This is a genomic window from Flavobacterium ardleyense (genome assembly GCF_033547075.1).
Taxonomy (GTDB): Bacteria; Bacteroidota; Bacteroidia; order Flavobacteriales; family Flavobacteriaceae; genus Flavobacterium; species Flavobacterium ardleyense_A.
The window spans coordinates 2,422,202-2,479,872 of record NZ_CP137891.1; the positions used below are offsets into that span (position 1 = coordinate 2,422,202).

The following is a 57,671-nucleotide window of genomic DNA, read 5'->3' on the forward strand; positions in this document are numbered from 1 at the left end:
CGAGATTTAAATTTATCATTGTATTCTTTAATGTTTCGAACCATCGCATCTTTAAGAAGATTGTAACGGTTGTCCATTTCTATACAAAGCGAATTTAAAGTATTAATAACCTTGGTGTTGTCGGTAATAATCGCATCCTCTCCATCAGGAAGTTTTGCTAGATAATGTCTTTCAATTTTATTGAATAAGGTTAACTCAACTTTTTTCGGGTCAACCAAAACAAATTTCACTTCGGCTGGGTGCTTTTTGTACAGTAGGGAAGTAAGTACTGCGTTAAGGCCCACAGATTTCCCCTGCCCAGTTGCTCCAGCCATCAAAAGGTGTGGCATTTTGGCAAGATCCACAACAAAAGTTTCATTGGATATTGTTTTGCCTAAAGCAATTGGAAGTTCCATTTCCGCTTCTTGAAATTTGGCTGAGCCAATAACAGAGCGCATAGATACCATAGTTGGATTTTTATTTGGTACCTCAATACCAATTGTTCCCTTTCCAGGTATCGGTGCAATAATTCTAATTCCCAACGCCGAAAGTGACAATGCAATATCGTCTTCCAAGCTTTTAATTTTCGAAATTCTAATTCCCGCTTCTGGAACAATTTCGTACAAGGTTACCGAAGGTCCTACGGTAGCTTTAATTTGTGCAATTTCTATTTTATAATTCCGAAGAGTTTCAACAATTCGATTTTTATTTTCTTCTAATTCTTGTTGGTTAATCGTAATTCCGACACCCGAATATTCCTTTAATAAATCAAGGGTCGGAAATTTATAATTAGATAAATCTAGAGTTGGGTCAAATAGTCCAAAATCAGCAACAAGTCTGTTGGCCAAATTTTCCTCCACAACTTCTTCTTCGGCCGCAGTTTCTATAACAAATTCTTCAACTTTATTATTTTCACTCACTGGAACTTTTGGTTCTAATGATAAGATGGTTTCAGGTTTCATCGTTTCCACAATCGGAGGTTCCACTTTTGGGCTTTCCACTTTTGGTAAAACAACTTCTTTTTTAATTTCCGAATGGTGACTAATCGTTGGTTTTAAACTTTCTTTATTTATTTCAAATTTGGACGCTGGCTTTTCTTTTGCAATTGGTTCAAAAGAATCCTCGGCATTGTCATCAACCGCATATTCTTCTAAATTATAAGCATCAGTAGCATTTTCGGCTACTGGCATTCTCGCTTTGAAGTCTTCTTTTTTCTTTTCGAAATAAGTGGCAACTTTATCCGTAGACAATTCAAATTTAGCTACTAGAAATATTAGCAATGAAAATATTAAAACTATCACAGTCCCCGAATATCCCAGAAAATCCTGTAAATAAAGACTGATCTCGTAGCCAACCGTTCCACCTAATTCTGGTAAGGTTGATGCAAAAAATCCACAGAACACAGAGATGAGTACCATTGCAAATAAGTCCCAAAACCAAATTAATTTTAATTTTTGTAATGAAACATCCAAAACTACAGAAAGACCAGTCAGGAAAAATAATTTTACAAATAGAAAAGAAGCGACTCCAAAACCTCTAAAAATGAAAAGATCAGCAAGGTAGGCACCAACTTTTCCGAGCCAATTGCGTGTATGCTCAGATCGATCATCAAATACTGCCAATGTGCTTTGGTCCTGAGTACCATAAATATAAAATGAAACAAAAGCTAATAATAGCGCCAATGAAAGAACAATAAGCAATATTCCAAACACCAACTTATATTGCTTCAATCTTTTCTTCTTGACTTCTGGACTAACAGTTGTAGCTTTCTTAGAAGTAGAATCTTTTTTAACCGTTTTTGCCATTGCACGAGGTACGTTATAATATTTAATATAAATGTGAAGCTAACTTTTTAAAAAATGTAAGGCCAATAAATTAATGCACCAACAATTAATGCTGCCGTAGCTGCAAAAAACACTGCTCCAGCGGCAATATCTTTAATGAAACCTATAGTTTTATGGAATCCTGGATGAATAAAGTCGGCAATTTTTTCGACTGCGGTATTTAGACCTTCAACGGCAAGGACCATTCCTGTCGCCATTGTTTGCATAATCCATTCTTCACGACTAATATCAAAATAGAATCCTGCGCCTACTACAAGCATACCTATAGCCAATTGAGCCATGATGCTATGCTCTGTTGTAATAAGTTTATATGCTCCCTTATATGCGAAGGAAAAACTTTTAATCCGTCCGGAAATAAAAGAAGTGTCTTTTTTAAATTCCATGTAGACTATAGTGCCGCAATCGCTGCGTCGTAATTTGGCTCATCTGCAATTTCACTAACTTGCTCAGTATAGATAACTTTCCCATTGCTATTGATAATTACAATTGCACGGGAATGCAATCCTTGCATAGGACCATCAGCGATGGTAACATTGTAGTCCTTGCCAAATTGACCTTCTCTGAAATCAGATAAGTTTGTTACATTTTCTATTCCTTCAGCGCCACAAAATCTCTTTTGAGCAAAAGGTAAATCTTTTGAGATGCAAAGCACTTCTGTATTTTCCAAAGCTGCAGCTTTCTGATTAAAAGCGCGAACCGATGCTGCGCAGACACCGGTGTCAACGCTGGGAAAGATATTTAAAATTAAATTTTTTCCAGCAAAATCTTTCAATGATTTAGTGACAAGATCTGTATTAACTAAAGTAAAATCAGGAGCTTGAGTATTTAATTCAGGTAACATTCCCAATGTATTTACTTTCGATCCGTGTAGTGTTATTGAAGCCATTTTTATATAATTTTTAGATTTTCAAAAGTAAGAAAAATAAATGTGATGCCGTAGTTATAGATGACGAAACCCCAAAAAATATATCAGTAAAAAATACCTATAAAAAAAGGCGCTTTTATAAAAAGCGCCTTTAAATGAAACAAGTTCCTTAATCTTATTGATCTATAGAACCCAATACTCTCTTCATAAATGTATTGAGAGCTTCTTTTTGTGGAGTACCATCCTTGATCATCTTATCTACTTCGATTGCTCCGTACATATTTGAAATTAATTCGGCAATTACATCTATTTCTTCATCTTTAAGAGAAGATACTTCAGTTAATGCTTCCAAAACTTCAATAGCTTCTACTAAGTAATCTTGATCATTTTCTTCTATAAACTGCGTAAGATGCTTTATTACAGGTAGTTTCATAGTACTATTTGTTTTTTATTTCAGTAACTAGATCTCCCAAAATCTCTGCTTTATTTGTCTGAGTCTCATTTACAAGAACTCCATTATGAAATGTTGCAAAAGTTGGAAGATTACTCACATTGGCGAGCTTCCTAGATTCTGGTGATTTCTCTGCATCTACAATTACAAATGTCATATCATCATTTTCTGTAGCCATTTTTTTAAATTTTGGCTTCATAATACGACAGTTACCACACCAGCTAGCAGAATACTGAACAACTACTTTATTGTTTTCGCTAACTAGAGTAGCCAAAGTGTCTTCGTTTAATTCAATTAACATATTGTAATGATTTATTAATTAGTTACTCAAATAGCTTGCAACACCTTCTCTAGTTGCAAACATTGCATCTTTTCCTTCTTCCCAATTTGCTGGACAAACTTCTCCGTTAGTTTGAACGTGTGTGTAAGCGTCGATCAGTCGGATATATTCTTTAACATTTCTACCAAGTGGCATATCATTTACACTTTCGTGGAAAATTTTTCCTGTCTCATCAATCAGGTACGTTGCACGATACGTTACGTTTGAACCTTCAATCATAACTGAGTCAGTTTCTTCGCTATATCCTGTTGATTCAATGTCAAGAATTCCTAAGATGTTAGATAAGTTTCTGTTAGTATCAGCAAGAATTGGATACGTTACTCCCTCAATTCCACCATTATCTTTTGCTGTATTAAGCCAAGCAAAGTGAACCTCTGCAGTATCGCAAGAAGCTCCAATTACAATAGTATTTCTTTTTTCAAATTCTCCCAAAGCATCTTGAAAAGCATGAAGCTCAGTAGGACAAACGAATGTGAAATCTTTTGGATACCAAAACAATAACACTTTCTTGTTGTTGTTTGTAGCTTCTTCAAAAATGTTGATTTTCATATTATCACCCATTTCAGAAATAGCATCTACTGCAATACTTGGAAATTTTTTACCTACTAATGACATAATTTATAAATTTTGATTATTAATTTCTTTTACAAAAGTACCACTATTATACACTTATTTGAATAAATTCTGATTATACTTTTTTATGATGCTATAGATTTTGTTGATGATAAATAGTCTCCAGTAAGCAGTCTAATTTTTATACTAAATGCAGCAAAAATCAAAGTCATAAATGGACTTATGAGATTGAAAAAAGCATAAGGCAAGTAGTCGAGAGTATTTACACCTAAAGTACTTGCATGATACGCACCACAAGTATTCCACGGAATTAGTACTGAACTCACAGTTCCCGAATCTTCTAAAGTTCTACTTAAATTTTCTGGAGCAAGACCTTTATCCTCAAACGCTTTACTAAACATTTTTCCTGGCACAACGATAGCTAGGTATTGATCTGAAGCGGTAATATTTAGCGTTAAGCAACTTCCCACAGTAGCGGCAAAAAGTCCAAAAGTAGATTTTGCCAAACTCAACAAGGTTCTACTAATTCGCGCAAGCGCACCGATTGCATCCATAATTCCACCAAAAACCATTGCGCATAAAATTAACCAAACGGTGTTTAGCATTTTCTGCATTCCTCCAGAAACATACAGATCTTTTAAAGTTTCAACTTTCGTCGGAATAATGGATTCAACAGTGATAGCATTCAAAATACCTTTATAAGCATTTTCAATTGTTAGCGTTGTTCCGCCCGAAAGCATCAATACAATATGCGGTTGAAAAATTACTGCAAAAACTGCCGCGAGCAAGGTTCCGAGCAACAGTGCAATAAGCGGTTCGGTTTTTTTTGCAATCAATCCAATAACTATCACAGGAACTAGAAATAGGAGCGGAGTAATATTAAATGAACTTTTGATATCATTTAGAAGTACTGAAGAATCTGCAACTCCGGAGGTTTCAACGGTAAGACCAAGAATGATAAAAATGATGAGGGTAATAATATAGGTAGGAACTGTGGTGTACAGCATATATCTAATGTGAGTAAACAAATCTGTTCCGGCCATTGCAGGTGCCAGATTAGTGGTATCAGACATCGGCGAAAGCTTGTCACCAAAGTAGGCTCCTGAAATTACCGCTCCAGCTACCATTCCTAAAGGAAAACCCAAAGTTCCTCCGATCCCAATTAGCGCAATTCCCACAGTTGCAGAAGTTGTCCAAGAACTCCCTGTGGCGATTGAAATTATTGAACATATAAGTAAAGTAGCTGGCAAGAAAATGCTGGGATTTAAAATTTGCAGCCCATAATAAATCATTGCAGGAATAATTCCGCTTACTAACCAAGTTCCTGCAAGAGCTCCAACCATCAGCAAAATTAATATTGCTCCCGCGCTAGACTTGATATTTTCTGAAACTTCTTCAATCATTTTTGCAAACTTGACCTTATTGAAAAAGCCAACTACAGCTGCAACTCCGCCACCTAACAATAAAATAAATTGATTACTTCCGCTCAAAGCGTCATCACCAAAGACAAACACGTTATATCCAAGCATTCCTACAAGTGCGACAACAGGAATAAGAGCTTCCCAAATATTTAATTCTTTATTATCGGTGATTGATTCGTTCATTTATAAAAATTTATGCTGCAATGTAGCAAAAAATCTTGTTTTATCTTCACGAGTTTAAAAATTCAATTATGCAGAAATTAAAGCGATAATTACGCATTTTGCCTCAAGGCAGCGCAAAAAAAATCCGCTTTAGAAAGCGGATTAAATTGTATTTTCTATATTTTAGATAGTAGCAAAATCTTCTTTGTGAAGTACTCCAACTTCCATCATACATTGCTTCATCATTTGATAAGTGCGCTCAATATCATTGTCAAGACCTATAGAAAATCTGATGAGTCCATCGCTAAGTCCCATTGCTGCTTGTTCGTCCGCTGGAATTTCAGAAGAAGTTGAACTTCCTGGAGCACTAAAAAGAGTTTTATAAAAACCTAAACTTACCGCTAAGTAACCTAAGTTTTTCTCTTGCATTAATTCCATTAACTCATTTGCTTTTTCAAGACTCCCGGCATCAATCGTCATCATTCCTCCAAAACCGTATTCAGGATTAATCATTCCTTTATATAATTCGTGGCTTGGATGGCTTGCTAATCCTGGATAAACAGTTTTCAATCCGTCTTTTTCAAATCTTTCGGCAAGGTAATTTGCGTTGTGGCTATGTTGCTTGATTCGTAGGTGAAGCGTTCTAAGGTTTTTCATTACACTTGCAGATCTCATACTATCCATAGTGGGGCCTAAAAGCATACTTGCACCAGAATTTACGCATTTTAATGAAGCAATAAATTCGTTAGAAGCACAAGTTACACCCCCTACAGTATCGCTACTTCCGTTGATGTACTTAGTAAGGCTATGAATTACGATGTCTGCTCCAAGTTTGATTGGAGAAACGGAAAGAGGTGAAAATGTATTGTCAACAACCAATGTAAGGTTGTGTCTTTTTGCAATTTTAGACAAACCTGCAATATCTGCAACCTCAAGAAGTGGGTTACTTACAGTTTCGCAGTACAAAACTTTTGTGTTTTTTGTTATTGCTTTTTCTACTATTTCCAAATTAGTGATATCGACAAATGCAGTCGAGATTCCCATTCTTGGTGCAAAATTTTTCAAAAACGCATAAGTTCCACCGTAAATTGTACGACTAGATACAACGTGATCTCCATTTCCGCAAAGTTGCAGTAACGTGGGAGTAATTGCACCCATGCCTGAAGCGGCAACATTGGCGCTTTCGGTGCCTTCCATCGCTGCCATTGCTCTGTCTAGATATAAATTACTTGGCGAAGAGTGTCTTGAGTATAGATAACAACCTTCTGCATTTCCTTCAAAGGTGTCAAACATTGTTTTTGCTGAAAGAAAGGTATAGGTTGAAGAATCTGAAATTGATGGATTAACACCACCAAATTCACCAAAGAATTGTAAGTCCTGAATATTATCTGCGGGATCAAAGTTCATAATATATAGTTTGTAGGGTTTAGATAAAATATTAAATATTATTCAAATAAAAGCAATACCTGATATAAAGTCAACCGAATCGCAAAAATTTAGACTTTAAAACTATTAAAATTAGATTATATAAAATATCTTTACGCTGATAACCAGAACTACGAACTTTTAGCGAAATTATAATATGACATTAGATGCAATTGATAAAAAATTATTGACGCTTTTGCAAAATGATAGCAAAGGCACCACAAAAGAGCTTTCGCTAAAGTTAAATCTATCTGTAACCGCCGTATATGAACGTGTAAAAAAGCTAGAGCGTCTTGGCATTATTGACAAGTATGTTGCTCTATTAGATCGCGAAAAGATAGAAAAAGCTTTTGTGGTTTTCTGTCACGTAAAATTATTGCAACACACAATTGAATATTTAACCTCGTTTGAAAGTGATGTTGTCATGCTGGACGAAGTGCATGAATGTTTTCACGTTAGCGGCGATTATGATTACATATTAAAGATATACGTCAAAAACATGCAAGAATATAGAGAATTTATGGTTACCAAATTAACTACTTTAAAGCATATTGGAAGTACACATAGCACTTTTATGATTTCGGAAGTAAAAAACTCTACTGCTTTTATACTTTAATTTTTCGCTTTCGCTAAATTTATAAAGATTGCGTATTATCTACCTCCTAAATTCTCATGATAGATTTCTACAAAGATAAAAAACTACCAAATTGTCTTTTAAACAAACAAAATTTCTTAATTTTGCCACTCAAAATTTTATTAAACTAAATAATAAAAATTATATTATGAGTTCATTTGATGTTGTCATTATCGGTTCTGGACCTGGCGGATATGTTTCTGCTATTCGTTGTGCACAATTAGGTTTCAAAACGGCCATCATAGAAAAATATTCTTCCCTTGGCGGTACTTGTCTTAATGTAGGCTGTATTCCATCAAAAGCTTTGCTGTCTTCTTCTCATTTATATGAAGAAGGAATGAAGCATTTTGAGCCAAACGGAATTGAAATCACTGGAGAACTTAGAGTTAATTTCGAAAAAATGGTTGCTCGCAAACAAGCGGTAGTAGATCAGACAGTTGGAGGAATTAATTTTTTGATGAATAAAAATAATATCACAGTTTTTGAAGGAACAGGATCTTTTGTGGATGCTACTCACGTAGAAATCGCAAAAGCTGACGGTACTGCCGAAACTATTGAGGGAAAAAATATCATTATTGCTACAGGTTCAAAACCGTCTAATCTTCCTTTTATCAAACTTGATAAAGAAAGAATTATCACTTCTACCGAAGCTTTAAAACTTCCAGAAGTTCCTAAACACCTTGTAATTATTGGTGGCGGTGTTATTGGGATTGAACTTGGACAAGTTTATTTACGTCTAGGAGCGAAAGTTTCTGTTGTTGAATATCTTGACCGAATTATTCCAGGAATGGATTCAGCTTTATCAAAAGAATTGACAAAAGTCTTGAAGAAAGCTGGAATGAAATTTTACGTTTCTCACAAAGTGCAAGGTGTCGAAAGAAATGGAGACGAAGTAGTAGTAACAGCAGAAAATGCAAAAGGAGAAACAATTACTCTTGAAGGCGACTACGCTTTGGTTTCTGTAGGTCGCAAACCTTATACTGATGGATTAAAAGCTGAAAATGCTGGCGTAAAAATTACAGACCGTGGCATGATTGAAGTAAATGATCACTTACAAACTGCTACTGCAAATATTTACGCAATTGGTGATGTTGTTCGTGGTCCAATGCTTGCACACAAGGCAGAAGAAGAAGGTGTGATGGTTGCTGAGCTTGTCGCTGGACAAAAACCACATATTGACTACAATTTAATTCCTGGTGTTGTTTACACTTGGCCAGAAGTTGCAGCAGTTGGAAAAACAGAAGAGCAATTAAAGGAAGCAGGTACAAAATATAAGGTTGGAAGTTTCCCTTTCAAAGCATTAGGACGTGCTCGCGCTAGCGGGGATCTCGATGGATTTGTGAAAATTCTTGCTGACGAAAAGACAGATGAAGTTTTAGGAGTTCATATGATTGGTGCAAGAACTGCTGATCTTATTGCTGCAGCTGTAACCGCTATGGAATTTAGAGCTTCTGCCGAAGATATTTCTAGAATGTCTCATGCGCACCCTACATTTGCAGAAGCAATAAAAGAAGCAGCATTAGCCGCGACAGAAAATAGACCATTACATATATAAAAAAATTATATTTGAATAATTTTAAAAAACCCGTATTTTGCGGGTTTTTTATTTTATAAGAAATTTTTAAAATTCAATTTTTGTGAGAGAAACTATAAGACATACTTTAGAAAATCCAGCTCTTTTTAAACAGCAGTTACTGCAATGGTCACAACAATTTCGCGCAATTGCATTTCTTGATAGCAATAATTTTTTGCAAAAATATACTAGCTATGGTTGTATTGTTGCAGTAGACGCATTTACTTCATTACAAACAGATTATAGCAACGCATTTGAAGAGTTAAAAGAATACCAAGAAAAGATTGGTGATTATATTTTTGGACACTTAAGTTATGACTTAAAAAATGCAACAGAAAATATTAAATCATCCAATTTTGATGGATTAGGATTTTCGGATCTTCATTTTTTTCAACCTAAAAAGATCTTCAAAATTCAAGATTCAGAATTAGTAATGAGTTATTTGTTTCTTTGTAACGATGAGCTTCAAAGTGATTTTGAGGAAATACTATCTGAAAAAATCAACTTAGATTCTGCTAACAAAGTTTCTGATCTCAGTATTCAAGCACGAATTTCGGAAGAAAACTATTTGGCGAAAGCCTCCAAAGTTTTAGAACATATACAGCGAGGAGATATTTACGAAATGAATTTGTGTATGGAGTTTTTTGCAGAAAATGCTAAAATAGATCCATTTCAAATCTATCAAAATTTAAACGAAATTTCGCAGCCGCCATTTGCTGCATTTTATAAATTAAATGACAAATATTGCCTTTGCGCATCTCCCGAAAGATATATTAGAAGAGAGAACAACAAAATAATTTCGCAACCAATCAAGGGAACTGCGAAGAGAGGTTTGGAAATTATTGAGGATAATGCGATAAAGAACTTGCTTTCGCAAAATGAAAAAGAACGGTCAGAAAATATTATGATTGTGGATCTAGTTCGAAATGATCTCTCAAAAACTGCAGTCAAAAGTAGTGTAGAAGTAGAGGAGCTTTGCCAAATGTATACTTTTAAGCAAGTGCATCATTTGATTTCAACTGTAGTTTCGGAAGTAGATTCTGCTACTTCTGGAGCAGAAATTATCCGCACTACTTTTCCGATGGGAAGTATGACAGGAGCGCCAAAACTGTCGGCAATGGAAATTATCGAAAAATACGAAGAGACAAAGCGTGGACTTTACAGCGGCTCTATTGGCTATTTTGAACCCAATGGCGATTTTGATTTTAATGTAGTAATTCGCTCAATTTTATATAATAAAACTGCTAAATACGTTTCGTTCTCTGTTGGAAGTGCGATTACGGCAGCCTCAGTAAGTGCTTTAGAATATGAGGAATGTTTGCTCAAAGCAAATGCAATGAGGCAAGTGCTTCAATAAAAATAGCGGTATCTTTCTAACCATAATTTCAAATAAAATGTTGAAGGAACTTTTTATAAAACATATAAACGAGAATTTTAGCTTTCTTAAAAATGGAAAATCAATTATCGCCGTCAGTGGAGGACTAGATAGTATGGTGCTTCTTCATTTAACGCAAGCTGCCAAACTGCAGATCGCGGTTGCGAGCTGCAATTTCAACTTGAGAGGAGCAGAGAGCGACGGAGATTCTGAGTTTGTAAAAGAGTATTCACAACAGCATTCTATTCAAATGTTTGCAACTTCTTTTGACACTTTAAAGTTTGCCACAGAACATAAATTATCCACTCAAATGGCCGCGAGAGAACTTAGATATTTATGGTTTGAAGAAATTCGGCAAGAAAATAATTTTAATTATATTTTAACCGCGCACCATTTAGATGACAATCTAGAGACATTTCTAATCAATCTTTCAAGAGGGAGCGGAATCGACGGATTGATTGGTATTCCCGCTATTTCAAACGCAATTATCAGACCTATTTTACCTTTTAGTCGTGAGCAAATTCTCGAGTACGCTTTACTAAATAACATTGTGTGGCGGGAAGATAGTAGTAATACTGACAATCATTATTTGCGAAATTCAATTCGACAGAAAATCACTCCCGAATTAAAAAATCTCACTGGCAATTTTTTGCAGTCATTTCAAAATTCTCAAACGCATTTGCAGCAAACACAATCGATGGCAAGAGATGCATCAGTCTTAGTTTATAAGCAGGTAGTTGAAGTGGAGGAGAAGAGAATAAAAATAAAATTAAGTGAATTGCTTAGGTTAGAAAACTATCAAGCGTACTTATATGATTGGCTGCACTCTTTTGGTTTTACGGCTTGGCAAGATATTTACAATTTAGTTGGTGCACAGTCTGGCAAAATAATTACATCGCCTTTTTATAATTTGCTAAAAGATCGTGAATACTTAATTCTTTACAAGAGCGCAGAAAGTTCTAATTATTTAAGTTTTTATATTGCAAATGATGTAACGAAAGTTAATAATCCTATAAATCTCGAGTTTTCTTACGAGCCGTATGATAGCAAATTGGATTCAAATTGTATATTTGTGGACCGCGAGAAATTGCACTTTCCACTAGAATTACGTGGATGGAGAGAGGGAGATTATATTATTCCTCTTGGAATGACTGGCAAAAAGAAATTAAGTAAATTCTTTAAAGACGAAAAAATAGCGCAAGACCAGAAAGAAAAAACGTGGTTGCTCTTATCAAATGGAGAAATTGTTTGGGTCATTAATCACCGGCTTGACGATCGCTTTAAAGTTACTTCTAATACAACTCAAATATTAAGAATTAAATTAACCTAATGAAAAAACTGTATTTTTTATTTTTTGCACTTGTAGCTTTCAGCTCATTACAAGCCCAAATTTTAGACCCGTCCAAATGGACTAGCCGAACAGAGAAAATTTCCGGAAATGAATTTAACCTAATATTTGAAGGTACAATAGAAGATGGTTGGCACATTTATTCGCAATGGACGCCAGATGGAGGTCCTTTACCTATGGAAGTTACCATCAAAAATGCAAAGAATAATTTCCAACTCATTGGAAAAGCACAAGAAAGTAAAACAAAGAGACAGTTTAATCCAGTTTTTGAAGTTGACGAAATATATTGGGATAAAAAGGTTACAATTACTCAAAAAATTAAAGTAATTAACGAAAAACTAGCTTCGATTGACGCCGTCTTAGAATTTCAAATTTGTAAAGAATCTTGTATCAATCAAGATAAAAGCTTTACGTTTAAACTTCCAAAAATTGTTCTTCCTGCCGCAGCTGATGGACCTGAAGTAAAGAAGGAAGAAGTACCAAATGAAAAAATAACTGAAATTGTGGCAATTGACACTGCTGCAGTAGTGACAGAAACAGCTGTTACTTCTACTAATGCAGAAGGTGCGGTTGCACTGCAGAAAGCTGAATCAAAACAAAACGGTCCAGAAAGCAGATCAAAAAAGGATGAGAGTAAAGGATTATTAATGATTTTCTTTCTTTCGTTCTTGGGAGGATTCGCAGCATTGCTTACACCTTGCGTGTTTCCGATGATTCCAATGACTGTAAGTTTCTTTACAAAACAAAGTAAAACAAAAGCACAAGGAAAACGCAATGCGATTATTTATGGACTATCAATTATCGCAATATACTTAGTTTTAGGTTCTGTTGTTACCGGAATATTTGGAGCAGAAGCCCTTAATGCACTTTCTACAAATGTCTGGTTTAATGTGATTTTCTTTCTACTACTAGTCGTCTTCGCAGTTTCTTTCTTGGGCGCTTTTGAAATTATGTTGCCTAACTCATGGGCAAATAAAGTTGACAAGCAAGCAGATAGAGGCGGAATCGTTGGTATCTTATTTATGGCACTTGCTCTTGCAATTGTATCTTTTTCTTGTACAGGACCAATTGTAGGAACTCTATTAGTTGAGTCTGCATCCAAAGGTGGAATTGCTCCAATCATTGGGATGTTAGGATTCTCAACCGCGCTTGCGTTGCCATTTATGTTATTTGCAATGTTCCCGGGATGGTTAAACTCTATGCCAAAATCTGGTGGATGGTTAAACACTGTAAAGGTATCCTTAGGATTTCTTGAGCTTGCTTTGGCTTTCAAATTTTTGTCAAACGCAGATCTTGTTTTGCAATTACATTATATTGAAAGAGAAGTATTCTTAGCAATTTGGATTGCAGTATTTGGTGCTTGGGCTTTATATCTTTTTGGAAAAATTACCTTACCGCATGACAGTCCATTGACGCATATTTCTGTAGGTAGATTATGTTTAGGTCTAGTTGTTTTAGCATTTACAGTATATATGATTCCTGGATTATTTGGTGCGCCACTTAAATTGATTAGTGCATTCCCACCACCGCAAACGTATAGCGAAAGTCCAAATGGCTTTATGGGCGGAGGCGGATCGGCACCAGCCGAATCAGATTTACCAGAATTTGCAGAGTATGGTCCTCACGGAATAGTTTCGTTTACAGATTATGAAAAAGGGATGGCTTACGCCAAAAAAATAAACAAACCAGTACTTATCGACTTTACCGGATTTGCTTGCGTAAACTGTAGAAAAATGGAAAACAATGTCTGGACTGATCCTCACGTATTAAAAGTTTTGAAAAATGACATAGTTTTGATATCTCTATACGTTGATGACAAAAGAGATTTGCCAAAAGAAGAGCAATTCGTGTCTCCAAATAGCGGAAAGAAAATCGTTACAGTTGGAAATAAATGGAGTGATTTTATAATCCATAGATACGAAACTAACACACAACCTTTCTATGTACTCGCAGATGTTGAAGGTAATAACCTCAATGATCCAATTGGATATACTCCCGACATTGAAGAATATAAGAAATGGCTTCAGGAAGGTATTTCAAACTTCAAATAACAACATGATTATTATTATTAATTCAATAAAAAAGCAGCTTTCTCAGGAAAGCTGCTTTTTTGCATTATATATATTTGGCGAAAGCCTTATTCAACTTGTTTTCCGATGTAATCAGAATTTAATAAGTATAATGCGCCCATATATTTAATTTTGAACGTCACTAAGTCTCCCACATTGTACTTGGTGTCAGAATTGGTAATATCAATCACCAACATATCCGAAGATGCGTCAAAAATAGTAATATTGGGATCTACAGCTTCTAAATATTGTGGTTGCATATCTAGCAGTCCAATATCTAAAATTGCTCGTAGAGAACTGTTATTTAAATCGGCATCATCCATCGCAACATTCACATTTCCTGCAACATTTTCGCCCAATTCACCCACCGGCACATCCGGCTTTTCGGTAATTTCAATTATTTCGGCAAAAAGTTTAAACACACTATCATGCATCCCCTCAATGGTCAATCCTGTAAAAATGTCTTTTCCAAAAAATAATGCTTCTCCAACTCGAAAGTGATTTACCGCCATCGGGCGGGCATTGCGCAACATTAACGGAATAGCAACAGAAGTTCCACCCGAAACCCACGGAATTGTTACCCCGAATTTTGCTTCAATTAACTGCTTATACAAACTTAATTGAATCAGCTTATCTTGCGTTGGCATTACACCATTTAGACAATTGAGATTTGTCCCAATTCCTCTAACTTCAATATTTGGAAGGTTTAAAACTTCACCATAAAACTGGATTAAATCATCACCCATAACTCCTTCACGTAAGTCACCCATCTCAATCATAATAATGATTTTATGAACCTTATTCTGCTTCTGAGCTGCTTCTGAAAGTAATTTTATGGTGTAGATTTCTGTGTTAAAGCTCACATCAGCAAATTCTACAATCTCATCTATACTTCGTTTGGCTGGAGGTTTTATATAAACAGTTTGGATATCAGGAGCGAGCGCCTTAATTTTTTTAAGGTTGCTTACTCTTGAATCGTGAATTTCTTTTGTGCCTAAAGCAATAATCTCCTTAAGGTAAATTTCGTTACCGCAAAGAAGTTTTGAAACGATACCCCAATCGATATTGCGTGCCGTAAAAATTTGATCTAAAAATCGGTAATTATCTTGAAGTTTGTCCCTATATAATTTTATAAAAGCCATAGTTTAATTTTGGTTGCTACTTATTTGGTTACTTAACCAAACGCATTTCGAGATACTTATTTGTAAATCCTAATTTAGTATAAAGATGAAAAGCAGGATTGTCGGGCTCGACGTGCAATGCGATATTACCTTTTACACTATCAATTGCAAATTGCATCAATTGTTTTCCGTAGCCTTTGCCACGAGCAGAACCATCCACAGCAATATAAACTAAAATATTTTCGGGAATATAGTCTTTCATTCCAGTATTGTTCAATATTACAATTCCAACAATCACATTATTGTCAAGACCAATCACGATGTTTCCGCCTTTTTCTGGATTCATAACGTAGTCAATACATTTTAAAATATCTTCGGTTTTGTCTCCATATTGCTCAAGATGTTTGAAAAGGAAAGAAGCAATGGTGTTGCGATCGTAAATTGCATTGTCGCCAGTTGAGGCATTAATTTCTATAAAATTCATTCTTTTAATTTATTTAAGTTACTCTGCACTACATCAACTGCAGCACAATCGTTATTATAATATTTGATTCTTATTGATATAATTTAGCATTTCAGGAAAATAGCTTGGTACAATTGACCAGATTCAAATTCTCAAAAAACTAGGTTCTTTGAGATATATGTTTTTTGTTACATACTTTTTGGGAGTGCAAAGTTACAAAAATAAAAATAAAGGCTCATTTTGGGATGAAATGAGCCTTTAAGGAATTGAATGTAAGATGCTGAAGTCTACTTTAAAATATGCTTACTTAATATCTGATAAACTTCATTAATATTATTTCCGCTTTTACCAAATTGCTTCTTGATCGGCGCCACTTCGTCCTTTACCCAAATTTTTAACTCGGCATCAAGATCCATAATTCCGGCGCTTTCCTTAGAGAATTTGATGATGTTTTGATAGGGAATCGAAACGTAGTCCACCTTTGTTCCAACCAAAGATTTTTCAACCAAAATCAAGCGCTTGTTAGTAAAAACAAACATATCTTTAATCATTCTAAAAGCCTTTTCGATAGTTTCTCCTTCGATTAGCAAAGGTCCAAACTCCTTTTCCACTACTCCTTGATCTACCGATGACGCATTGCCTAATATTGCATTAAATATTCCCATTTGAGTATAGTTGATTTATTAATTTATCTATTCAAATGTACCGAAAAAAATAAAACCATTTCACTTTGATTTATTTATTAAATTTAGTTTCTAAAACCTTGATATTATGCTGATAAAAGTATTTGGAAGTGCAGTTTTTGGAGTAGAGGCTACCACCATCACCGTCGAAGTCAATATGGATCCCGGTATCGGCTATCATTTGGTTGGCCTGCCCGATATTGCGGTTAAGGAAAGTAGTTTCCGGATTGCTGCCGCATTGCAAAATAACGGGTACAAAATGCCCGGAAAAAAAATCATCATCAATATGGCTCCTGCCGATCTGCGAAAGGAAGGTTCGGCTTATGATTTAACGCTTGCCGTGGGGATTCTTGCTGCGTCTGGCCAAATAAATAGCGAGGAAGTTGACAAATATATTATTATGGGCGAACTTTCTCTTGACGGAAGTTTGCAACCCATTCGTGGCGCCTTACCAATATCAATTAAGGCAAAAGAAGAAGGTTTCAAAGGTTTTTTTCTGCCGCAGCAAAATGCCAAAGAAGCAGCGATAGTTTCTGGTTTAGATGTTTACGGAGTCGAAAACATTCAGCAGATCATAGATTTCTTTGAAGGGAAAGGTACTTTAGAACCAACTATTTTTGACACACGTGCTGAATTCCATAAAACTTTGGATTTTCCAGAATTTGATTTCAGCGATGTAAAAGGGCAGGAGAGCATTAAAAGATGTATGGAAATTGCCGCCGCCGGTGGTCATAATATAATTCTAATTGGGCCACCTGGATCGGGAAAAACGATGCTAGCAAAGCGATTGCCAAGTATTTTACCTCCGATGACTTTGCGAGAAGCTTTAGAAACAACCAAAATTCACAGCGTTGCAGGAAAGTTAAAAGAGGTTGGACTTATGAATCAGAGACCATTTCGAAGCCCGCATCATACAATTTCGAATGTTGCGCTTGTCGGAGGGGGAAGTTTTCCGCAACCTGGCGAAATTTCGATGGCGCATAATGGCGTTTTCTTTTTGGACGAGCTCCCAGAATTTAAACGAGATGTTCTGGAAGTAATGCGACAACCTCTAGAAGATCGCGAAGTAACTATTTCCAGAGCAAAATTTACGGTAACTTATCCGTCATCGTTTATGCTAGTGGCAAGCATGAATCCCAGTCCAAGTGGGTATTTTAATGATCCCGATTCTCCAAATACCTCATCTCCAAATGAAATGCAGCGCTATCTCGGAAAAATCTCTGGACCTTTATTGGACCGAATTGATATTCATATTGAAGTAACTCCAGTTCCTTTTGAAAAACTTTCGGAAGAGCGGAAGGCTGAAAGTAGCTCTGATATTCGAGAGCGTGTCACCAAAGCAAGAGAAATCCAAAGTTTACGTTTTGAACAAATGGATACCATTAATTACAATGCACAAATGTCGTCGCGAAATATTAGAGAATTTTGCAAATTGGAAGACTCCTCCCTTCAACTTCTAAAAACTGCTATGGAAAGACTTAATCTTTCGGCAAGAGCTTATGATCGAATCCTGAAAGTATCACGCACTATCGCCGACCTCGAAGCTACTGAGAATATATCTTCTGCCCATATTTCGGAAGCTATTCAGTATCGAAGTTTGGATCGGGAAGGGTGGCTAGGATAATCTACCTCAAACTTTTTCACGTATTTTATAGTTGCCTAATTAGATGTGGATACTTTCTATCAGTAGATATTTTCAATTTAATGATGATTGAGGAGCAAGAATAATCCTGGATTTCCTCAAAATAAAAAGCCTCTACAAAAAGTGCAGAGGCTAAAGTATAAAAATATTTTACTGTCTAGTTTAAGTTAAGAGCACCAAAAGTATCACCCTGAGATAAATCACCAGTTTTAAATCCTTTATTAAACCAAAACATACGCTGCTCGGACGAACCGTGCGTGAAAGAATCTGGAACAACTTGTCCTTGGGTTTTTCTCTGAATAGCATCGTCACCTACGGCGTTTGCCGCACTTAACGCTTCTTCAATATCGCCAGGCTCCAAGACATTATTCATCTGCTGATTGTAGTGCGTCCAAATTCCAGCGTAAAAATCTGCCTGCAGTTCCAAAGCGACGGACAATTTATTTCCTTGCGCTTGCGAGGCACCCTGTTGCGCTTTTCGCATCTGATCAGATGTACCTAGTAAGGTCTGAACGTGGTGTCCAATTTCGTGTGCAATCACGTAGGCAATGGCAAAATCACCACCTTGAGCACCTAATTTATTTTGTAATTCGTCAAAAAAAGAAAGATCCATATAGACCGTCTGATCAGTTGGACAATAAAATGGTCCCGAAGCCGAACTCGCACCACCACAAGCGGTTTTTACGCCATCGCGAAAAAGTACCAAACGAGGTTCTTTGTAAGTTGCACCGTTTTCTCTGAAAATTTTTCCCCAAACATCTTCCGTATCCGCTAGTACAGTACTAACAAATTCGCCCATTTTTTTATCCTCCGCAGTCAATTCAATGGTTTGCTCAGTCTGGTTTCCTTGCTCAAGTTGCTGTTGAACGCTATTGAGAAGTTCGCCAGAATCACCGCCAGAAAGCGCATTAATTATTAAGAAAATTATCCCAATAATCCCACCACCAGCTGCTAGTTTTCCGCCCGAAACACCTCTACGGTCGTCCATATTACTACTTTGTCTTCTACCGCTCCATTTCATATCGTTTTTAGTTTTAGTTATCAGTTGTAAAAATCAGCAAATAATTCTAGTGAAATGTTATGTAATTTATAAAATAATGTACAAGAATATTACATTTCTATGAGAATTTTCTTTAACGATCACGTTTTTCATTTGGGTGTGTCCTATTTCCTGCTTTCAAGGAGCAGGAAATACGCCGGGCTTTCCGCTGTATCTTTCTTGTGAGCTTTGCATTCGCAAGCTCACAAGAAAGGATGCCGCTGCTATCCCTCACACAATTCTAAGGAATGAAGTTTTTGAAAGTAGAACTCTGCTTTCTATAAATTTAAAAAATTTAAAAAAAAAATAAACTTCTGTAAACCAATTAGTTCCTATGTTTCTAAACTTAGAATAAACTTTTTTATTTAGCCAAGTCATCAACAACAAAAATATATTTTAGATTTTAAATGATGATATCGTGTTCGAATGAAATTTTTTTTAAACGGAAATGCTTTACGAAATTGTGATTATTGCGAGATTTTAAAATCAAAACGACCATCTGTAATTTCAATTTTTTCAGAAACGTCATCTTTATTGTAAACCGTTCCACTAAAAGTTCCTGAAAGAATCGAGTCAAAACGCGATACTGTAATAGTACCGCTATTTTCTCCTGATGTAAATGTCTTTCCACTTACGCCATTTTGAGTTTCTCTCACTATAATATATGGAGTGCATGAATTATAAACAAAATAGTCGCCAATGCTTGGTCCAATTTCATATTCACCAATTCCATTAAGTAAATTGTTTAAATGCACGTAGACAGTGTACGAGTGTCCTTTATCTTTTAAATTTGCAATAGAAAATGAGTAGTAATCACCACCCAATACAGGCTCAAAAAAATTAATACCTACCAGAGTTTTTAAACCTTGCACTTCATGACCACTTAAAGAATTTATTCCATCTTTCGGAATCACCACCTTTCCGTTAACGATACATCCTGCCGCTCTTGCGCCAGTCGTGGTTATTGCAGGCAGTTGATTATTCAGAGTTTCATTATCGCTAGAACAATTTATGAAAATAAACAGAGTCAAAAAATAGAGGATATTTTTCATAACAAACAATTTTATAAATTAAAGGTATGCTATTATTAAAATATGCCACAAAAAAAAATTCGTTGAAATTATAATAGCTGCCATAAATAACCCAAGGGAACTACTGAGCAAACTAACTACTCACCTTAAAAAACTACTTCAAAACTACCAAAATCAAAAAAAGCAGTTTAAACAAGAAAATCCCCAGAGTAAATCTAGGGATTTTAATAAGTATTTTACATTAATGCTGATAGCTACTTTTTAGATTTATCAATCGTATCAGTCATAATTTCATACTGTCGTTCTTGATATTCTTGACACATCGGAATTATTGATTCTGGAAAAACCGTTCGGAAAGTATGCTCTTTCATCGGAATCACTTCTACCATTTTGTCAATCATTCCCTGAGGATCAAATTGATTATTCGCCATTGACTTTGCCGCTTTTTCAATATCTTTTAATGAAGTAAAGTTTTCATCTTCGTCAAACCACTGTTTGTAAGTATCGTACATTCTGTCATTGAAACCAGTCTCGAATGGCCCTGGATTTATTGTCGCAACTGTAACGCCAAAAGGCTGAAGCTCATCTCTCAAACATTGAACTATTGCTTCAAGTGCGTGCTTAGACGCATTGTAAGATCCTAGAAAGGCACTTGTGGTTAAACCCGCTACCGACGAAACAAAGACAACTTTCCCCTTTCCTTTCTTTACCATTTTCTTGATAAATGGCTGCGAAAATTCTAAAGGAGAAAAAACATTTGTCTCCATCACGTCGCGCACCAAATCTACCGGAATTTCTGCAATTGGTCCAGTTTGACCAATACCAACGTTGTTTACTAAGATATCAATATCATATTTCAAAGCTCTTTCACAATCCATCGGATCTAGCACATCCAGTTTTATCAATTCTATGTTTTGCTTGTAATTCGCATCTTTCAACTCATCTATAAATCGAGACATTTGCTCCCAAGTATGCACTGCAGCAATAATTTTGTGTCCTTCCTTTGCCAAGCCAATAGCACTACCTTTACCGAGACCCGAACCAGCTCCTGTAATTAAAATTGTCTGTTTTTTCATGATTTTCTATTTTTTTGAGGTTGAATTTACAGATAATACATATTAAACTTACTCTATTTGGGATTTTATTAGCAGAATTGAAACTAAATAGTGTATTCCTAAATTGCATAGCGGTTGGTCACAAAAATTAGCGAAAAAAAAAGTAACACCTTTTTTTAGGTGCTGCTATTATCTTTTAAAAATGATATCGATTTGGAAATCAAGAAATTCTCGAATTTCTAGTCAGATTAGTATAGATTAATTGATCAACCGAAAATTTTCCTGCACCTAATAGCAATAACATTGCATACATTGTCGCATACAATAATGGTAGTTCTTGTCTTGCAAATTCATCGTTGATATGAAAAACAAAGGCTGCGACCAACATTGTAATTAATAGTACTGCGGCAGAAAAGCGTGTAGCTAATCCAAAAATTAGAAGTAGCGAACAAAACACCTCTGCAAACACAGCTAAAAATAAGGATGCAGATGCCCCGACACCGAGTGGATCTGGAAATTGAATGGGACTTTCGCCCATTAATTGCTCAAATTTGCCGATTCCATGAGTCAGCATAAAAATTCCCGCTACAATGCGCAGTAGGAGCAGAGTCAAATTTATATTTTGCGAATAAGTACCCGGATTGAAAAAGCTTTTTATCATCTATTTTGATTACTTGATTAAAGTCCAAATTGAACCATTTTTTGTTGTAAATTTTTCTAGTTGACCATTTGTCGAAAGATCCGTCAAGTATCGCTCGCTTTCACCTCTCGGCATTCCTGATAACTCAGAAAATTCTTTGGCGGTAAATGTAGGAAATTTTTCGAAAAGTGATTTCCAATCTTTCGAATATTCAGCTTTGACAAGCTCAGGATTCAATTTCAACAATGCCATTTCGTAGTAAATGTATGGTTTGGTACCATAAATCTGCTCTTGCTTGCCTTTAGTATCTACTACAAAAATTGTTGGAAATCCTCGAACTCCCATTTCTCGCGCCATTAGTAAATCTTTCTCAAATAAATTTTTGGCTTCCCCTTCAAAATCAGCTTTTAATTGAACGGTATTTAACCCAGCTTTTGCTGCAGCAACTTCCAGTATTTCCCACTTTGCTATATTTTTCTTGTGCAAAAAGACCATTTCCTTCATTTCACGAAGAAACAATAGCGCCTTTTCCTTGCTTTGCATCTCTGCTGCTTTAAAGGCAATTGATGGAGGATATGAAGAATCTAAAGGATCTTCCAGCCATAAGTCACCATCAATAGGCATATCATAATGTACGCTTACCTCATCCCAATGACTCGCCACATCGGAAGGTTTTCCTATTCCACCACTATTGTAATTCCAATCGGGTAGCAATCCGCCCATTCTGTACTCTACCTCAATAGAATTTCCGTATTCTAATTTAAGCTTTCGCAACTGCGGCTCAATCCCCCAACAAGATGAACAAATGGGATCAGTGAAATAAATAAGTTTTAGGGATCTATTTCCAAAAGTCTCTTCGAGAGTAACAGTAGAGGGTTTACTATCCAAATCAATTTCGCACATGCCAGTTTCAATATCGCATATCAATGGATTAACATTTAAATCGTCATTTTTCATTTTCGGTGAATTTATTTAAAAAAATATTTTAATTTTTTCTGTCTAGTAAAACATAGCAAGATAGCACTATCTCCATAGCTTTCATAATCACAATTTTTTTTGAATTTATAAACTTCTCAAATAATACACCAATTAAGAATGCGACTGATCTTACTATCTCAACATGATTTTTGAACAAATGATTGCCGAGATGCTCAGAACTTTGCGAAATATTTAATATATACGTATTTTTGCTATATAAAATATATAATTCGCAATATGAATTTTATATTAAATTTAAACTAATTTAAAATATTTAGAAAAAACAATTACAAATTATGAAAAAGATTTACTTTTTATTGGCTGCATGCCTGTTGAACACTACTTTGTCTACTGCTCAAGAATTCTATTCGTTTGAAGCAGAAGAAGGATATTTATTAGGAGATATCAATAATCAACAAGGTTGGATCACTACAAGTCTTGGTGGAAGCGATTATACAGCCATGCAAGTTGTTACAGAAGCACAAGCAAAAGTTGGCAGCAGATCACTAAAAATTGCTTATGATCCGTTAGCTACATTCCAGCCAATTCCAATTATGGGTGCTTTCAAATCATTATTGACACCTTTGAATAAGGCAAATTTCTCTATGAGTTATAGCATCCAAATGACCAATGCGCCGGGAACAAATTCGTCTATTTTTGCATTATCGTGCGGAAGTGTAGCTGAGCAAAAATTGGTAATGGAAGTTTATTTTTCTTATGATGGTAAAATTCTTGTTTTAGAAAATGCTGATACAGAATTTACAGTTACCCAAATTGGCACTTGGCAAGAAGGAGTATGGTATGATGTGGCAATTTCTGGAGGCGCAACAAGCGTTACATACTCGTTAAATGGTGTTGAAAAACATCAAGGAACTTTGTTATACAATATGGATGAGTTGAGATTTGCTCATGACAATTATTCGGGATCTGCTTATATTGATAACGTAAATATAGCGCATACTGCTTTGGGAACTGCTAATTATGACCTAGCCAAAGAATGGAATATTTCTCCAAACCCAGTTGAGAGCATATTAAATTTAGCAGATTTACAAAATGTAGAAAATCTTACTATCACTGATTTAACTGGTAAAAAATTATTCGAATCTAACAATAGTTTAGAGCAAATTCAAGTAGATTTCTTGTCAAAAGGTATTTACATTTTGACAGTTAAAACTACAGAAGCGGTAATTTCTAGAAAATTTATAAAAACTAAGTAAATTTAAATTACAATTTGAAGGCGGGAATTTCTACGAAATTCCCGCCTTTTTTTTATACAAAAAATTTAAATAATCTTTGCTAACCACTTGACAAGCAATACTCTATTACACATTTAGTTCATTATTTTAAAATTAGAATAATTTTTCAAAACCTCTATAAAAATTCACTTTTATAGATTTTAATTAAAAATTTATAATTAACTAAAAAACGATCAAACAGTTGCAATTTTTCTTAGAGAGGAGACTTTATAATCAGTATCTTACAGTTATTCAATAAACCTTTAAAATAAAGATATGAGCGTTACCAATTCTACTGTAAAGGCAAAGGATGTATTTCCTTGGCTAATTATGATCTTAATGTCATCGGTTACTTTCGTAGGGATTCTATCAGAACTAATGCCCTCAGGAGTGCTGCCGTTAATGATGGCAGATTTAAATATTAACGAAGTGCAGACCGGAAATTTGGTAGGCTATTACGCAATTGCATCGGCAATTTTTGCAATTCCGCTTATTTCACTTACGATGCAATACAATAGAAAAATGTTGTTAATGATTCTGCTAGGTGGTTTTGCAGTTTCAAATATTGCAGCAGGATTTATGCACAATTATATGATTATTATTGTACTGAGAGTAATTGGAGGAATTTGTGCAGGGGTAATGTGGCCAATGATTGCGGCTTATGGAATGCGATTAGTTGACGAGAAACATCACGGAAAAGCGATTGCGGTGATAATGGCAGGAACTACGTTGGGAATTAGTCTTGGGATGCCAATTATGACTTCTATAGGAAACAGTTACGGCTGGAGAACCGAATTTATTGGACTGGGAGTGGTGATTATTCTTATTGCAATTATAAGCTATTTTGCACTGCCTTCTATGCCTGGAGAGCGATTGACCAAAAGTTCTTCGCCCTTTGCACTATTAAAAATTCCCGCCGTTCTAATTGTTCTGTTGCTTACATTGTTGGGAGTAATCGCGCACTACGGCGTTTATGTATACATTACAAGTCTGGTAGATGAAATTCAACTTTCGGGCGGAGTGGAAAGGGCTTTACTCTATTTCGGAATTGGGTCATTAATCTCAGTATTATTGGCAATAAAGTATACCGATAAATATTTGCGATTGCTTACCGTAGCGATGTTTGCTTTGCTTATCATCTCTATGTCTCTCTTTCTTTTTTCTAGCGAAAGTTCTTGGATTGGACATTTTGCATTCTTTCTATGGGGACTTTCTTTTGGTCCCTTGGTAACTTTATTGCAAGCTGCCGTTAGCAGGCAGGTGGAAACCGCCAAAGATGTAGCAACGTCGGTACAATCTTCGGTTTTTAATCTATCTATTATGATTGCATCTTCAGTTGCAGGTTTACTCTTGGGGATTTATTCGCCGATGAGTTTAGTTTATTTAGCAATTGGATTGTCGATACCAGGTTTGATAATTTCAATTATTTCGAAAAAAGCATTAGGTCCGCAACTTTAATTATTTTTATAAAAAGTAATACTATGTCCGAATTCTGGGAAGAGTCGTTTAAGGAAAAGCAAGAAATGTGGGGTTTTGAACCTTCAAAATCAACGGTCATAACAAACGAAATTTTCCTGAAAAATGGAATAAAAGATATCCTCGTACTTGGAATTGGCTACGGCCGAAATGCTCAACTTTTTATAACTAATAAAATGAAAGTTACAGGAATTGAAATTTCTGAAACCGCAATATCTTTAGCTCATAAACATCTTGGAAATGGTATAATAATCCATCACGGATCTATAACCGAAATGCCATATGACGACGAAACCTATGATGGAATTTATTGCTATGCAGTACTTCATTTCTTGGATTATGATGAGCGGCAGAAACTTTTGCAAGATTGTTATAATCAATTAGAGAATAATGGTAAAATGGTTTTTGCCACAATTTCTAAATCGGCAGAAATGTATGGAAGGGGAAGGGTGGTAAGTACAAATAGATTTGAAATTTTTGACGGTCTAAAAATGTTCTTCTACGATCTCGACACTATACAAAAAGAATTTGCTTTGTTTGGATTAATTGAAATCAAAGAGGTTGACGATATTTTTCCGTTTTTCTTGATACAATGCCAGAAAGTTAAGATGTAAAAAATAAAATATAAAGAAAAAAAGACTGCTATCAATTTGAAGGCAGTCTTTTTGTATTTAAAGTAAAAGCTTAAATTATAATTTTAAAGGAATATCATACTTCATTTCTTGGCGTCTAAATAAGAACTCTCCATTTCGCACAGAAGCCAATACATCCACACGTTTGCGAATAGCTTCGTAGACTGTAGACTCATTCAGTACAATAAAGTTTGCTGCTTTGCCAACCTCAAGACCGTATGTCTCTTGAAGATTCAAACATCTCGCTCCGTTGTAAGTAATTAAATCAAAGACTTTTTCAATTTCTGGTGCCGACATTGTTTGTGCCAAGTGAATTCCGTTGTCCAAAATATTCATCATATTTCCATTTCCCATAGGATACCAAGGATCATTGATAGAGTCTTGTCCAAAGGAAACATTAATTCCATTTTCCATAAATTCTTTTACTCTTGTCAATCCACGTCGTTTTGGATAGGTATCTTGACGTCCTTGTAAATAAGCATTTTCGGTAGGTAGCGAAATAAAGTTCATCTTACTCTTTTTGAATAAATCCATCATTCTATAAGCATAAGAATTATCTGCAGATCCAAAGGAGCAGGTATGACTTGCCGTGGTTCGAGTACCGTAATCTTCCATCAAAACAAGTGCATTTAACAATTCCACAAATCTTGAATTGGGATCATCTGTTTCATCACAATGAACGTCGATTAATTTATCGTATTTTAAACCTAATTTCACAATATCGTGAATAGATTGCTCTCCAAACTCTCTCGCTGGTTCGTAATGGGGAATTCCACCCACTACATCAGCGCCCATTTTAAGGGCTTCTTCAACTAATTCTCGTCCGCCTTTGTAAGTATACATTCCTTGCTGCGGGAAAGCAACAATTTGAATATCTACAATATCTTTTAAATCTTGTTTCATTTCCAGCATCGCTTTTAACGCTGTGAAGTTGGGATCAGTTACATCAATATGAGTTCTGATATGCTGAACTCCTTGAGAAACTTCATCGTGTATTCCTTTTATAGCCAATTTTTTTACGCTCTCAACGGTCAAGGTTTCTTTGAATTTTGGCCAAAGTTCTATTGCCTCAAATAATGTTCCTGATCCTGCACCTTCCTGACCAAGTTCTGACAAAGTATAAACATAATCCAAGTGTAAATGTGGATCTACATAAGGTGGCATCACCAATTTTCCGCCAAGGTCAATTTCCTCTTCACATTTTGGTAAATTTTTACCAATCTGAACAATTTTACCATTCTCAACTATCATTTCAGTTGCTGCATCGTTGCGATAAATTTTCGCATTAAAAAACTTCTTCTTCATAAAATGTGTTGTTTTAATTTTTAATTTGGAAAATAATAAATTATATAATATGTTATAATGCTTAAATATAAATAGATATGAGATTAATATTTAAATATAAAACTCTTGAATTTGAATTAAAATGTAGAGGCAGTTAATTCCGAAATTTACTAAATCACTTATTTGCTTAGATCTAACAATATCTTCACTTCTGACGGATCGTTGACCAGTTTTTCAAAACCATTTTCAACAATTTCGTCCAAAGGAATAACGCTAGTTACTAATTTTTCTACTGCTAGCCTGCCGCTAGTAATTAAAGCAATAACTTCTGGAAAGATATATCGATATGCGGCCGTTCCAATAATGGTCAATTCTCAATGTCTAGTTTAAAGCGTCGTGCAAAACTGATTTTCCAAATAAAGCTACCAAAATTGCAGTACCACCATTTCTTAGACTGCTCATTTTTCCAAAATATCTAAGTCTATCTTTGTGAATTAGTAATTATGCAAGAATGTCGGACCTAAGTAGTAGCGTAAGCCCAAGTTTTTAAAATACATAAAATTTTCTATAATTAGATGTTTATGTTAAACAGTTGGCTATATATTAAAGAATTATCATTTTAAAATAAAACCACAACAATTAAATGTCATGGTTTTATATAAAATTTAAAAATATTTGAGGTTTAACTTATCCATTACTCGGCCTCGGAGCCCATCTATCGTAAGGCGTTAGATCAAAGTTATTTACTTCATCCATAGTTAAACCTAAAGATTTTGCTACGCCTTCGCCATATTCAGGATCTGCTTTATAACAATTTCTTATATGTCGAATCTGGATAAACTTGTCTGCACCTCCTACTTGAGCTGCAGTATTATCAAATAAATACTGTGCTTTACCATCTGCCTTTATAATGCGGAAAAGATTCCCTGGTTGGGTAAAGTAATCTTCGTCATCATCTCGGAAATTATGCGCATAAGCAGATCCATCCAATTCTAATGGTGGTTCTTTCGCTTCAGGTTGTTCCTGCCACTCACCAAAACTATTCGGGTTGTAATGCTTAGCAGCGCCATAATTTCCGTCCACTCGCATCGCTCCATCTCTATGGAAGGAGTGATAAGGGCAAGTTGGCTTATTTACCGGGATTTGGTAGTGATTTACGCCCAATCTGTAACGTTGCGCATCTCCGTAAGAAAACAATCGTCCTTGCAGCATCTTGTCGGGCGAGAATCCGATTCCAGGAACGATATTCGTGGGATTAAAAGCAGCTTGCTCCACATCTTGAAAATAATTTTCTGGATTTCTATTCAACTCAAACTCTCCAACTGGAATCAGTGGAAAGTCTTTTTTAGACCAAACTTTGGTAAGATCGAAAGGATGGAATCGATATGTTTTAGCTTCTTCCTCAGTCATCACCTGAATAAACATTCTCCATCTTGGAAAATCTTTCCTTTCGATAGCATCAAAAAGATCTCTCTGCGAAGATTCTCTGTCCACTCCCACAAGCTCTACAGCTTCTTTATCTGTGTAATTTTCAATTCCCTGCTGCGTAACGTAGTGAAATTTTACCCAATGTCTTTTATTTTCGGCATTAATAAAACTATACGTATGACTTCCAAATCCGTGCATATTTCTGAACCCCTTTGGAATACCTCGGTCGCTCATAATTATTGTTACCTGATGCAATGCTTCTGGAAGTAAGGTCCAAAAATCCCAATTGTTATTGGCGCTTCTTAAATTTGTTTTAGGATCTCTTTTTACAGCGTGATTTAAATCTGGAAACTTCATTGGGTCGCGAAAGAAGAATACAGGCGTGTTGTTTCCAACCATATCCCAAATTCCTTCTTCGGTATAAAATTTTAATGCAAAACCACGAATGTCTCTCTCGGCATCGGCCGCACCCCGTTCTCCAGCAACGGTTGAGAATCGGCTAAACATTTCAGTTTTCTTCCCAATTTCAGAAAAAATCTTTGCTTTTGTATATTTTGTAATGTCGTGAGTTACGGTAAAGGTTCCAAAAGCTCCAGATCCTTTTGCGTGCATACGTCTTTCTGGAATTACCTCTCTGTCAAAATTGGCCATTTTTTCCAAAAACCAAGCGTCTTGCATTAACATTGGTCCACGAGGACCAGCGGTCTGAACATTCTGATTGTCTCCAACAGGTGCACCGGTCTGTCTTGTGAGTTTAGAGTTATTCTCTTCCATTTCTATTAGATTTAGTATTGTTTTTTAAAATTACAAAAATTCTTACAAACATTTCAAATAATAACCCTAATTTTTTACGTAATTAGCTAATTGTGCGAAGTTTAAATAAAAAGTTTTTTCTTGAATTTTAAAATCTTATAAAATGCAGGAATAATCTTGACGTCCCTGTCACTCAGTGCAAACTGAACTAGAACCTAAATTCAATTTATCTTCGGTAAGTTTCAAGTTTTCGTTACATTTACTTCTACGAAGATTTGACTTGCAGACATGCTCAAGAAATTCTACAAACAATGCTGCCATTTTCCATACAGTATAATTGAAACTACGAATTGGATTAGAACAAAGAGTACTAAACTGGAGTACAAATTTATTTGAACAAAAATTATTTTAAAATTAAAAAAGCGATAATGAGTATCTACAAAATTAAAGATTTAGAGCACTATTTTAAAATGTATAAAAAGTCAGTTCGGCAACCAAAGAAATTTTGGGATCGAATCGCCGACGAAAATTTTACTTGGTATCAAAAGTGGGACAAAGTCCTTGATTTTGATATGCAGGAAGCAAATTTCACCTGGTTTAAAAATGCGAAATTAAATATTACAAAAAATTGCATCGACCGCCATCTCTCAACTAGGGGTTCTAAAACAGCGATAATTTTTGAACCTAATAATCCCGAAGAAGAAGCTCGACATATCTCATATCGGGAACTTTACGAAGAAGTTTCAAAAATGGCAAATGTGCTACGAGATAAAGGCGTCGCAAAAGGAGACAGAGTCTGCATTTATTTGCCGATGATTCCAGAGTTAGCGATTTCCATTTTGGCATGTGCGCGAATTGGCGCTATACATTCAGTGGTATTCGCAGGTTTTTCATCCACAGCAATTGCAGCTCGAATTAACGATTCTGAATGCAAGTTGGTGGTTACTTCGGATGGAAGTTTTCGCGGAAATAAGTCAATTGACTTAAAAGGAATTGTAGATGAAGCTTTAGAGAGTACGCCATGTGTAGAAAAAGTTTTGGTGGTGAAGCGAACTTGCTCAGACATAAAAATGAAGGAGGGTCGGGACGAATGGCTTCAACCTTTGCTCGACAATGCCATTCCAAATTGCGTAGCGGAGATTATGGATGCCGAAGACCCATTATTTATCCTTTATACATCAGGATCTACTGGCAAACCAAAGGGAATGGTTCATACTACCGCGGGGTATATGGTTTTTACCGCATATACTTTTCAAAATGTTTTTAATTATGAAGAAAATGATGTGTATTGGTGCACTGCCGATATTGGTTGGATTACTGGACATTCGTATATATTATATGGACCATTGCTGAATGGAGCGACCACAATAATTTTTGAAGGCGTTCCGTCGTATCCAGATTATAGTCGTTTTTGGGAGGTAATCGAGAAGCATAACGTTAGCCAGTTTTATACTGCGCCAACAGCGATTAGAGCTTTGGCCAAAGAAAGTTTGGATTTCGTACAGCCATTTCAATTAGATTCTCTAAAAGTCATTGGGTCGGTAGGAGAGCCTATAAATGAAGAAGCTTGGCATTGGTACAACGACCACGTAGGTGGCAAAAAATGTCCGTTGGTAGATACTTGGTGGCAGACTGAAACTGGAGGAATTATGATTTCGCCAATTCCATTTGTAACCCCAACTAAACCTACTTACGCTTCTTTACCAATTCCAGGAATTCAACCAGTATTAATGGACGAATTGCGGAATGAAATTGTAGGAAATCAAGTAACGGGTAGTTTATGTATAAAGTTTCCGTGGCCGGCGATGGCGCGTACCATTTGGGGCGATCATCAAAGGTATAAAGAAACCTATTTCTCAGCCTTTCCAGGCAAATATTTTACCGGAGATGGTGCCTTGCGTGACGAAGTAGGCTATTACCGAATCACCGGTAGAGTGGACGACGTGATTATTGTTTCGGGACATAACTTAGGCACAGCACCAATTGAAGATGCTATAAATGAGCATCCCGCAGTGGCCGAAAGTGCAGTAGTTGGATTTCCGCACGATGTAAAAGGAAATGCGCTCTACGCTTTTGTAATATTGAAAGAGGTGGGGGAAAGCAGGCTCCAAGAAAATTTAGAAAAGGAAATTAATCAAGCTATTTCAAATCAGATTGGACCTATTGCAAAAATGGACAAAATTCAGTTTGTTTCCAATCTTCCAAAAACCCGTTCTGGCAAAATTATGCGAAGAATTTTAAGAAAAATTGCCGAAGGTGATTTTAGTAGTTTTGGCGATATTTCTACTTTACTGAACCCAGAAATTGTGGAGGAGATAATTGAAGGAAAAAAATAATTAAAATTGATTTATGATCTACAAAAGGCTTTATTCAAAATTTAGAATAAAGCCTTTTTACTATTGTAATAATAAAAATAACTACCCAATATGAAATCTTTCGAAAGTACGCCAATATTTATCTTTAAATATTTCGAAATCGATATCGGTTCTATCGGAATATTTTTTAGTTATTTGATCCAACACTTTTGAAGGTTTTCGAAACTCTCGGCAGGCAAAGTAAATTTCCCGACTATCATCTGCGGTTTGTCGCGCTACATTGAGGTATCCATCGGTATCCTTTAATTGAGACATTATTGCATCTTCAATATCATTTAAATACAAATAAGTGGCATCGTCAGGCAAGCCCGTTTCTGGTTCGCCAACGTACGGTATTTGAATACTTAAAATCCATGGATGCGAAGCTTTAGCATCCCATTCTAGCAAACTTGCATCGACAATGGCCAATAGTTTTTTTCCATTTTCTAATTCTGCACTCAAATTTTGAAAATTATCACTATCAGAATCGTACCGAAAGCCTTCATATTTTTCGACAAATTCTTTTTCTCTCCAAATCAAAAAATCTTTAAGTTTAGAAATCGGAATCAACTCCTCTGTTGCATCTTCTAAAGAAGAAACACTTAAATTGTCTATGTTTGAAATATATTCTAACTCACCTAGGTAATTATCCAAGAATATTGAAATCCCTGTAGCAATCAAATCATGATCTTCGGCTTTATACTCGTGGTAAACCGCTACGATATCTACTTCGTCAGGGTGGTATTTGTGATCAATTGCGTAAAAAGAAATATTGTTTTTGTCAAATTTATAATCGTCCATTCGAACGCCAATATTATTAATATCCAATGCCGGTTTGAAAGCAGAAAATATCCAATTTTCAATTTTTGGCGCCGCACTTACAAGCTCCTCCACAAATACGATGTTTTTTACATTACCGTCAGCGGTAAAGATTATTTCGGCGTGGGTCGCGTCAGACATTCCGGTTAAGAAGAAAAATCCTTCCCTTAATTCTTGCAGTTTTTCCGTTAATACTTCAAAAAATTGAGATTCTACATTTTCAGCCTCTTGGACAATTTTATAAAATTTCTTTTCATTGATTTCAAACCACTTCCAAAATTCTTCGTAAGAGGTAATAGGTTGGTCTTTCTTCCCGAAAATGTTTTTCATCAAACTCATATATGATCAGGCTAATTTTTATTTTAAATATCTAAAGATTGCAACAAACTAAAGTAATGGTATTATTATGAGAAAGCAAAAAAGTTAAGGGTTATCTATATTTAAATTAATGTAGATAATAGATAGTAATCGTGAACAAAATATTACTACTATCTTATAGATAAACTATGTTGAAGTCAAAGTTTCTGTTTAAATTTCTATAATGTGCACAATTCCCCTCCAAAATTAGGAATCATCAATTACACCGAAATCTCCTAGCCCCGATTGCAACGCAAATCCCTGAGTGGGGATTTGCCTTTTGGCAGCAGCGGCAGGCAAGAGCGACTGAAAGAAGCTCCTTGAATGACGACTGATGCGGCAAATGCCCGCTCAGGATTGAAGAGGAAAGCGGGATAAGCTCCTTCTAAAAACTATTCTACAAATTATTGGGAATGCTGTTCCAAATAGGATCGGATGGGGGAGAAGCCACGACCTGCAAGGGTTTCTTGGTCACGGGATGAATAAGATTGAGTTTGCGGGCGTGCAAATGTATGCCGCCATTGCTGTTACTTCGGTCAAAACCATATTTTAGATCGCCCTTGATTGGACTGCCAATTGCCGACAACTGCGCACGAATCTGATGGTGGCGACCGGTATGCAAATCTACTTCGAGAACGGTATAATTATCCAACTGCGCAATGGTTTTGTAACTCAAGCTAGCCAATTTGCTCTCGGGAACCTCTTTGAGATGCGCCTTGGAAGTATTGTTTTTCTCGGTTCGTTTTAGGTAATGCGTGAGGGTAGCTTCGAGAGTGGCAGGTTTATTTTTGACCACCGCCCAATATGTCTTTTGGGTCTCTCGATTCTTGAAAAGTTCGTTGAGACGAGTGAGCGCTTTGGAGGTTTTGGCAAATAAAACAATGCCAGAAGTAGGACGGTCCAAACGGTGCACAACGCCCAGAAATACTGCTCCGGGCTTGTCGTACTTATCCTTTATATATTCTTTTACGACATCTGAAAGTGGCTTATCATTGGTCTTGTCGCCTTGCACAATATCGCCCACGCGCTTGTTGATTACAATAATATGATTGTCCTCGTAAAGCACCTGAAGATTTTCTTTGGTAGAAAATATTTTCATTCTAAGTCGTAAATTCTCTAATTAATATTGTTCGCTAGCATTTGGGAAATCCGAGCTTTTGACATCTTTTACGTAGTTGCCAATTGCCGCAGTCATATCATCGTAAAGATTCAGATAACGACGCAGGAAACGTGGGTTGAACTCATTATTCATTCCCAACATATCGTGGATTACCAACACTTGACCGTCAACGCCACCACCAGCACCAATTCCGATTACGGGAATAGAAATACTTTCGGCAACTTTTTGGGCAAGATGCGCGGGAATTTTTTCTAAAACAAGTGCGAAACATCCAATGCGCTCCAACATTTTGGCGTCTTCAATAAGCTTATCTGCTTCTTCGTCTTCCTTTGCGCGAACAGTGTAGGTTCCGAATTTGTAAATAGACTGTGGCGTCAATCCCAAATGTCCCATTACTGGAATTCCAGCGTTTAGAATCTTCTTAATCGAATCTTTGATTTCACTTCCACCTTCCATTTTGACAGCGTGTCCGCCACTTTCCTTCATAATTCTAATCGACGAACGAAGTGCTTCTTTAGGATCTGACTGATAGCTACCAAAAGGTAAATCGACCACTACCAAGGCTCTTTTTGTACCACGAACCACACTTGAAGCGTGGTAAATCATTTGGTCTAATGTAATAGGAAGCGTTGTTTCGTGTCCTGCCATTACATTTGAAGCCGAATCTCCTACAAGAATCACATCGATTCCTGCCGAATCTACAATTTGTGCCATTGTAAAGTCGTAAGCTGTAAGCATTGAGATTTTCTCTCCGTTTGCCTTCATTTCGATTAATGACTTTGTAGTAATTCTTTTGTAATCTTTTTTAGCTACCGACATAATTTATATTTTTTGGTAATTTATTTTTTCTTTTTTAAAGAGGACGATACATTATACAGCAATACACTATACTACAATACAAAAGTCTCCTAGCAATCTGCCATATTAACCGCTACTGCCAATCCACCTTCTGATGTCTCTTTGTACTTGGTATTCATATCTTTTGCGGTCTGCCACATTGTATCAACTACTTTGTCCAAAGGAACTTTTACGTTTTTAGGATCTGTAGAAAGTGCAAGTTCCGCAGCGTTAATTGCTTTAATTGCTCCCATTGTATTTCTTTCGATACAAGGAATCTGAACTAATCCGGCAATTGGATCACAAGTAAGACCTAAATGATGTTCCATTGAGATTTCGGCTGCAATCAGAACCTGATCTGCAGATCCACCCATCAACTCACATAATCCGGCTGCAGCCATTGCTGATGAAACTCCAATTTCTGCCTGACATCCGCCCATCGCTGCTGAAATGGTTGAACCTTTCTTGAAGATACTTCCAATTTCGCCCGCAACTAATAAAAACTGATTGATTTCTTTTTGTCCTGCTTGATGATTTTCGATGCACAAATAATACATCAAAACTGCCGGAATTACTCCTGCGCTACCATTTGTAGGTGCAGTAACGATTCGACCCAAAGCTGCGTTAACTTCATTTACAGAAAGTGCAAAGCAGCTAACCCATTTTAAAATCTGTCTAAATTTAACTTCGGTTTTTCTAATTTCGCCCAACCATTCTTGGTGATTGCTATAATTAGAAAGTCCGATTAATTCTTGATGCATATCAAAGGCACGACGTCGAACATTTAGTCCGCCCGGCAATATTCCTTCGGTATGGCATCCTATATACATACATTCGAGCATCGTATCCCAAATACGTTGTAGTTCGTGGGCTATTTCTTCCTCAGAACGCATTGATTTCTCATTCTCATAAACAATTTCCGAAATCATTTTGTTTTCGGCATGTGCATATACAAGAAGTTCAGCCGCTTTATTGATAGGGAAGGGGAATGCTTTTTTAATTTCTTTTTTACATTTGGCACCTTCTCGTGCTTCTTGCACAACAAATCCGCCTCCTATGGAATACCATGTTTCATGTGCTACGATTCCACCGTCATTGTATGCAGTAAATGTCATTCCATTGGAGTGGAAAGGCAGGAAGTTTTTATTGAAAATAATATCTCTTTGCATTTGAAACGGAACCGGAAATTGATTGTCTAGCAATAAAGTACCGCTACTTTCAATGTCCTTAATAATAGTATCGATATTTTCGACTGGCATATATTCGGGATCTTGATTGTTAAGACCCAACATCACCGCAATATCTGAAGCGTGACCTTTTCCAGTAAGCGAGAGAGATCCGTACAAATCTATCTGAACTCTATTGACTTCGTATAGCTTATTTTCTTCTTTTACAGTTTCTACAAATCTTTGTGCAGCACGCCAAGGCCCTAGAGTGTGCGAACTTGATGGGCCCACACCAATTTTAAGCATATCAAAAACCGAGATCGACTCTTCCATATAAAAATTTTATCAATTACAAATATAGTACGATTGTATTAGAAAACATCATAAAAGCCAAGCAAAGGCAGCAATGCGGCTTTCGCCAAAATAGGAAGTGGATTTGTCACATAAAAGTGTCATAGTGTCAGATAATTTTAACATAATGTCACAAAAGAGAACTATTGGCGTATTGGCACAATGATTGTCTTATACGAGAAAAGTTCAAACAAAAACCTTTAACTTAAAATAATAAAAATGGGTAAAATAATTGGAATTGACTTAGGTACTACAAACTCATGTGTTTCTGTAATGGAAGGTAGCGAGCCAGTAGTTATTCCTAATTCAGAAGGAAAAAGAACAACACCTTCAGTAATCGCTTTTGTAGAGGGTGGAGAGATTAAAGTAGGAGATCCTGCAAAGAGACAAGCGGTAACAAATCCAACAAAAACTGTTGCTTCTATCAAACGTTTTATGGGAACTAAATTCTCAGATGACAAAAATGAAATTGGCCGCGTACCTTACAAAGTTGTAAAAGGAGACAATGATACACCACGTGTTGATATCGATGGTCGTCTATATACTGCTCAAGAGCTTTCTGCTATGACGCTTCAAAAAATGAAGAAAACAGCTGAAGACTACCTTGGTCAAACTGTAACAGAAGCGGTTATTACTGTACCTGCTTACTTTAATGATGCACAACGTCAGGCTACAAAAGAAGCTGGAGAAATTGCTGGATTGAAGGTAATGAGAATTATCAACGAACCAACTGCAGCAGCTCTTGCTTACGGTCTTGACAAAAAAGGAACTGATCAAAAAATCGCAGTTTACGATTTAGGTGGTGGTACATTTGATATCTCTATCCTTGAATTAGGAGACGGAGTATTTGAAGTATTGTCTACTAATGGTGATACTCACTTAGGCGGAGATGACTTTGACCACGAAATCATTGACTGGTTGGCAGACGAATTTAAAAATGACGAAGGAATTGACTTGCGTCTTGACCCAATGTCACTACAAAGACTTAAAGAAGCTGCAGAAAAAGCGAAAATCGAATTGTCTTCAGGTACATCAACTGAAATCAACTTGCCTTACGTAACTGCTACTGCTTCAGGACCAAAACACTTAGTGAAAACTTTGACTAGAGCTAAATTTGAGCAATTAACTGATTCATTAGTGAAACGTTCTATGGCTCCAGTAGCAAAATCTCTAAAAGATGCAGGTTTATCTGTTTCTGATATTGACGAAGTTATCCTTGTAGGTGGTTCTACTAGAATCCCTAAAATCCAAGAAGAGGTTGAAAAATTCTTCGGAAAAAAACCATCAAAAGGAGTTAACCCTGACGAAGTAGTTGCAATTGGAGCTGCTATTCAAGGTGGTGTACTTTCAGGAGATGTAAAAGATGTATTGTTACTTGATGTAACTCCACTTTCTCTAGGTATTGAAACTATGGGTGGTGTACTTACAAAATTGATCGAGTCTAACACTACTATCCCAACTAAAAAATCACAAGTTTTCTCAACAGCTTCTGACAGTCAGCCAAGTGTTGAAATCCACGTGATTCAAGGTGAAAGAGCAATGGCTGCGGATAACAAGACTATTGGACGTTTCCACTTAGACGGTATTCCACCAGCGCCAAGAGGTGTTCCACAAATTGAAGTTACTTTTGACATTGATGCTAACGGTATCATCAAAGTATCTGCAACTGACAAAGGAACTGGTAAATCTCACGACATTCGTATCGAAGCTTCTTCTGGTCTTACAGCTGAAGAAATCGAAAGAATGAAGAAAGATGCTGAAGCAAATGCTGATGCTGATAAAATTACTAAAGAGAAGGTTGAAAAACTGAACGAAGCTGACGGAATGATCTTCCAAACAGAAAGCCAGTTGAAAGAACTTGGAGACAAAATCTCTGACGAACACAAAACTGCTATCGAGTATGCTTTGACTGAACTTAGAATGGCACACCAAAATCAGGATGTAAAAGCTATCCAAACGGCGCTTGATAATATCAATGCTGCATGGAAAGTTGCAACTGAGGCAATGTATGCTCAAGGTGAAGCTCAGCAAGGTGGAGCTGATCAAGGACAACAAAGTGCTGAAACAAGTACTGATGATGTTCAAGACGTTGACTACGAAGAAGTAAAATAATCACTTCTTAGAATTATAGAAAAACCCCGACTAGCAATAGTCGGGGTTTTTTGTTATAAAATAATTAGAAATCTATAAATGAAAGCGAACTGAAGCTTCATTGTTTGAATTGGCAATGTATAAATACGAATTACTTAAATATATCTCATAGTAAATTACAAGTGTAGCACTCGCATTGAAATACTTTTTAAATGGTAATTATATTCTTAATTGAACTGTCAGCCGTAAACTGTTAACCGATAACCGTTAACTAAATCACTCAGACAGCCTAATCTCAAACAACTTATCCCAATTCTTTCCAGTCACAAAAAGTGTCTTAGTTTTTGGATTATACGCAATTCCGTTCAACACATCAAGATCGGGATGCTTTGTTACTTTCGACTTTAAGTCGACCAAATTAATAACCGCTTCTACAGACCCAGTTTTTGGATCAATCACCGCAATTGCATCACGACCGTAGATATTTCCAAAGATTTTTCCGTCAATCCACTCCAATTCATTCACGGCTTTAATTTTACTTCCAGCGGTATAAACATTAATATAATCCACTTCTTTCATCGTTTCTGGATCCAATTTCCAAATTTTCTCAGAGCCGTCAGACATATATAAATTCGTGCCATCATTTGTCAAACCCCAACCCTCCATTTTTTTGAAGTACGGAAAAGTCTTGATTTTTTTCAAATTATCAGCATCATACACATAGCCTTCGTTATTTTGATAGGTCAATTGGTACACTTTATTGTTTAAAATTGTAATTCCCTCACCAAAAATCTGCATCGGAAGATCTACATTTTGATATACTTTCCCAGTTTTGTAATCCACTTTTCGAAGTTTCGAAATTCCGCGAATTCCAGTTCCCATTCCAGCACCATTTCCAGTGCCTTCAAACAAAGTATCTCGGTAAAATTCCAGTCCCTGAGTATACGATGTCAAATCGTGCGGATAGGTATTTACAATCGTATAATTAATCAATTTCGGCTGAACACTCGAAATAACTTCAATACGACTTTCGGCATCTGCCGTATTTTTATCTGAATATACGGTAGCTTTCACCGATTGATAGCCCAATTTTGCATTGTCCAAAACGTAGGTTAGGGGAGAAGCGGAATTTTGTGTGCCCACATTTTTGTCGTTTACATAATAAACGATACTGTCCACTTTTCTGTTTTCAGGATTCAAAATCGCCAAGTTTAAGGTGTCGCTAATTCTATATTGCGTCTTAAATTGTGCACTATCAAAGCTAAAAGAGCTACTTTCTGATTTTTCTTTGTCGCCACAGCTCTGCGCAATTGCCGCTAAGAAAATGATTGCTAATAACTTATGTTTTTTCATTGTTCAAAAAATTTATAAAGCAATATACAAATAGTATTTATATGCTTTTCCACTTGCACAAATATAAAAAGAATGTATCTTTGCAACGGCAAGTCCTACACGACCAGCTCCTGCAGAATCCTCCAGGATGGGAACATAGCAAAGGTATGTGGTTGTAGCGGTGCGATGTAGGTCGCTTGCCATTTTTTTCTTTAAGTCTTCCAACTCGGAAGATTTTTTTTGAAATAAACTTTCGAATATTCTTTTGGGCGAGCCCTGCGCCATCAGGTTTAGAATTATCAACACATTTAATCTCATCGATTTTCAAAAGATATTTTCGTTTGGCTTGGTCAGGCTGTGCACTCCCAATCTTTGTTGTAGCTTTTGCTCCGCAAAGCCACAACAAAGGATTTACGCTTCCATCCTTCTCGCAAAGTCATCCTTGCTAGCAACCATTCGCCATTAAAGAACTTTAGTTGTTCTTATATCTTTTTCTTTTAAGTATTACACTCAAATTTCCAATCAATAAGTATGGTTTTTGACATTTTCTGTTAACTTTGTTTTGAGCATTTTTCGATGCTCTTTTATTTCCAAATTAATGAAGAAAGTTGTTTTAATTACTGGAGCGTCCTCGGGCATTGGTCGCGCAATTGGCGAATACTTGCACAGTCAAGGACATACTGTTTATGGTACAAGTAGAAACCCGGCAAGCTATGAAGATCCGCCTTTTCCACTCGTTAGCCTTGACGTTCGGGACCAAAGCAGTATTCAAGAATGTATTTCGAGAATTCTAACTTTTAACAATAGAATTGACGTTCTTATCAACAATGCTGGCGTTGGAATCACCGGCCCAGTCGAAGAAATTGCTTCAGATCAAATCGAAAATAATTTCCGTACCAATCTTTTTGGCCCAATCGAAGTTATAAAAGCTGTCCTGCCCACAATGCGAAATCAGAAATCAGGTTTAATCATCAATATTACTTCCATCGCCGGATATATGGGACTTCCTTACCGAAGCGTTTACTCAGCATCTAAAGGCGCTTTGGAATTAATAACTGAATCATTGCGAATGGAACTAAAACCCTTCGGAATAACCGCTTGTAATGTAGCTCCAGGAGACTTTGCTACCAATATCGCGGCAGGAAGATACCATTCGCCCGTTATTTCTGGATCGCCCTACGAGAAACTTTACAAAGAAAATCTCGACACAATGGACAGCCACGTAAGCAGCGGAGGTGATCCAATGGATATGGCAAAAATGATTGGAAAAATCATCAATACCAAAAATCCTAAAATCCACTATAAAGTTGGTTCCACAATGCAGAAATTTTCAATTGTACTCAAGAGAATTTTGCCCGATAAGATGTACGAGAAAATGTTGATGAAGCATTATAAGCTTTAAGCTGTCAGCTATCAGCTATCAGCTTTTAATCTCGATAACATTGAAAATTTTATCAGAGTTGAAAACTTGACAAGTTTAAACTTTCGAGCTCGTGATATTTATAATTGAATAAAAATTTCAAATTAATAATTTTAATATCTTATTATTCCACAATACATATAATTCAGTAACTTGCTTTAAGTCTCCAGCTAAAGGCTAACGGCTAAAAGCTAACGGCTAAAGGCTAAAAGCTAAAGGCTAAAAGCTAAAAGCTAAAGGCTAACAGCTAATTAACCACAAACAAAATTAACTTATGAAATTTTTTATAGACACAGCCAATCTCGCACAAATTAAGGAAGCACAAGAATTAGGGATTCTTGACGGCGTCACTACCAATCCTTCACTAATGGCAAAAGAGGGAATTACCGGTAAAAATAATATCTTGAAGCACTACGTTGATATCTGCAATCTTGTAGAGGGGGATGTAAGTGCCGAAGTTAATGCATTGGACCTCGAAGGAATGATTAGAGAAGGTGAGGAGCTTGCCGATTTAAGCGATCAAATTGTAATCAAACTTCCAATGACCATTGATGGTATTAAAGCTTGCAAATATTTTTCAGATCGAGAGTTAAAGACGAATATGACTTTGGTTTTTTCGGCGGGACAAGCACTTTTGGCCGCAAAAGCAGGAGCGACCTACGTATCGCCATTTATTGGTAGATTAGACGATATCAGTTCAGATGGACTGGTATTGATTGAAGAAATTCGCGACATTTATGACAATTATGGTTATGAGACAGAAATTCTTGCTGCGTCTATACGCCATACAATGCACATTGTAAACTGTGCGAAAATAGGAGCTGATGTTATGACTGGACCACTTTCGGCAATATTGGGACTCGTAAAACATCCTTTGACTGATTTAGGAATCGCTCAATTTGTAGCAGATTATGAGAAAGGAAATATATAGAGAATTATACTATTACTAGTAGAAAAAACCAGTCGACGACTGGTTTTTTTGTGGTTTGTATTGAGGCTATACTCCAATCTCCTGCAAGGTTTTTCAAACCATGTAGGTATTGTAATGTTTGAGCGGTTTTGTACTTTTAAGCAAACAATCACTCAAGTAATTTCTGAAATACTTCTCAATTTTCAACTACAATCTTGTCAAAGTTCCTAAGAAAATCAGCATCTTCCTTTTTTGTTTTAAATTATCTTAGAATTTTTAAAATTTCTTCGTGATAAGAAGCTGGCAGTTAAATCATCAATTCTGAAATCTCTTCTTTTTTTATCTGCTACAATCGTAATCTTTAAGTAAAGTACAATGGCATTTTATGGACAAACAACCTATAGTTACGGAAAATCTCAGTGCTAAAATAAAATGGAAGCTTAGGAAGGAAAGTGTAGCTCAGCGCAGGAAGTTATTCTAGCAATATAGCTTCAACCGAAGGCAAAATCGCCTTCTTGCTATATGTCTAATAAACGACAGTCTGCCTCGCTTTACGCTTAGCTGAATTGACTTGAAGTCTTTTGGCGAAGGCCTCCTAAAAAAAATAATATTTGGAAATTGTGTGTGATAAATCCGAAGAAAATTACTTCAAATACTCCTCAATATCATTGTTAAAGAGATTGGTAAAAGCGTTCTTGATATTGCCATTTTCGTCAAGAATTATGGTGCGATGGATTTTGGTAATTGCCCATTTATATTTCAGATCACTGAAATCTACACATTGCAATTCGGTTACGTCTTTAAACTTCTTTTTTTCTAAAATTTGCTGCCATTTTTCGGCATTTTTATCCAGATTTACCCCGATGAAATTGTATTCTGGATACTTCTTCTTTAATTCTAATGCCTTCTTATGAGCCTGGACCATGTGAATTTGGGCATCATCGGTCCAAAAGAAAATCACTGTCTTGCGTTTTGGGAAGCTGTTTGACGAAATAATTTGACCATCGGCAGCACGAAGTTTAACTTCTGGCAAACTTTGATTGTTTTTAAGCAATTGGATGGCCGAACCTATTTTAGTTATCTCATTTCGCTGACTTTTATCAGTACTAAAACGATGATAAACTTCCATAAACCTTTGGTTTTTTGCCATATTCTGATCTTCCAAAAGGTAGGTAAAGGCAATATTGTTGAGAATTGTATTTTTAACTTTTTCGTTTTGAATCAGCGTATCAGCAATTTTCATTTTATTAATATTGGTCTTTAAAGACAAGTCGGCATCGCTAAAATGATTGTGATAATTGATCACCGCCATATTGTTGAGCATATATGAAAGGTACTTTACAAAGGGCGAATAGGCAGAAAGTAGCACATTATTATAATCGATAGTTTTTCGATAACCATAGTAATCCTTAGGCAGTTGCTCTACAACATCGTTGCCCGTACGCAATTGGTGAATTATAGGATACACTTCTTTTTTTGAATAATAAGGCATGTCGAGAGAAGCATTTGCATAAACATCAAATCCATCACTCCATTTAATATAGGCTTTTTTGTCCTGATAATATTGCATATTACTTTGATGAACCTCGGTAATTGCCTTTTCGAATTTGGCGATATTATAATCCATTACATTCAACAAATTGTCCCAATCGCGCTGATTGCGAAGATACATTTCCATTAAAAAGTTGTTTTTCTGTTCGCCTCGCCCAGTAAAAACGATCGACTCATCAAAATCTTGTGAATTTATTGAGACTAGAATACTATCATTCTTGTCAAAGTAAACATATTGATATTCAGGCTCATGTACAAAACTATACAACCCTGGTGCGAGCGAATCAAACTTTTTGAAAAATCTATTGTTTTCATTAAGTTTTAAAGTGTCTATAACTTTGGTATCCTTGTATAAAAGTATGTATGGATTTTGCGGATTTTGAACCTCGCCGCCAAAGTAGGCAGTATAGTCATTTTTCCCGTATTTTTCGCTACAGCAAGAGAAGCAAAAGATAGATAGTAGGCCAAGTAATATGAAAAAAGTTTTGGAACTTAGTATGTTATGTAGAGCTGTCATTATGACAAATGTATCTGTACTAGGTAAATTTTGCTGTTAAGGCATCGTTAAATTAGTTTTTGAATAATCTAAGGAGCAAGGTAGGTTAAAAATGTCGTGGAAATTTTGTACTTTTGTGCGAATTTTTAATAAAAATATTTTAGATGCTATCAGTTAATAATTTATCGGTACAATTTGGTAAAAGAATTCTTTTTGACGAAGTGAACACATCGTTTGTTCATGGAAACATTTATGGAGTTATTGGTGCCAATGGTGCTGGAAAATCTACTTTCTTGAAAATTCTCGCTGGAGAAATGGATCCAACTTCTGGACAAGTTCACTTAGAAGCAGGGAAGAGGATGTCTGTCCTAAATCAGAATCACAATATGTTTGACGATCATACGGTTTTAGAAACTGTGATGATGGGAAATAAAGAACTATTTTCTGTAAAAAAGGAAATGGACGATACTTACTTAAAAGAAGACTTTAGCGATAAAGATGGAGAAAGAGTAGGAGAGCTTCAAGTAATTTTTGAAGCAATGAATGGTTGGAACGCAGATTCTGACGCAGCTTCCATGCTTTCTAATTTAGGAATTACAGAAGACTACCATTATACTAATATGGGCGATCTTGATTCTAAACTTAAAGTACGTGTGCTACTTGCGCAAGCTTTGTTTGGTAATCCTGATGTTCTAATTATGGATGAGCCTACCAACGATTTGGATTTTGAAACAATCGCATGGTTAGAAGATTTCTTAGCCAATTATGAAAATACGGTCATTGTTGTTTCGCATGATAGACACTTTCTAGATGCTGTATGTACTCATATTTCTGATATCGATTTTAGTAAAATAAATCATTATTCTGGAAACTATACTTTCTGGTATGAATCAAGTCAGCTTGCCGCAAAACAGCGAGCGCAACAGAACAAAAAAGCAGAAGAGAAGAAGCAAGAACTTGAAGAATTTATTCGACGATTTTCTGCCAACGTTGCCAAGTCTAAGCAAGCAACATCAAGAAAGAAAATGATCAGCAAATTAAACATTTCTGATATTAAACCTTCAAGTAGAAGATATCCAGCGATTATTTTTGATCAGGAACGTGAAGCTGGCGACCAGATTTTAAATGTTAAAGATTTATCTGCTTCTACAGAAGGTGATATTCTTTTCAAGAATGTGGATTTGAATATGGCAAAAGGCGATAAAATTGTTCTATTTAGTAAAGATTCTCGTGCTACAACAGCATTTTATCAAATTCTGAATAATTATCAAGAAGCAGACAGTGGAACTGTAGATTGGGGAATTACTACCAATCAAGCTTATTTGCCAGCAGACAATCATGAGTATTTTGAAAATGATCTTACGCTTGTAGATTGGTTAAGACAGTATGCAAAAACCGAAGAAGAGCGTGACGAGGTTTTCATTAGAGGGTTTTTGGGGAAAATGATATTCTCTGGTGAAGAGGCACTTAAAACTTCAAGAGTTCTTTCTGGTGGAGAAAAAGTTCGTTGTATGCTTTCGCGAATGATGATGGAGCGCGCTAATGTATTGATGCTCGACGAACCTACAAATCACTTAGACCTTGAATCGATTACAGCTTTTAACAACTCACTTAAAAACTTTAAAGGTTCGGTGATTTTTACTACTCATGATCATGAGTTTGCACAAACAGTTGGTAACAGAGTTGTGGAGCTTACGCCAAATGGTGTTATTGACAGATATATGACATTTGACGAATATCTCGACGATGAAAAAGTTCAGGAGTTGCGTATTAAAATGTACAAAACAAACTAATAAAAAAAACCACATTTCTCAATGTGGTTTTTCTTTTAATAAGTAATCGGGTTTAGATTAATTATAGAATTAAATGATGATTTGGTTAGAATCGGCTTTGATTGGTAAAATCTTTTTTGATTGGTGTTTTTAAATTATATAATTTTTTTCTACTTTCTAAATTTATTAATTAGCCAAATTACTAATACAACTACAGCAATTACTAAGAAAATTCCAACACCCATGCCTGCTTGAAAAATATCTCCAATTACTTCACAGCTGCTTACTGTAAATAAAACTACCATTAGTAGTAGTGCTCTGTTTAAATAAGTTTTCATAATGATAAGTTTTATTATTATTGGTTTATGTTTTTTTGTCTGATGTAAAATTGCATAATTTTAACATGAATCGCTTTACATCATTTGTCAGAATACTTATATAATTTTAAATAGTACGTTTTTTCGGACTATCGGATATAATAATGCCTGCAAACTTTACGGAAGAATTAAAAATTGCTATTTTTACATTCTCAACAAGCACTTATTATGACTCATAAAGTCCTGCTAAATTCCAAAGCAATCCATATTATCCTGCATCGCTTGGCGTGCGAATTAATTGAAAATCATTTAGATTTCAGCCAAACCATATTAATTGGTATTCAGCCTCGAGGTGCCTTTCTTGCTGATCGGCTGAAGTACATTCTTGAAAATGAATATGATATTCCGAAAATCCAGTTGGGTTATTTGGATATTACTTTTTTTAGAGATGATTTTCGACGAACTGATAAGCCTCTTGAAGCAAATGTTACCGAACTTAATTTTGAATTAGAAAATAAAAAAGTAGTCTTTATTGACGATGTTTTGTACACTGGCCGAAGTATAAGGTCGGCATTGACTGCCATTCAATCTTTTGGCAGACCTTCAGAAATTGAGCTATTAGTATTAATTGATAGACGTTTTAGTAGGCATTTACCCATACAGCCAGATTATAGGGGCAGGCAGGTCGATGCATTTAATGATGAGAAAGTCAAAGTGATTTGGGCCGATACACAAGAGCAGCAAGACAGTGTATTGCTAGTAAATAATAAGAATAATTAGAAAATGAGCGAACTAACCGTAAATCATTTATTAGGAATAAAATATATTACCAAAGATGATATCAATCTGATCTTTGAAACTGCTGATCATTTTAAGGAAGTTATCAACAGACCAATTAAAAAAGTACCCTCGTTACGAGACATTACAATTGCGAATATATTTTTTGAAAATAGTACTCGTACCAAGCTGTCATTTGAACTAGCTCAAAAACGACTTTCGGCTGATGTTATTAGTTTTTCGGCTGCACAATCGTCGGTAAAAAAGGGAGAAACTTTAATAGATACGGTCAATAATATTCTTTCGATGAAAGTAGATATGGTTGTAATGAGGCATTCAGCGCCTGGTGCTGCTGTGTTTTTATCACAAAACGTCAAGGCAAGCATTGTCAATGCTGGTGATGGCGCACATGAGCATCCTACACAAGCGTTGCTAGATGCATTTACAATTCGAGAAAATCTTGGCGAAGTGGCAGGTAAAAAAGTAGTAATTGTAGGTGATGTGCTCCATTCCAGAGTTGCCCTATCTAATATATTTGCATTGCAGAAGTTAGGAGCAGAGGTCAAGGTTTGTGGACCAAAGACATTGATTCCTAAATATATTGAAAGTCTCGGCGTAACGGTTGAGCCTAATTTGCGCAAAGCATTAGAATGGTGCGATGTTGCCAATATGCTACGTGTTCAGAACGAACGTATGGACGTAAATTATTTTCCATCTACCAGAGAATATGCACAGCAATACGGAGTTGATAAAGCATTATTAGATTCGTTAAATAAGAAAATTATTGTAATGCATCCAGGACCAATTAATCGTGGTGTGGAAATTACAAGTGATGTTGCCGATTCACAACAGTCGGTAATTTTAAATCAGGTTGAGAATGGTGTTGCAGTCAGAATGGCGGTTATATATCTTCTTGCCTCAAAAATTAAACAATAATGACCACAGAAATAACAGATAATATAACTTTTGCAACAACCGATAAAGAAAATATGGAGCAATCGGTGAGTAGTATTTTGGCTTTCGCCGAAAGAGGAATCACTACACATTTGATTCTTAATTTACTCTCGGTTGATGATATAAATATTAAAAATCTCAAAAATTTGAAGCCATTAGCAAAAATGTACAAAAAAGCTAATAAATCTCTTGTCATTGTTTGCCAAGATATTGACTTTACCGAAGTTCCTGAATTTATTAATGTAGTTCCTACGATAATTGAAGCAAATGATATTATAGCAATGGAAGATATTGAGCGTGATCTAGGATTCTAAAGTACTTATTATGATATAAATTCACTTTATGAAGTTGACAATTTTGGGCTGCTATGCAGCAACACCGCGCACTTTTACAAACCCTACATCTCAGGTTTTAGATATTGCTAATCATCTCTTTCTAATAGACTGCGCCGAAGGTACACAGGTGCAGCTTAGAAAAAATAAAATTAAATTTTCTAGAATCAACCATATATTCATTTCTCATCTTCATGGCGACCATGTTTATGGTCTTATCGGTCTTATTTCGAGCTTTATGCTTTTAAAACGTCAGAATGACCTTAATATCTATGGCCCTAAGGGAATTAAAGAAATGATTACCATTCAATTAAGATTATCTGGATCGTGGACATCTTACGGTTTATTCTTCCACGAATTAGAATCTACACAAAGTCAAATTGTCTACGAAGATGATAAGGTACTTGTAAGTACAATTCCGCTTCAACACCGTATTTATACCAATGGATACCGCTTTAGCGAAAAGCTAGGACTTCGCAAACTCAACATTGACGCCGCTCAAAATTATGAAGTAGATCCTCTCTATTATAGAAATATTACACTTGGCAAAGACGTACTTTTGGATAATGGAACAGTAATTTCTAACAGATATTTGACTTTTGAAGCAACTCCTCCAAAGCATTATGCCTTTTGCTCAGACACTCTCTATACAGAAACGATCATTCCGCTGATTGAAGGAGTTGATGCTTTGTACCACGAGTCTACATTTCTAAATTCTGAAGAGAGATTAGCTGAAATTACAATGCACAGCACCGCACAACAAGCTGGAAAAATTGCAAAATTAGCAAATGTAAAAAAGTTAATCTTAGGGCATTATTCTACACGGTACGAGTCAATAACTCCATTTCTAGAACAGGCAAAACTAGAATTCGAAAATGTTGAACTTGCCGATGACGGTAAGAGTTTTGAATTTTAATAATTACTAATAGATGATATATTTATGTTGTTTTACTTAAATTAAAAGTTACCATGAAAGATCTAAATGATTACCGTAAATCGTACACCAAAGGAGATTTAAACGAAAAAGATTTAAGTACAAATCCATTTAAATTGTTTGAAAAATGGTTTTTAGAAACAGAGTCTCAAATAGGAAATCTTGAGGTTAATGCAATGACTATTGCCACTATTGGAAAAGATGGATTTCCAAAATCTAGAGTTGTATTATTGAAAAGTTACTCGGAAGATGGATTTATTTTTTTTACAAATTATAAATCAGACAAAGGTCGCGCAATCGCAAATAATCCACACGTTTGTTTATCCTTTTTTTGGGGATCTACCGAGAGGCAGGTAATCATAAAGGGGATTGCCGAGAAAATTAGCCAAGAAGAGTCTACCTCCTATTTTTTGTCAAGACCGAGAGGGAGTCAGATTGGTGCAATTGCATCCCATCAAAGTGAGAAAATTAGTTCGAGAGCGGTTTTAGATGATGCTGTGGCTGAGGTAGAGCAATCAGAAACACCTTTGAGTAGACCAGAAGTTTGGGGAGGATATATTGTAAGACCGGTATCAATTGAGTTTTGGCAAGGCAGAGAAAACAGACTGCACGACAGATTTTTGTTCGAAAAGAATGATAATACTTGGGTTCATTCTAGGTTAGCTCCATAATTTAGTTTGCCCGACTAACTTTTAAAATCAACTTAAGAAAAAAGTGCATTTAGTCGATTAAATTTGCATTTAAACCGATTTTGTAGTAGTATTGCTCTATATTTAATGAAGTATTTAGTTATTCTTTTTTTTTATAAACCACCATTCCACAATGGTGGTTTTTTCTTATCCCAAAACAACATTTTTCTACAGGCGCTGTGTAATAAATTCATTAAACAAGTTTCAGCATATCTATCTGCTTGAAATTTAATAAGTTATATTTAAAATCATTCTTCTGCTGTTAGGCGTAGTTTTATCAGTCTTTAAAAATTAATAACTAAGGTGAAAATATGCGTTGCAAGACCCGCTATTTTAATGCAAACAAATTGTTAAATTATAGCAAACTAGTGTATTATACACTCGCTGTGAAGTGTCCATTTCAATATAATTTCATAAGTTTAAGCACTAATTAGACTAGAGAGATTTAACACCAGAATTTTTTAAATTTTCTCATAAGAAATAGCATTCCTATATGGCAGATATTAAAAAGTACAAATATATAGATCGCGAAAAAAGCTGGCTTGCCTTTAATGCCAGAGTTTTGCAGGAAGCGGCAGATCCAAGTGTTCCTTTATTAGATAGATTACGGTTTTTAGGTATATTTTCGAATAATTTAGATGAATTTTTCAGAGTTCGATTTGCAGCAATTCGCAGATTGAGTCTTTCTGGAAATTCTTCAGAAAAGGTTTTGGGCGGAATTTCGGCTCAAACGCTTGTAAAGGATATTACAAAAATAGTTATACAACAACAGTCTGAAAGTTTGCGGATCCTTAATATTATCGAAACCCAACTGGCAAAGGAAAATGTTTTCATTATAAATGAAAATGAAGTTTCTAAGGAACAAGAAATCTTTATTAGAGATTATTTTATTCAAAAGGTTAGTCCTGCAATGGTCACAATTATTTTGAATGATTTGGCCGAATTTCCGTTGCTGCTTGATACTTCTGGCTATTTAGCAGTGAAGCTGGTCATGAAGTCACCAAAGAATCCAGAAGACATGTTTCCCGAAATCCGCTATGCCATTATTGAAATACCTAAAACTCTAAATAGATTTGTGGTACTTCCGGCAGATGACGACAAGCAATCGATTATAATGCTCGATGACGTGATCCGATACAATTTGGAAAGTATCTTTAGTATTTTTGATTATGAAAGTGTATCTGCTCACATGATTAAAATTACCAGAGATGCCGAGCTGGATATTGACAGTGATATGAGCAAGAGTATCATTCAGAAAATTGCAACTAGCGTAAGAGATCGAAGAATTGGAGAACCGGTCAGATTTGTTTATGATCAGTCAATTGAAAAAGATACTTTAAATTATTTTCTGACGCACATGCAGATTAATGCGTCTGATAGTATTATTCCTGGAGGCCGTTACCACAATCGTCGTGATTATATGAACTTTCCAAATTTAGGGAGATTTGATTTGCAATACGCCTCAGTTGTTCCGTTGCCGATTGAAGGATTGAAGATGGATGGTAGCATTCTGAGCAGAATTGCAGAAAAAGATTTCTTGATTAACGCGCCCTACCAATCATTTTCATATGTGATAAAATTTTTGAGAGAAGCAGCTTTGGACCCGAAAGTTATTGCAATAAGAATCACTATTTACAGACTAGCGCGGAATTCCCAAATTATTAGTTCTCTAATAAATGCAGCTAAAAACGGTAAAAAAGTTGTAGTGCAAATCGAATTACAAGCACGATTTGACGAAGTTAGTAATATTTACTACGCTGAATTGATGCAAACTGAGGGTATTGAGGTAATTTTTGGAATTAAAGGACTAAAGGTACACAGTAAAATCTGCCTCATTGATCGGGTAGAAGACAGCAAAATCAAGCGATATGGACTAATTTCGACTGGAAATTTTAATGAAAATACCGCCAAGATTTATACCGATGTAACTCTTTTTACGAGTCACCCTAAGATTACCAAAGACATGTCAAAGATCTTTGATTTTTTTGATGTTAATTATCGTGTGCATCGCTACAAGCATTTGATTGTTTCTCCGCATTACACACGTGGTGCATTTTACAGACTTATTGATCGAGAAATAACTCATGCAAAAGCTGGAAGAAAGGCATACATAAAATTAAAGATGAACAGCTTATCTGATTATGGTTTAATAGATAAATTATACGACGCTAGTAGAGCTGGTGTTAAGATTCAATTAATTGTACGGGGGATTTGCTCATTGATTCCGGGTGAAAAGGGGATGAGTGAAAATATTCAAGCCATAAGCTGTGTAGATCGTTTTCTAGAGCATTCTAGAATTTACATTTTTGGCAACAATGATAATCCGGATGTTTTTATTTCTTCGGCCGACTTTATGAGTCGAAATATGGAAGAAAGAGTAGAAGTGACTTGTCCTATTTATGATAAAGATATTAAAGGTGAACTAATTGACACTTTTAATATTGGTTGGAAAGGAAATGTGAAGTCTCGTTATCACTCAGAAAAGCTCGATAATAAATATAAATACAGAGGAAGTAAGCCTGAATTTAGAGCTCAAGAAGAAACCTACAATTACTACCGCGATCGACTTAATGTGATTACGGAGCCTATTTAGTATTTTTGTAGAAAGTCGTGTTAGAGGCACTATTCGCTAGCACTGATAGCAGCATAAATCCCGGAGACGACAAAGCTAGTTTTTTGCTGGCAGACAAGAGCGACCTGTAGTCCCGATAGCTATCGGGATCTTTTTATGGCATTGCAAAAACAGCTTTGTGGCGAGGAATTGCAGAAAATAGCAGGAATGGCTCCTTAAAATAAACAAAAAAATGCTTGAAAGAATTTTAATATTTGAGCTTAAAAAAATTTTATGATTACTATTAAAAAGTTTGCCGCAATAGATATTGGCTCCAATGCAATGAGGCTTTTGGTGAGTAATATCATCGAGGAAAGGGGTAAGGAGCCGCAGTTTAATAAAAGCTCCCTTGTTCGTGTTCCAATTCGATTGGGTCAAGATGCCTTTACGGTTGGCGAAATTAGCGAGGAAAATATCGAACGGATGATCGATGCTATGAAAGCGTACAAACTGCTGATGAAAGTGCATCGAGTGGAACGGTATATGGCGTGCGCAACATCGGCAATGCGTGAAGCTTTTAATGGTAAGGAAGTGGCCGAAATTATTAGAGCTGAGGCTGAGATTAATATTAATATAATTGAAGGAAAAACTGAAGCTTCCATCATTGCTGCTACCGATTTGCATGAAATTATCAAGTCAGAAGAAACCTATTTATACGTTGATGTGGGCGGGGGAAGCACAGAATTTTCACTCTTTTCAAACAAAAGGATTGTGGCTTCCAAATCATTTAAAGTAGGAACTGTCCGACTGCTGAATGAGATGATTCACGATTATGTTTGGCAAGAAATTGAGAAGTGGATTCGCACTGCAACCGAGCATTATGAAAAAGTGATCATGATTGGAACCGGTGGAAACATTAACAAATTGTTTAAAATGTCAGGAAAATTGCAACAAAAACCGCTTTCCTATATTTACTTGAACAATCAATATTCAATGCTTAATAATATGTCTTATGAGCAGAGAATTTCAGATTTAGCACTCAATCCAGATCGAGCTGATGTCATTATTCCCGCATTAAGAGTTTATCTAAATGCCATGAAATGGAGTGGTGCTTCTAGTATATATGTCCCAAAGATTGGACTGTCTGATGGAATAATTAAAGCGATGTATTACGACAAAATAGATTACACAATACTCTAATATTCAATTTCATATCAGCAACTACTTAAACTATACATTTTCTAAAAGTAGAGTCCAAAAGTATTTTTAAGCAACTCAATATCAGGATTAATTTCGTGCAGTCTATTGTAGCGATCTTGATCTGTGTAGGCTTTTCGGACAGCCATTTGCTCATTTACAATCACATCGATAGTGATTTTATGATTTTGCAAATGACCACGTAGATAGCTCACTAATTTTCCCTTTTCGGCATCAAAATCAATTTTTGAACCTTGATTTGGCAGTTCGTATGTAATAGTAGTACCATCAACTTGCGGATCATTAATTAGCAATAACGCCTCCATAATTTTGAAACCTTCATCGCTTAACCGCTGTGCGTACTTGGCCCAGTGAAATTTCACATCTAGTTCGGTAAAATCTAAAGCAGGTAAATGCTCGTGATTTTGCTGAATAGGTTTAAAACTTTTTTCTAATTCTTTCTTCGCCTTAATACTAGAAATAGAAAATGCCGATGGTTGTTTTGATAAAGGAGTTGCGGGAGTAATATCAATTGGTGCCGTCGCTGGATTATTTATTCCGGTAGCATTTGTCGCAACTGAGGAAGTTGTGCTGACATCAAGCTTTTGTGGAATTCCCTCACTGACAATTTGCGGCGCTTCGACTTCACGATTTAAAACCCTTTTGTAGAAATTTTTGGCTGCAATTATGTAGCCATCAACTTTTTTTTTTCTCCATCAAATGTGATAGAGGCAAGCTGCATCAAACATAATTCGACCAGCAATCGTTGATTTTGACTGACTTTATACTTTAAATCGCATTCATTTGCCATCGCAATTCCTTTCATAAGAAAATCCGCAGAGGCTTTTTTCGATTGCTCAAAATATGCTCTTTTAGTTTGGTCGCCTGCTTCTATAAGGGCAATAGTTGAGGGAGTTTGCGACATAAGTAAATCTCTAAAATGCGATGCTAAGCCCGAGATAAAGTGGTGGCCATCAAATCCTTTGCTAAGCACCTCGTTGTAAGCAATTAGCAGATCTGGAATCTTATTCTTCAAAATAAGATTGGTCATATTCAAGTACGTCTCATAATCGAGAACATTTAAATTCTCAGTTACCGCTTGGCGAGTAAGATTCTTTCCGCAAAAGGACACAACTCTATCAAAAATTGATAACGCGTCGCGCATGGCACCATCCGCTTTTTGAGCGATAATATGCAATGCATCTTCTTCGTAAATCACGCCCTGACTGTCTGCAACTTCTGCCAAGTGCTCTTTTGCATCCTTAACGGTAATTCTTTTGAAATCGAAAATCTGACATCGAGATAATATTGTCGGAATTATTTTGTGTTTCTCAGTAGTCGCGAGAATAAATATTGCGTGTTTTGGCGGTTCTTCTAATGTCTTCAAAAATGCATTAAACGCACTTGCCGATAGCATGTGAACCTCGTCAATGATATAAACTTTATAGATTCCTGTTTGTGGTGGGATTCTAACTTGGTCAATCAGACTTCTGATATCATCTACAGAGTTATTGGAAGCAGCATCAAGTTCAAAAACATTAAATGCGAAATCTTCTTCAGGATCATCATATCCCGGTTGATTAATTTTACGCGCCAAAATTCTAGCACATGTTGTCTTTCCAACACCTCTAGGTCCTGTGAAAAGCAATGCTTGCGCCAAATGATTTGTCTCAATAGCGTTTAGCAATGTATTTGTAATGGCAGATTGACCAACAACATCCTTGAATGTTTGGGGTCTATATTTTCGGGCAGATACGACGAATTGTTCCATAGTTTTTCTCGGTGTACAAATATAGTTTTTTAAATCTGTAGCACAAAAATCTTATCCTAAATTGGGCCTCAAAAACAGTAATACTTTTTACAAACTAGAAATTTATTTTGAAAAATTTCGGAAAAATTGATTTGGATAATTTTAAGGTTTACTACTATATGATATTACTGGAAGGGTTAGACAAGAGCTTCGGCTATCTTTTCGTTTTCTAAAAGGTGTAAGAGCAATTCCTCATCCATTTCAAGACCATTGCTTTTCTCAATGCATTCTTCTGTATATTTTGCAATAGAACCACTTTCATAGGAAGCAATTACACTTGGATGAACGTAATATTTCTTGCAAACACTTCGAGTATTTCCTAGTTTTGAAGATACTGAGTCGATTACTTCAATAACCTTTCTATTGAAATCTGTTTTAGTTTCAAATTCTCCAATATTTCTAAATAAAGAAAGTGCATGCTTTGTGCCTGACCAAGCTCTAAAATCTTTGGCAGTAAAATCTTGCTCAGTAATTTGCTTCAAGTAATTGTTTACATCAGTTGAACTAATAGTGTGATGACTACCGTCTTTATCATAATACTGGAATAAATCATAGCCTGGAATGTCCTTGCATTTTTTTACTAGATTAGCAAGTTTTCTGCTTTTTAGATCTATTTGATGCTTAACACCTTTCTTGCCAATAAACTCAAAAGTAACTGTGCTATTTTCAATTTGTACGTGCTTATCTCGCAGAGTTGTCAGTCCAAAAGATCCGTACAACTTTTTGTATGCATCGTTGCCAATTCTGATATTAGTGTCTTCCATCAACCGAATTACAAGAGCTATTACTTTCTCATAACAGAGATCTTTTCGACTCAAATCTTTATCAACTTGCTCGCGTATTTTTGGCAGAGCCAAGGCGAAGGAGCGAAGTCGATAAAATTTAGATTGGTTTCGCATCTTGTTCCAATGAGGATGGTAGCGATATTGCTTTCGACCTTTTGAATCAATTCCGGTTGCTTGAAGATGTGAATTTTCGTATTTAGAAATCCACACATCTTGCCACGCTGGAGGAAGGACAAGAGTTCTGAAACGCTCTAGCAACTCTTTGTCTGTAACAAGCTCGCCATCAGCATCAAAGTACTTAAAATTTTTGCCGGAAGCTTTTCTAGAATAGCCTCCAACAGAATTGGCAGCATATCTCAAACCCACCGCCTTCGCGGTAAGTTTGGGATCGCTGCCAATTTTTTCTAATTTAGCTTGTAGCCTATTCATAACAAACTATTCTTCTTCTCTACCTTTTATGGTTAGTTCGTGTAGCGTACGAGTTGCGCTTTTTTCTCCAAAAGCCATATCACCAGCTACAAACACGCCAAGTTCTCCTTTATCAGACTTAATTCCATATACGGTTGCTTCATCTCCTGGATCACTTTGCCCTTCATACCTGTAGATGTGCATAATTTCATAATTATTTGGACATTCTAAAATATCGTTTTCTTTCAAATTGTAGTCAACTGTATAGCCTTTGGCTTTTAATTCTTCTAAGGCTTTTGATACGGTTGCATAATGATACATGTGGCTCATAATAATAGTTTTTTAATAGTTTGGTTTTTTTGTCTATTTGGTAAAAACTAAAGTACTCTATTTCTCAACTGTTTTATAACAAGAAAATGTTAAAGTAAAAAATTGCTAGTTTCAGCAACAGCAAAAAAATAACCTTATCTTTGCCGCAGCAGACCGCCTTATCGCCGATTTGAATATTCAGAAAGGAGGAAAGTCCGGACACCACAGAGAAGCATAGCGGGTAACACCCGTCGGGTCATTTTTTCATTGAAAAATTGATTTAGGACAAGTGCAACAGAAAGTATGTACAGGTAATGCTGTAGTGAAAACAGGTAAACTCTATGCGGTGAAATACCAAGTATATCAGCATTTAAGGGCGTCTCGTTCGTTGTTGAAGGGTAGGTAGTTTGAGCTTGCAAGCAATTGCAAGTCTAGATAAATGATAAGGTATCGGTAGTAATACTGAGAACAGAATCCGGCTTACAGGTCTGCTTTTTTTATAATAATGGTGAT

General features: G+C 35.9%; 52 protein-coding genes and 2 other RNA genes (2 of these 54 running past the window's edge). 23 read left to right on the forward strand and 31 right to left on the reverse strand.

What is annotated here, in order from left to right; genetic code table 11:
• The 8 genes from SBO79_RS10500 to SBO79_RS10535 form a co-directional block, all read right to left on the reverse strand.
• A protein-coding gene (locus tag SBO79_RS10500; RefSeq protein WP_318640353.1) for a DNA translocase FtsK crosses the window boundary here: on the reverse strand, positions 1-1,784 show its 5' portion. It extends 712 nt beyond the left edge of the window; 1,784 of the gene's 2,496 nt are visible here — the first part of the coding sequence; its start codon is at positions 1,782-1,784; its stop codon lies off the left edge, out of view.
• A 47-nt stretch (positions 1,785-1,831) separates the two neighbouring features.
• Positions 1,832-2,206 carry a diacylglycerol kinase family protein gene (locus SBO79_RS10505; protein WP_318640354.1) on the reverse strand — a complete coding sequence of 125 codons (375 nt, stop codon included), beginning with the start codon at positions 2,204-2,206 and terminating at the stop codon, positions 1,832-1,834.
• Between the two features lie 5 nt (positions 2,207-2,211).
• The gene (gene tpx / locus SBO79_RS10510) at positions 2,212-2,709 is read right to left on the reverse strand and encodes a thiol peroxidase (protein ID WP_318640355.1); all 498 of its coding nucleotides are present in this window, start codon (positions 2,707-2,709) and stop codon (positions 2,212-2,214) included.
• Positions 2,710-2,863: 154 nt separating this feature from the next.
• Entirely contained in the window at positions 2,864-3,121 is a 258-nt protein-coding gene (locus SBO79_RS10515) for a DUF6952 family protein (RefSeq protein WP_318640356.1), read from the reverse strand.
• A 4-nt stretch (positions 3,122-3,125) separates the two neighbouring features.
• Positions 3,126-3,440 carry a thioredoxin family protein gene (locus SBO79_RS10520; protein ID WP_318640357.1) on the reverse strand — a complete coding sequence of 105 codons (315 nt, stop codon included), beginning with the start codon at positions 3,438-3,440 and terminating at the stop codon, positions 3,126-3,128.
• A gap of 18 nt (positions 3,441-3,458) precedes the next feature.
• Positions 3,459-4,094 (reverse strand): peroxiredoxin, encoded by a 636-nt coding sequence (locus SBO79_RS10525; protein ID WP_318640358.1) that lies wholly within the window; start codon positions 4,092-4,094, stop codon positions 3,459-3,461.
• Positions 4,095-4,177: 83 nt separating this feature from the next.
• Positions 4,178-5,656, reverse strand: coding sequence for a Na+/H+ antiporter NhaC (gene nhaC, locus SBO79_RS10530; RefSeq protein ID WP_318640359.1), 1,479 nt, complete (start codon positions 5,654-5,656; stop codon positions 4,178-4,180).
• Positions 5,657-5,818: 162 nt separating this feature from the next.
• The gene (locus tag SBO79_RS10535; RefSeq protein ID WP_318643501.1) at positions 5,819-7,045 is read right to left on the reverse strand and encodes an aminotransferase class I/II-fold pyridoxal phosphate-dependent enzyme; all 1,227 of its coding nucleotides are present in this window, start codon (positions 7,043-7,045) and stop codon (positions 5,819-5,821) included.
• Positions 7,046-7,217: 172 nt separating this feature from the next.
• Between SBO79_RS10535 and SBO79_RS10540 the strand changes: the two genes are divergently transcribed.
• The 5 genes from SBO79_RS10540 (at position 7,218) to SBO79_RS10560 (ending at position 14,041) form a co-directional block, all read left to right on the forward strand.
• Positions 7,218-7,676: an Lrp/AsnC family transcriptional regulator gene (locus SBO79_RS10540; RefSeq protein WP_318640360.1), complete on the forward strand. Its 459-nt coding sequence runs from the start codon at positions 7,218-7,220 to the stop codon at positions 7,674-7,676.
• A gap of 166 nt (positions 7,677-7,842) precedes the next feature.
• Complete coding sequence (gene lpdA / locus SBO79_RS10545; RefSeq protein WP_318640361.1) at positions 7,843-9,249, forward strand: dihydrolipoyl dehydrogenase; 1,407 nt, start codon at positions 7,843-7,845, stop codon at positions 9,247-9,249.
• Between the two features lie 82 nt (positions 9,250-9,331).
• Entirely contained in the window at positions 9,332-10,624 is a 1,293-nt protein-coding gene (locus SBO79_RS10550) for an anthranilate synthase component I family protein (protein WP_318640362.1), read from the forward strand.
• A gap of 37 nt (positions 10,625-10,661) precedes the next feature.
• Positions 10,662-11,972, forward strand: a complete 1,311-nt coding sequence (gene tilS / locus SBO79_RS10555; RefSeq protein WP_318640363.1) for a tRNA lysidine(34) synthetase TilS — start codon at positions 10,662-10,664, stop codon at positions 11,970-11,972.
• Positions 11,972-14,041 carry a protein-disulfide reductase DsbD family protein gene (locus SBO79_RS10560; RefSeq protein WP_318640364.1) on the forward strand — a complete coding sequence of 690 codons (2,070 nt, stop codon included), beginning with the start codon at positions 11,972-11,974 and terminating at the stop codon, positions 14,039-14,041. The genes tilS and SBO79_RS10560 overlap by 1 nt, the downstream gene beginning before the upstream one ends.
• An 86-nt stretch (positions 14,042-14,127) precedes the next feature.
• Here the strand turns inward: SBO79_RS10560 and SBO79_RS10565 are convergent, their stop codons facing one another.
• The 3 genes from SBO79_RS10565 to SBO79_RS10575 all read right to left on the reverse strand — a co-directional run bounded on the left by SBO79_RS10565 (position 14,128) and on the right by SBO79_RS10575 (position 16,308).
• Positions 14,128-15,201, reverse strand: a complete 1,074-nt coding sequence (locus tag SBO79_RS10565; RefSeq protein WP_318640365.1) for an alanine/ornithine racemase family PLP-dependent enzyme — start codon at positions 15,199-15,201, stop codon at positions 14,128-14,130.
• A 28-nt stretch (positions 15,202-15,229) separates the two neighbouring features.
• Positions 15,230-15,664 (reverse strand): GNAT family N-acetyltransferase, encoded by a 435-nt coding sequence (locus SBO79_RS10570; protein ID WP_318640366.1) that lies wholly within the window; start codon positions 15,662-15,664, stop codon positions 15,230-15,232.
• Between the two features lie 266 nt (positions 15,665-15,930).
• Complete coding sequence (locus SBO79_RS10575; RefSeq protein WP_318640367.1) at positions 15,931-16,308, reverse strand: PH domain-containing protein; 378 nt, start codon at positions 16,306-16,308, stop codon at positions 15,931-15,933.
• Positions 16,309-16,414: 106 nt separating this feature from the next.
• On the opposite strand from SBO79_RS10575, the gene SBO79_RS10580 reads away from it, so the two are divergent.
• A complete protein-coding gene (locus SBO79_RS10580; protein ID WP_318640368.1) occupies positions 16,415-17,950 on the forward strand; it encodes a YifB family Mg chelatase-like AAA ATPase in 1,536 nt (511 codons plus the stop codon).
• A 175-nt stretch (positions 17,951-18,125) separates the two neighbouring features.
• Here SBO79_RS10580 and ypfJ read toward each other — a convergent pair whose 3' ends face one another.
• The 5 genes from ypfJ to SBO79_RS10605 all read right to left on the reverse strand — a co-directional run bounded on the left by ypfJ (position 18,126) and on the right by SBO79_RS10605 (position 22,690).
• On the reverse strand, positions 18,126-18,989 hold the full coding sequence (gene ypfJ, locus SBO79_RS10585; protein ID WP_318640369.1) for a KPN_02809 family neutral zinc metallopeptidase: 864 nt from the start codon (positions 18,987-18,989) through the stop codon (positions 18,126-18,128).
• Positions 18,990-19,474: 485 nt separating this feature from the next.
• Complete coding sequence (locus SBO79_RS10590) at positions 19,475-20,059, reverse strand: Riean_0653 family protein (protein WP_318640370.1); 585 nt, start codon at positions 20,057-20,059, stop codon at positions 19,475-19,477.
• A gap of 233 nt (positions 20,060-20,292) precedes the next feature.
• Complete coding sequence (locus SBO79_RS10595; RefSeq protein WP_318640371.1) at positions 20,293-21,114, reverse strand: SDR family oxidoreductase; 822 nt, start codon at positions 21,112-21,114, stop codon at positions 20,293-20,295.
• 199 nt (positions 21,115-21,313) lie between these two features.
• Positions 21,314-21,754, reverse strand: coding sequence for a DoxX family protein (locus tag SBO79_RS10600; RefSeq protein WP_318640372.1), 441 nt, complete (start codon positions 21,752-21,754; stop codon positions 21,314-21,316).
• A 9-nt stretch (positions 21,755-21,763) separates the two neighbouring features.
• Entirely contained in the window at positions 21,764-22,690 is a 927-nt protein-coding gene (locus tag SBO79_RS10605; protein ID WP_318640373.1) for a ClpXP adapter SpxH family protein, read from the reverse strand.
• Positions 22,691-23,007: 317 nt separating this feature from the next.
• Here SBO79_RS10605 and SBO79_RS10610 point away from each other — a divergent pair, with 317 nt between their 5' ends.
• The 3 genes from SBO79_RS10610 (at position 23,008) to SBO79_RS10620 (ending at position 26,036) form a co-directional block, all read left to right on the forward strand.
• Positions 23,008-23,928 (forward strand): T9SS type A sorting domain-containing protein, encoded by a 921-nt coding sequence (locus tag SBO79_RS10610; protein ID WP_318640374.1) that lies wholly within the window; start codon positions 23,008-23,010, stop codon positions 23,926-23,928.
• Positions 23,929-24,222: 294 nt separating this feature from the next.
• Positions 24,223-25,404 carry an MFS transporter gene (locus SBO79_RS10615; protein WP_318640375.1) on the forward strand — a complete coding sequence of 394 codons (1,182 nt, stop codon included), beginning with the start codon at positions 24,223-24,225 and terminating at the stop codon, positions 25,402-25,404.
• 23 nt (positions 25,405-25,427) lie between these two features.
• A complete protein-coding gene (locus tag SBO79_RS10620; protein WP_318640376.1) occupies positions 25,428-26,036 on the forward strand; it encodes a class I SAM-dependent methyltransferase in 609 nt (202 codons plus the stop codon).
• 75 nt (positions 26,037-26,111) lie between these two features.
• Here the strand turns inward: SBO79_RS10620 and SBO79_RS10625 are convergent, their stop codons facing one another.
• The 3 genes from SBO79_RS10625 to SBO79_RS10635 all read right to left on the reverse strand — a co-directional run bounded on the left by SBO79_RS10625 (position 26,112) and on the right by SBO79_RS10635 (position 29,540).
• Positions 26,112-27,359, reverse strand: coding sequence for an amidohydrolase family protein (locus SBO79_RS10625; RefSeq protein ID WP_318640377.1), 1,248 nt, complete (start codon positions 27,357-27,359; stop codon positions 26,112-26,114).
• Positions 27,360-27,517: 158 nt separating this feature from the next.
• Positions 27,518-27,709: a hypothetical protein gene (locus SBO79_RS10630; RefSeq protein WP_318640378.1), complete on the reverse strand. Its 192-nt coding sequence runs from the start codon at positions 27,707-27,709 to the stop codon at positions 27,518-27,520.
• A 316-nt stretch (positions 27,710-28,025) separates the two neighbouring features.
• Positions 28,026-29,540: a catalase gene (locus SBO79_RS10635; protein ID WP_318640379.1), complete on the reverse strand. Its 1,515-nt coding sequence runs from the start codon at positions 29,538-29,540 to the stop codon at positions 28,026-28,028.
• 371 nt (positions 29,541-29,911) lie between these two features.
• Between SBO79_RS10635 and acs the strand changes: the two genes are divergently transcribed.
• Entirely contained in the window at positions 29,912-31,855 is a 1,944-nt protein-coding gene (acs, locus tag SBO79_RS10640; protein WP_318640380.1) for an acetate--CoA ligase, read from the forward strand.
• A gap of 81 nt (positions 31,856-31,936) precedes the next feature.
• Here acs and SBO79_RS10645 read toward each other — a convergent pair whose 3' ends face one another.
• The 4 genes from SBO79_RS10645 to SBO79_RS10660 all read right to left on the reverse strand — a co-directional run bounded on the left by SBO79_RS10645 (position 31,937) and on the right by SBO79_RS10660 (position 36,505).
• The gene (locus SBO79_RS10645) at positions 31,937-33,022 is read right to left on the reverse strand and encodes a DUF695 domain-containing protein (protein ID WP_318640381.1); all 1,086 of its coding nucleotides are present in this window, start codon (positions 33,020-33,022) and stop codon (positions 31,937-31,939) included.
• 424 nt (positions 33,023-33,446) lie between these two features.
• A complete protein-coding gene (locus SBO79_RS10650; protein ID WP_318640382.1) occupies positions 33,447-34,148 on the reverse strand; it encodes an RluA family pseudouridine synthase in 702 nt (233 codons plus the stop codon).
• 21 nt (positions 34,149-34,169) lie between these two features.
• The gene (gene panB / locus SBO79_RS10655; RefSeq protein WP_318640383.1) at positions 34,170-34,988 is read right to left on the reverse strand and encodes a 3-methyl-2-oxobutanoate hydroxymethyltransferase; all 819 of its coding nucleotides are present in this window, start codon (positions 34,986-34,988) and stop codon (positions 34,170-34,172) included.
• Between the two features lie 89 nt (positions 34,989-35,077).
• Positions 35,078-36,505 carry an L-serine ammonia-lyase gene (locus SBO79_RS10660; protein ID WP_318640384.1) on the reverse strand — a complete coding sequence of 476 codons (1,428 nt, stop codon included), beginning with the start codon at positions 36,503-36,505 and terminating at the stop codon, positions 35,078-35,080.
• Positions 36,506-36,742: 237 nt separating this feature from the next.
• Between SBO79_RS10660 and dnaK the strand changes: the two genes are divergently transcribed.
• Positions 36,743-38,635, forward strand: coding sequence for a molecular chaperone DnaK (gene dnaK, locus SBO79_RS10665; RefSeq protein ID WP_318640385.1), 1,893 nt, complete (start codon positions 36,743-36,745; stop codon positions 38,633-38,635).
• Between the two features lie 255 nt (positions 38,636-38,890).
• Here dnaK and SBO79_RS10670 read toward each other — a convergent pair whose 3' ends face one another.
• Positions 38,891-39,967: a glutaminyl-peptide cyclotransferase gene (locus SBO79_RS10670; RefSeq protein WP_318640386.1), complete on the reverse strand. Its 1,077-nt coding sequence runs from the start codon at positions 39,965-39,967 to the stop codon at positions 38,891-38,893.
• Positions 39,968-40,053: 86 nt separating this feature from the next.
• Here SBO79_RS10670 and ffs point away from each other — a divergent pair.
• The 3 genes from ffs to fsa all read left to right on the forward strand — a co-directional run bounded on the left by ffs (position 40,054) and on the right by fsa (position 42,297).
• Positions 40,054-40,151: signal recognition particle sRNA small type (gene ffs / locus SBO79_RS10675), an RNA gene on the forward strand.
• Between the two features lie 393 nt (positions 40,152-40,544).
• Positions 40,545-41,348 (forward strand): SDR family oxidoreductase, encoded by an 804-nt coding sequence (locus SBO79_RS10680; protein WP_318640387.1) that lies wholly within the window; start codon positions 40,545-40,547, stop codon positions 41,346-41,348.
• 292 nt (positions 41,349-41,640) lie between these two features.
• Positions 41,641-42,297 (forward strand): fructose-6-phosphate aldolase, encoded by a 657-nt coding sequence (gene fsa, locus SBO79_RS10685; protein ID WP_318640388.1) that lies wholly within the window; start codon positions 41,641-41,643, stop codon positions 42,295-42,297.
• A gap of 622 nt (positions 42,298-42,919) precedes the next feature.
• On the opposite strand, the gene SBO79_RS10690 is transcribed toward fsa, so the two are convergent.
• Positions 42,920-44,344, reverse strand: a complete 1,425-nt coding sequence (locus SBO79_RS10690; RefSeq protein WP_318640389.1) for a TlpA family protein disulfide reductase — start codon at positions 44,342-44,344, stop codon at positions 42,920-42,922.
• A 143-nt stretch (positions 44,345-44,487) separates the two neighbouring features.
• Here SBO79_RS10690 and SBO79_RS10695 point away from each other — a divergent pair, with 143 nt between their 5' ends.
• Entirely contained in the window at positions 44,488-46,116 is a 1,629-nt protein-coding gene (locus SBO79_RS10695; RefSeq protein ID WP_318640390.1) for an ABC-F family ATP-binding cassette domain-containing protein, read from the forward strand.
• 149 nt (positions 46,117-46,265) lie between these two features.
• Here the strand turns inward: SBO79_RS10695 and SBO79_RS10700 are convergent, their stop codons facing one another.
• Positions 46,266-46,433 (reverse strand): hypothetical protein, encoded by a 168-nt coding sequence (locus tag SBO79_RS10700; protein WP_318640391.1) that lies wholly within the window; start codon positions 46,431-46,433, stop codon positions 46,266-46,268.
• A gap of 207 nt (positions 46,434-46,640) precedes the next feature.
• On the opposite strand from SBO79_RS10700, the gene pyrR reads away from it, so the two are divergent.
• The 7 genes from pyrR to SBO79_RS10735 all read left to right on the forward strand — a co-directional run bounded on the left by pyrR (position 46,641) and on the right by SBO79_RS10735 (position 53,849).
• Positions 46,641-47,192, forward strand: coding sequence for a bifunctional pyr operon transcriptional regulator/uracil phosphoribosyltransferase PyrR (pyrR, locus tag SBO79_RS10705; RefSeq protein ID WP_318640392.1), 552 nt, complete (start codon positions 46,641-46,643; stop codon positions 47,190-47,192).
• Positions 47,193-47,195: 3 nt separating this feature from the next.
• Positions 47,196-48,125 (forward strand): aspartate carbamoyltransferase catalytic subunit, encoded by a 930-nt coding sequence (locus tag SBO79_RS10710; protein ID WP_318640393.1) that lies wholly within the window; start codon positions 47,196-47,198, stop codon positions 48,123-48,125.
• Entirely contained in the window at positions 48,125-48,457 is a 333-nt protein-coding gene (locus SBO79_RS10715) for a hypothetical protein (RefSeq protein WP_318640394.1), read from the forward strand. Before SBO79_RS10710 ends, SBO79_RS10715 begins: the two co-directional genes overlap by 1 nt.
• Positions 48,458-48,485: 28 nt before the next feature.
• Complete coding sequence (locus SBO79_RS10720) at positions 48,486-49,391, forward strand: ribonuclease Z (protein ID WP_318640395.1); 906 nt, start codon at positions 48,486-48,488, stop codon at positions 49,389-49,391.
• A gap of 53 nt (positions 49,392-49,444) precedes the next feature.
• On the forward strand, positions 49,445-50,080 hold the full coding sequence (gene pdxH, locus SBO79_RS10725) for a pyridoxamine 5'-phosphate oxidase (RefSeq protein ID WP_318640396.1): 636 nt from the start codon (positions 49,445-49,447) through the stop codon (positions 50,078-50,080).
• A gap of 511 nt (positions 50,081-50,591) precedes the next feature.
• Positions 50,592-52,691, forward strand: a complete 2,100-nt coding sequence (gene ppk1, locus SBO79_RS10730) for a polyphosphate kinase 1 (RefSeq protein ID WP_318640397.1) — start codon at positions 50,592-50,594, stop codon at positions 52,689-52,691.
• A gap of 252 nt (positions 52,692-52,943) precedes the next feature.
• Positions 52,944-53,849, forward strand: coding sequence for a Ppx/GppA phosphatase family protein (locus SBO79_RS10735; RefSeq protein ID WP_318640398.1), 906 nt, complete (start codon positions 52,944-52,946; stop codon positions 53,847-53,849).
• A 41-nt stretch (positions 53,850-53,890) separates the two neighbouring features.
• Here the strand turns inward: SBO79_RS10735 and SBO79_RS10740 are convergent, their stop codons facing one another.
• The 4 genes from SBO79_RS10740 to SBO79_RS10755 all read right to left on the reverse strand — a co-directional run bounded on the left by SBO79_RS10740 (position 53,891) and on the right by SBO79_RS10755 (position 57,179).
• Positions 53,891-54,229, reverse strand: a complete 339-nt coding sequence (locus SBO79_RS10740; protein ID WP_318640399.1) for a DUF8439 domain-containing protein — start codon at positions 54,227-54,229, stop codon at positions 53,891-53,893.
• 302 nt (positions 54,230-54,531) lie between these two features.
• Positions 54,532-55,617 carry a DNA polymerase III subunit gamma/tau gene (dnaX, locus tag SBO79_RS10745; RefSeq protein ID WP_318640400.1) on the reverse strand — a complete coding sequence of 362 codons (1,086 nt, stop codon included), beginning with the start codon at positions 55,615-55,617 and terminating at the stop codon, positions 54,532-54,534.
• A 176-nt stretch (positions 55,618-55,793) separates the two neighbouring features.
• The gene (locus SBO79_RS10750) at positions 55,794-56,870 is read right to left on the reverse strand and encodes a DNA topoisomerase IB (protein ID WP_318640401.1); all 1,077 of its coding nucleotides are present in this window, start codon (positions 56,868-56,870) and stop codon (positions 55,794-55,796) included.
• Between the two features lie 6 nt (positions 56,871-56,876).
• Positions 56,877-57,179: a hypothetical protein gene (locus SBO79_RS10755; RefSeq protein ID WP_318640402.1), complete on the reverse strand. Its 303-nt coding sequence runs from the start codon at positions 57,177-57,179 to the stop codon at positions 56,877-56,879.
• Between the two features lie 145 nt (positions 57,180-57,324).
• Between SBO79_RS10755 and rnpB the strand changes: the two genes are divergently transcribed.
• Positions 57,325-57,657: RNase P RNA component class A (gene rnpB, locus SBO79_RS10760), an RNA gene on the forward strand.
• On the opposite strand, the gene cls is transcribed toward rnpB, so the two are convergent.
• Positions 57,656-57,671, reverse strand: partial view of a cardiolipin synthase gene (gene cls / locus SBO79_RS10765; RefSeq protein WP_318640403.1) — the final stretch only. It continues 1,439 nt past the right edge of the window; 16 of the gene's 1,455 nt are visible here — the last part of the coding sequence; its start codon lies beyond the right edge, outside the window; the stop codon is at positions 57,656-57,658. The two genes, rnpB and cls, sit on opposite strands and share 2 nt — an antisense overlap.

Bases quoted from the DNA above. Each gene is read 5' to 3' on its own strand.
- SBO79_RS10505 (WP_318640354.1), bottom strand. From the start codon at position 2,206: ATGGAATTTAAAAAAGACACTTCTTTTATTTCCGGACGGATTAAAAGT.
- tpx (WP_318640355.1), bottom strand. From the start codon at position 2,709: ATGGCTTCAATAACACTACACGGATCGAAAGTAAATACATTGGGAATG.
- SBO79_RS10515 (WP_318640356.1), bottom strand. From the start codon at position 3,121: ATGAAACTACCTGTAATAAAGCATCTTACGCAGTTTATAGAAGAAAAT.
- SBO79_RS10520 (WP_318640357.1), bottom strand. From the start codon at position 3,440: ATGTTAATTGAATTAAACGAAGACACTTTGGCTACTCTAGTTAGCGAA.
- SBO79_RS10525 (WP_318640358.1), bottom strand. From the start codon at position 4,094: ATGTCATTAGTAGGTAAAAAATTTCCAAGTATTGCAGTAGATGCTATT.
- nhaC (WP_318640359.1), bottom strand. From the start codon at position 5,656: ATGAACGAATCAATCACCGATAATAAAGAATTAAATATTTGGGAAGCT.
- SBO79_RS10540 (WP_318640360.1), top strand. From the start codon at position 7,218: ATGACATTAGATGCAATTGATAAAAAATTATTGACGCTTTTGCAAAAT.
- lpdA (WP_318640361.1), top strand. From the start codon at position 7,843: ATGAGTTCATTTGATGTTGTCATTATCGGTTCTGGACCTGGCGGATAT.
- tilS (WP_318640363.1), top strand. From the start codon at position 10,662: ATGTTGAAGGAACTTTTTATAAAACATATAAACGAGAATTTTAGCTTT.
- SBO79_RS10560 (WP_318640364.1), top strand. From the start codon at position 11,972: ATGAAAAAACTGTATTTTTTATTTTTTGCACTTGTAGCTTTCAGCTCA.
- SBO79_RS10565 (WP_318640365.1), bottom strand. From the start codon at position 15,201: ATGGCTTTTATAAAATTATATAGGGACAAACTTCAAGATAATTACCGA.
- SBO79_RS10570 (WP_318640366.1), bottom strand. From the start codon at position 15,664: ATGAATTTTATAGAAATTAATGCCTCAACTGGCGACAATGCAATTTAC.
- SBO79_RS10575 (WP_318640367.1), bottom strand. From the start codon at position 16,308: ATGGGAATATTTAATGCAATATTAGGCAATGCGTCATCGGTAGATCAA.
- SBO79_RS10580 (WP_318640368.1), top strand. From the start codon at position 16,415: ATGCTGATAAAAGTATTTGGAAGTGCAGTTTTTGGAGTAGAGGCTACC.
- ypfJ (WP_318640369.1), bottom strand. From the start codon at position 18,989: ATGAAATGGAGCGGTAGAAGACAAAGTAGTAATATGGACGACCGTAGA.
- SBO79_RS10590 (WP_318640370.1), bottom strand. From the start codon at position 20,059: ATGAAAAATATCCTCTATTTTTTGACTCTGTTTATTTTCATAAATTGT.
- SBO79_RS10595 (WP_318640371.1), bottom strand. From the start codon at position 21,114: ATGAAAAAACAGACAATTTTAATTACAGGAGCTGGTTCGGGTCTCGGT.
- SBO79_RS10600 (WP_318640372.1), bottom strand. From the start codon at position 21,754: ATGATAAAAAGCTTTTTCAATCCGGGTACTTATTCGCAAAATATAAAT.
- SBO79_RS10605 (WP_318640373.1), bottom strand. From the start codon at position 22,690: ATGAAAAATGACGATTTAAATGTTAATCCATTGATATGCGATATTGAA.
- SBO79_RS10610 (WP_318640374.1), top strand. From the start codon at position 23,008: ATGAAAAAGATTTACTTTTTATTGGCTGCATGCCTGTTGAACACTACT.
- SBO79_RS10615 (WP_318640375.1), top strand. From the start codon at position 24,223: ATGAGCGTTACCAATTCTACTGTAAAGGCAAAGGATGTATTTCCTTGG.
- SBO79_RS10620 (WP_318640376.1), top strand. From the start codon at position 25,428: ATGTCCGAATTCTGGGAAGAGTCGTTTAAGGAAAAGCAAGAAATGTGG.
- SBO79_RS10625 (WP_318640377.1), bottom strand. From the start codon at position 27,359: ATGAAGAAGAAGTTTTTTAATGCGAAAATTTATCGCAACGATGCAGCA.
- SBO79_RS10635 (WP_318640379.1), bottom strand. From the start codon at position 29,540: ATGGAAGAGAATAACTCTAAACTCACAAGACAGACCGGTGCACCTGTT.
- SBO79_RS10645 (WP_318640381.1), bottom strand. From the start codon at position 33,022: ATGAAAAACATTTTCGGGAAGAAAGACCAACCTATTACCTCTTACGAA.
- SBO79_RS10650 (WP_318640382.1), bottom strand. From the start codon at position 34,148: ATGAAAATATTTTCTACCAAAGAAAATCTTCAGGTGCTTTACGAGGAC.
- panB (WP_318640383.1), bottom strand. From the start codon at position 34,988: ATGTCGGTAGCTAAAAAAGATTACAAAAGAATTACTACAAAGTCATTA.
- SBO79_RS10660 (WP_318640384.1), bottom strand. From the start codon at position 36,505: ATGGAAGAGTCGATCTCGGTTTTTGATATGCTTAAAATTGGTGTGGGC.
- dnaK (WP_318640385.1), top strand. From the start codon at position 36,743: ATGGGTAAAATAATTGGAATTGACTTAGGTACTACAAACTCATGTGTT.
- SBO79_RS10670 (WP_318640386.1), bottom strand. From the start codon at position 39,967: ATGAAAAAACATAAGTTATTAGCAATCATTTTCTTAGCGGCAATTGCG.
- SBO79_RS10680 (WP_318640387.1), top strand. From the start codon at position 40,545: ATGAAGAAAGTTGTTTTAATTACTGGAGCGTCCTCGGGCATTGGTCGC.
- fsa (WP_318640388.1), top strand. From the start codon at position 41,641: ATGAAATTTTTTATAGACACAGCCAATCTCGCACAAATTAAGGAAGCA.
- SBO79_RS10690 (WP_318640389.1), bottom strand. From the start codon at position 44,344: ATGACAGCTCTACATAACATACTAAGTTCCAAAACTTTTTTCATATTA.
- SBO79_RS10695 (WP_318640390.1), top strand. From the start codon at position 44,488: ATGCTATCAGTTAATAATTTATCGGTACAATTTGGTAAAAGAATTCTT.
- SBO79_RS10700 (WP_318640391.1), bottom strand. From the start codon at position 46,433: ATGAAAACTTATTTAAACAGAGCACTACTACTAATGGTAGTTTTATTT.
- pyrR (WP_318640392.1), top strand. From the start codon at position 46,641: ATGACTCATAAAGTCCTGCTAAATTCCAAAGCAATCCATATTATCCTG.
- SBO79_RS10710 (WP_318640393.1), top strand. From the start codon at position 47,196: ATGAGCGAACTAACCGTAAATCATTTATTAGGAATAAAATATATTACC.
- SBO79_RS10715 (WP_318640394.1), top strand. From the start codon at position 48,125: ATGACCACAGAAATAACAGATAATATAACTTTTGCAACAACCGATAAA.
- SBO79_RS10720 (WP_318640395.1), top strand. From the start codon at position 48,486: ATGAAGTTGACAATTTTGGGCTGCTATGCAGCAACACCGCGCACTTTT.
- pdxH (WP_318640396.1), top strand. From the start codon at position 49,445: ATGAAAGATCTAAATGATTACCGTAAATCGTACACCAAAGGAGATTTA.
- ppk1 (WP_318640397.1), top strand. From the start codon at position 50,592: ATGGCAGATATTAAAAAGTACAAATATATAGATCGCGAAAAAAGCTGG.
- SBO79_RS10735 (WP_318640398.1), top strand. From the start codon at position 52,944: ATGATTACTATTAAAAAGTTTGCCGCAATAGATATTGGCTCCAATGCA.
- dnaX (WP_318640400.1), bottom strand. From the start codon at position 55,617: ATGGAACAATTCGTCGTATCTGCCCGAAAATATAGACCCCAAACATTC.
- SBO79_RS10750 (WP_318640401.1), bottom strand. From the start codon at position 56,870: ATGAATAGGCTACAAGCTAAATTAGAAAAAATTGGCAGCGATCCCAAA.
- SBO79_RS10755 (WP_318640402.1), bottom strand. From the start codon at position 57,179: ATGAGCCACATGTATCATTATGCAACCGTATCAAAAGCCTTAGAAGAA.